50 protein-coding genes, 1 tRNA gene and 1 pseudogene (2 of these 52 only partly in view) are annotated in these 57,671 nt (G+C 70.9%); 29 read left to right on the top strand and 23 right to left on the bottom strand.

From position 1 onward, the window contains the following. Together ACWD5F_RS19495 and ACWD5F_RS19490 are read right to left on the bottom strand one after the other, a co-directional pair. Positions 1–658, bottom strand: partial view of a bifunctional MaoC family dehydratase N-terminal/OB-fold nucleic acid binding domain-containing protein gene (locus tag ACWD5F_RS19495; protein ID WP_451255795.1) — the 5' portion only. Its footprint begins 251 nt before the window's first position; 658 of the gene's 909 nt are visible here — the first part of the coding sequence; its start codon is at positions 656–658; its stop codon lies beyond the left edge, outside the window. Between the two features lie 350 nt (positions 659–1,008). Further along, positions 1,009–1,320, bottom strand: a complete 312-nt coding sequence (locus tag ACWD5F_RS19490; protein WP_123999061.1) for a hypothetical protein — start codon at positions 1,318–1,320, stop codon at positions 1,009–1,011. 350 nt (positions 1,321–1,670) lie between these two features. Between ACWD5F_RS19490 and ACWD5F_RS19485 the strand changes: the two genes are divergently transcribed. Both ACWD5F_RS19485 and ACWD5F_RS19480 read left to right on the top strand, forming a co-directional pair. Further along, on the top strand, positions 1,671–2,537 hold the full coding sequence (locus ACWD5F_RS19485; protein ID WP_451255794.1) for a bifunctional DNA primase/polymerase: 867 nt from the start codon (positions 1,671–1,673) through the stop codon (positions 2,535–2,537). 134 nt (positions 2,538–2,671) lie between these two features. Then, positions 2,672–3,103 carry a hypothetical protein gene (locus ACWD5F_RS19480; RefSeq protein ID WP_451255792.1) on the top strand — a complete coding sequence of 144 codons (432 nt, stop codon included), beginning with the start codon at positions 2,672–2,674 and terminating at the stop codon, positions 3,101–3,103. A 126-nt stretch (positions 3,104–3,229) separates the two neighbouring features. On the opposite strand, the gene ACWD5F_RS19475 is transcribed toward ACWD5F_RS19480, so the two are convergent. Beyond that, complete coding sequence (locus ACWD5F_RS19475) at positions 3,230–4,414, bottom strand: RNA-guided endonuclease InsQ/TnpB family protein (protein WP_451255790.1); 1,185 nt, start codon at positions 4,412–4,414, stop codon at positions 3,230–3,232. Between the two features lie 200 nt (positions 4,415–4,614). Next, positions 4,615–4,701: transfer RNA gene (locus ACWD5F_RS19470), tRNA-Ser, on the bottom strand. 127 nt (positions 4,702–4,828) lie between these two features. Between ACWD5F_RS19470 and ACWD5F_RS19465 the strand changes: the two genes are divergently transcribed. After that, entirely contained in the window at positions 4,829–5,707 is an 879-nt protein-coding gene (locus tag ACWD5F_RS19465; RefSeq protein WP_451255788.1) for an isocitrate lyase/PEP mutase family protein, read from the top strand. Between the two features lie 165 nt (positions 5,708–5,872). On the opposite strand, the gene ACWD5F_RS19460 is transcribed toward ACWD5F_RS19465, so the two are convergent. After that, on the bottom strand, positions 5,873–7,405 hold the full coding sequence (locus ACWD5F_RS19460) for a S1C family serine protease (RefSeq protein ID WP_451255786.1): 1,533 nt from the start codon (positions 7,403–7,405) through the stop codon (positions 5,873–5,875). Between the two features lie 257 nt (positions 7,406–7,662). Between ACWD5F_RS19460 and ACWD5F_RS19455 the strand changes: the two genes are divergently transcribed. The 3 genes and pseudogenes from ACWD5F_RS19455 (at position 7,663) to ACWD5F_RS19445 (ending at position 10,481) form a co-directional block, all read left to right on the top strand. After that, a complete protein-coding gene (locus ACWD5F_RS19455) occupies positions 7,663–8,490 on the top strand; it encodes a glycerophosphodiester phosphodiesterase (protein WP_401720014.1) in 828 nt (275 codons plus the stop codon). Positions 8,491–8,691: 201 nt separating this feature from the next. After that, positions 8,692–9,330 (top strand): annotated as a pseudogene (locus ACWD5F_RS19450) (ATP-binding protein). 185 nt (positions 9,331–9,515) lie between these two features. Beyond that, the gene (locus ACWD5F_RS19445; RefSeq protein ID WP_401720016.1) at positions 9,516–10,481 is read left to right on the top strand and encodes a DUF5926 family protein; all 966 of its coding nucleotides are present in this window, start codon (positions 9,516–9,518) and stop codon (positions 10,479–10,481) included. A gap of 244 nt (positions 10,482–10,725) precedes the next feature. On the opposite strand, the gene ACWD5F_RS19440 is transcribed toward ACWD5F_RS19445, so the two are convergent. Together ACWD5F_RS19440 and ACWD5F_RS19435 are read right to left on the bottom strand one after the other, a co-directional pair. After that, a complete protein-coding gene (locus tag ACWD5F_RS19440) occupies positions 10,726–11,388 on the bottom strand; it encodes a hypothetical protein (RefSeq protein WP_451255783.1) in 663 nt (220 codons plus the stop codon). Positions 11,389–11,443: 55 nt separating this feature from the next. After that, complete coding sequence (locus ACWD5F_RS19435; RefSeq protein WP_401720021.1) at positions 11,444–12,103, bottom strand: bifunctional DNA primase/polymerase; 660 nt, start codon at positions 12,101–12,103, stop codon at positions 11,444–11,446. Between the two features lie 502 nt (positions 12,104–12,605). Here ACWD5F_RS19435 and ACWD5F_RS19430 point away from each other — a divergent pair. The 4 genes from ACWD5F_RS19430 to ACWD5F_RS19415 all read left to right on the top strand — a co-directional run bounded on the left by ACWD5F_RS19430 (position 12,606) and on the right by ACWD5F_RS19415 (position 18,674). Beyond that, a complete protein-coding gene (locus ACWD5F_RS19430) occupies positions 12,606–14,105 on the top strand; it encodes a PP2C family protein-serine/threonine phosphatase (RefSeq protein WP_451255991.1) in 1,500 nt (499 codons plus the stop codon). Positions 14,106–14,348: 243 nt separating this feature from the next. Then, the gene (locus ACWD5F_RS19425; protein WP_451255781.1) at positions 14,349–15,812 is read left to right on the top strand and encodes an aminopeptidase P family protein; all 1,464 of its coding nucleotides are present in this window, start codon (positions 14,349–14,351) and stop codon (positions 15,810–15,812) included. Positions 15,813–15,934: 122 nt separating this feature from the next. Next, positions 15,935–17,302 (top strand): MocR-like pyridoxine biosynthesis transcription factor PdxR, encoded by a 1,368-nt coding sequence (gene pdxR, locus ACWD5F_RS19420; protein WP_451255779.1) that lies wholly within the window; start codon positions 15,935–15,937, stop codon positions 17,300–17,302. 115 nt (positions 17,303–17,417) lie between these two features. Beyond that, positions 17,418–18,674 (top strand): MFS transporter, encoded by a 1,257-nt coding sequence (locus tag ACWD5F_RS19415; RefSeq protein WP_451255777.1) that lies wholly within the window; start codon positions 17,418–17,420, stop codon positions 18,672–18,674. Here ACWD5F_RS19415 and ACWD5F_RS19410 read toward each other — a convergent pair. The 5 genes from ACWD5F_RS19410 to ACWD5F_RS19390 form a co-directional block, all read right to left on the bottom strand. After that, complete coding sequence (locus ACWD5F_RS19410; RefSeq protein ID WP_451255775.1) at positions 18,649–19,482, bottom strand: triphosphoribosyl-dephospho-CoA synthase; 834 nt, start codon at positions 19,480–19,482, stop codon at positions 18,649–18,651. The two genes, ACWD5F_RS19415 and ACWD5F_RS19410, sit on opposite strands and share 26 nt — an antisense overlap. 131 nt (positions 19,483–19,613) lie before the next feature. Further along, positions 19,614–20,537 carry an RNA polymerase sigma factor SigJ gene (gene sigJ, locus ACWD5F_RS19405; RefSeq protein ID WP_451255773.1) on the bottom strand — a complete coding sequence of 308 codons (924 nt, stop codon included), beginning with the start codon at positions 20,535–20,537 and terminating at the stop codon, positions 19,614–19,616. 7 nt (positions 20,538–20,544) lie between these two features. Beyond that, the gene (locus ACWD5F_RS19400) at positions 20,545–21,336 is read right to left on the bottom strand and encodes an SDR family oxidoreductase (protein ID WP_451255771.1); all 792 of its coding nucleotides are present in this window, start codon (positions 21,334–21,336) and stop codon (positions 20,545–20,547) included. Continuing rightward, entirely contained in the window at positions 21,333–21,758 is a 426-nt protein-coding gene (locus ACWD5F_RS19395; RefSeq protein ID WP_451255769.1) for a hypothetical protein, read from the bottom strand. The genes ACWD5F_RS19400 and ACWD5F_RS19395 overlap by 4 nt, the downstream gene beginning before the upstream one ends. A 61-nt stretch (positions 21,759–21,819) precedes the next feature. Beyond that, complete coding sequence (locus tag ACWD5F_RS19390) at positions 21,820–22,269, bottom strand: ATP-binding protein (RefSeq protein ID WP_451255767.1); 450 nt, start codon at positions 22,267–22,269, stop codon at positions 21,820–21,822. A gap of 224 nt (positions 22,270–22,493) precedes the next feature. Between ACWD5F_RS19390 and ACWD5F_RS19385 the strand changes: the two genes are divergently transcribed. The 9 genes from ACWD5F_RS19385 to ACWD5F_RS19345 all read left to right on the top strand — a co-directional run bounded on the left by ACWD5F_RS19385 (position 22,494) and on the right by ACWD5F_RS19345 (position 32,532). Further along, the gene (locus ACWD5F_RS19385) at positions 22,494–23,363 is read left to right on the top strand and encodes a hypothetical protein (protein WP_451255765.1); all 870 of its coding nucleotides are present in this window, start codon (positions 22,494–22,496) and stop codon (positions 23,361–23,363) included. A 184-nt stretch (positions 23,364–23,547) separates the two neighbouring features. Next, a complete protein-coding gene (locus tag ACWD5F_RS19380) occupies positions 23,548–24,294 on the top strand; it encodes a YcnI family copper-binding membrane protein (RefSeq protein ID WP_451255763.1) in 747 nt (248 codons plus the stop codon). 78 nt (positions 24,295–24,372) lie between these two features. Further along, positions 24,373–25,026 (top strand): SCO family protein, encoded by a 654-nt coding sequence (locus tag ACWD5F_RS19375; RefSeq protein ID WP_401720050.1) that lies wholly within the window; start codon positions 24,373–24,375, stop codon positions 25,024–25,026. Between the two features lie 17 nt (positions 25,027–25,043). Then, a complete protein-coding gene (locus ACWD5F_RS19370; protein WP_451255989.1) occupies positions 25,044–25,493 on the top strand; it encodes a copper chaperone PCu(A)C in 450 nt (149 codons plus the stop codon). Between the two features lie 13 nt (positions 25,494–25,506). Beyond that, complete coding sequence (locus ACWD5F_RS19365) at positions 25,507–27,492, top strand: copper resistance CopC/CopD family protein (protein WP_451255760.1); 1,986 nt, start codon at positions 25,507–25,509, stop codon at positions 27,490–27,492. Between the two features lie 8 nt (positions 27,493–27,500). Beyond that, positions 27,501–28,871 (top strand): iron uptake transporter deferrochelatase/peroxidase subunit, encoded by a 1,371-nt coding sequence (gene efeB, locus ACWD5F_RS19360; protein ID WP_451255758.1) that lies wholly within the window; start codon positions 27,501–27,503, stop codon positions 28,869–28,871. A gap of 69 nt (positions 28,872–28,940) precedes the next feature. Next, complete coding sequence (pheA, locus tag ACWD5F_RS19355; RefSeq protein ID WP_401720059.1) at positions 28,941–29,873, top strand: prephenate dehydratase; 933 nt, start codon at positions 28,941–28,943, stop codon at positions 29,871–29,873. Positions 29,874–30,442: 569 nt separating this feature from the next. Beyond that, a complete protein-coding gene (gene serS / locus ACWD5F_RS19350) occupies positions 30,443–31,732 on the top strand; it encodes a serine--tRNA ligase (protein ID WP_451255756.1) in 1,290 nt (429 codons plus the stop codon). Then, positions 31,729–32,532 carry an HAD family hydrolase gene (locus ACWD5F_RS19345; RefSeq protein ID WP_401720065.1) on the top strand — a complete coding sequence of 268 codons (804 nt, stop codon included), beginning with the start codon at positions 31,729–31,731 and terminating at the stop codon, positions 32,530–32,532. The genes serS and ACWD5F_RS19345 overlap by 4 nt, the downstream gene beginning before the upstream one ends. 423 nt (positions 32,533–32,955) lie before the next feature. On the opposite strand, the gene ACWD5F_RS19340 is transcribed toward ACWD5F_RS19345, so the two are convergent. The 5 genes from ACWD5F_RS19340 to ACWD5F_RS19320 all read right to left on the bottom strand — a co-directional run bounded on the left by ACWD5F_RS19340 (position 32,956) and on the right by ACWD5F_RS19320 (position 36,807). Beyond that, on the bottom strand, positions 32,956–33,180 hold the full coding sequence (locus tag ACWD5F_RS19340; protein ID WP_123999034.1) for an SGM_3592 family protein: 225 nt from the start codon (positions 33,178–33,180) through the stop codon (positions 32,956–32,958). Positions 33,181–33,286: 106 nt separating this feature from the next. Next, positions 33,287–34,006, bottom strand: coding sequence for an ABC transporter permease subunit (locus ACWD5F_RS19335; protein WP_401720069.1), 720 nt, complete (start codon positions 34,004–34,006; stop codon positions 33,287–33,289). Between the two features lie 11 nt (positions 34,007–34,017). Continuing rightward, positions 34,018–34,929, bottom strand: a complete 912-nt coding sequence (locus tag ACWD5F_RS19330; protein ID WP_401720071.1) for an ABC transporter ATP-binding protein — start codon at positions 34,927–34,929, stop codon at positions 34,018–34,020. After that, entirely contained in the window at positions 34,926–35,843 is a 918-nt protein-coding gene (locus tag ACWD5F_RS19325) for an ABC transporter permease (protein ID WP_123999031.1), read from the bottom strand. Before ACWD5F_RS19325 ends, ACWD5F_RS19330 begins: the two co-directional genes overlap by 4 nt. Beyond that, positions 35,833–36,807 carry an ABC transporter ATP-binding protein gene (locus tag ACWD5F_RS19320; protein WP_451255987.1) on the bottom strand — a complete coding sequence of 325 codons (975 nt, stop codon included), beginning with the start codon at positions 36,805–36,807 and terminating at the stop codon, positions 35,833–35,835. The genes ACWD5F_RS19325 and ACWD5F_RS19320 overlap by 11 nt, the downstream gene beginning before the upstream one ends. 253 nt (positions 36,808–37,060) lie before the next feature. On the opposite strand from ACWD5F_RS19320, the gene ACWD5F_RS19315 reads away from it, so the two are divergent. The 7 genes from ACWD5F_RS19315 to ACWD5F_RS19285 all read left to right on the top strand — a co-directional run bounded on the left by ACWD5F_RS19315 (position 37,061) and on the right by ACWD5F_RS19285 (position 44,271). Continuing rightward, a complete protein-coding gene (locus ACWD5F_RS19315) occupies positions 37,061–37,903 on the top strand; it encodes a M24 family metallopeptidase (RefSeq protein WP_451255752.1) in 843 nt (280 codons plus the stop codon). 74 nt (positions 37,904–37,977) lie between these two features. Beyond that, positions 37,978–39,738: an SDR family oxidoreductase gene (locus ACWD5F_RS19310; protein WP_451255985.1), complete on the top strand. Its 1,761-nt coding sequence runs from the start codon at positions 37,978–37,980 to the stop codon at positions 39,736–39,738. Between the two features lie 13 nt (positions 39,739–39,751). Next, the gene (locus ACWD5F_RS19305) at positions 39,752–40,648 is read left to right on the top strand and encodes a metal-dependent hydrolase (protein ID WP_451255750.1); all 897 of its coding nucleotides are present in this window, start codon (positions 39,752–39,754) and stop codon (positions 40,646–40,648) included. Further along, a complete protein-coding gene (locus tag ACWD5F_RS19300; RefSeq protein ID WP_451255748.1) occupies positions 40,645–41,595 on the top strand; it encodes a MerR family transcriptional regulator in 951 nt (316 codons plus the stop codon). The genes ACWD5F_RS19305 and ACWD5F_RS19300 overlap by 4 nt, the downstream gene beginning before the upstream one ends. Before the next feature lie 121 nt (positions 41,596–41,716). After that, a complete protein-coding gene (locus ACWD5F_RS19295; protein ID WP_451255746.1) occupies positions 41,717–42,292 on the top strand; it encodes an RNA 2'-phosphotransferase in 576 nt (191 codons plus the stop codon). A gap of 128 nt (positions 42,293–42,420) precedes the next feature. After that, a complete protein-coding gene (locus ACWD5F_RS19290; protein ID WP_451255744.1) occupies positions 42,421–43,323 on the top strand; it encodes an LLM class flavin-dependent oxidoreductase in 903 nt (300 codons plus the stop codon). A gap of 60 nt (positions 43,324–43,383) precedes the next feature. Continuing rightward, complete coding sequence (locus tag ACWD5F_RS19285) at positions 43,384–44,271, top strand: HAD hydrolase family protein (RefSeq protein WP_401720086.1); 888 nt, start codon at positions 43,384–43,386, stop codon at positions 44,269–44,271. 12 nt (positions 44,272–44,283) lie between these two features. Here the strand turns inward: ACWD5F_RS19285 and ACWD5F_RS19280 are convergent, their stop codons facing one another. The 6 genes from ACWD5F_RS19280 to hisC all read right to left on the bottom strand — a co-directional run bounded on the left by ACWD5F_RS19280 (position 44,284) and on the right by hisC (position 54,631). Further along, positions 44,284–45,363 carry a peptidoglycan DD-metalloendopeptidase family protein gene (locus ACWD5F_RS19280; protein WP_451255742.1) on the bottom strand — a complete coding sequence of 360 codons (1,080 nt, stop codon included), beginning with the start codon at positions 45,361–45,363 and terminating at the stop codon, positions 44,284–44,286. A 137-nt stretch (positions 45,364–45,500) separates the two neighbouring features. Continuing rightward, positions 45,501–47,171 (bottom strand): sensor histidine kinase, encoded by a 1,671-nt coding sequence (locus ACWD5F_RS19275; protein ID WP_451255740.1) that lies wholly within the window; start codon positions 47,169–47,171, stop codon positions 45,501–45,503. 60 nt (positions 47,172–47,231) lie between these two features. Continuing rightward, positions 47,232–50,735, bottom strand: coding sequence for a thiol reductant ABC exporter subunit CydD (gene cydD / locus ACWD5F_RS19270; RefSeq protein WP_451255738.1), 3,504 nt, complete (start codon positions 50,733–50,735; stop codon positions 47,232–47,234). Positions 50,736–50,794: 59 nt separating this feature from the next. Continuing rightward, positions 50,795–51,799 carry a cytochrome d ubiquinol oxidase subunit II gene (cydB, locus tag ACWD5F_RS19265; protein ID WP_451255737.1) on the bottom strand — a complete coding sequence of 335 codons (1,005 nt, stop codon included), beginning with the start codon at positions 51,797–51,799 and terminating at the stop codon, positions 50,795–50,797. A gap of 18 nt (positions 51,800–51,817) precedes the next feature. Continuing rightward, a complete protein-coding gene (locus tag ACWD5F_RS19260; RefSeq protein WP_451255736.1) occupies positions 51,818–53,326 on the bottom strand; it encodes a cytochrome ubiquinol oxidase subunit I in 1,509 nt (502 codons plus the stop codon). A 225-nt stretch (positions 53,327–53,551) separates the two neighbouring features. Further along, positions 53,552–54,631 (bottom strand): histidinol-phosphate transaminase, encoded by a 1,080-nt coding sequence (gene hisC, locus ACWD5F_RS19255; protein ID WP_451255734.1) that lies wholly within the window; start codon positions 54,629–54,631, stop codon positions 53,552–53,554. A 428-nt stretch (positions 54,632–55,059) separates the two neighbouring features. Here hisC and ACWD5F_RS19250 point away from each other — a divergent pair, with 428 nt between their 5' ends. From ACWD5F_RS19250 to ACWD5F_RS19240, 3 genes are all read left to right on the top strand, one after another. Then, complete coding sequence (locus tag ACWD5F_RS19250; RefSeq protein ID WP_123999019.1) at positions 55,060–56,172, top strand: LacI family DNA-binding transcriptional regulator; 1,113 nt, start codon at positions 55,060–55,062, stop codon at positions 56,170–56,172. A 200-nt stretch (positions 56,173–56,372) separates the two neighbouring features. After that, positions 56,373–57,458, top strand: coding sequence for a metallophosphoesterase (locus tag ACWD5F_RS19245; RefSeq protein WP_401720107.1), 1,086 nt, complete (start codon positions 56,373–56,375; stop codon positions 57,456–57,458). A gap of 193 nt (positions 57,459–57,651) precedes the next feature. Next, a protein-coding gene (locus ACWD5F_RS19240; RefSeq protein ID WP_401720110.1) for a hypothetical protein crosses the window boundary here: on the top strand, positions 57,652–57,671 show its beginning. The gene runs 844 nt beyond the window's last position; the window shows 20 of its 864 coding nt (coding positions 1–20); it begins with the start codon at positions 57,652–57,654; its stop codon lies off the right edge, out of view.

The raw sequence follows: 57,671 nt of genomic DNA, 5'->3' as shown, positions 1-57,671 counted from the left end.
TCCAGTCCGGGCCGCCGCAGCTGTTGCAGCCCGGCAGCCAGGGGAAACGCAGGGTGTCGCAGGTGGTGCAGCGCTGGATGAGCAGGCGGTGGTGCTCGACGCCCTCCCAGAAGCCGGCGTTGTCGCGGTTGACGACGGGACGGGGGCGCAGGGCGGGCTTCTGTTGCTGCCTTCGGCGGGTGGGCGCGTACTTGAGGATGCGGAAGCGGTGCGTGCCGGCGAGGTGGGGGCCGACGCGGATGTCCATGCGGGTGGTGACGAAGTAACCGGTGCCCAGTTTGGTCGACTTGAGGTCGGACACGGACTCGATGACCGAGTCGAAGGTGATCTCGTCGCCGGGGCGCAGGGGGCGGACGTACTCCTGCTCGCAGTCGGTGGCGACGACCGAGGTGTAGCCCGCCTCGTCGAGCAGGGCGAGCAGCTCGTCGTAGGCCTGGGTGCGGCCGCCCGTGTAACCGGAGAGGCCGCCCATCGTCCACACCTGGAGCATGGTGGGCGGGGCCGTGGCGTCCGGGCCCTCGTACGCGGGGTTGGTGTCGCCCATCGCCTCGCACCAGTGCCGGATCATGGGCGCGTTGACGGGGTCCTTGCCCTCGGCGGCGACGGCGGCGGATCGCCCCTCGTACACCTTCAGTCGTGCGCCCAGCTCGTCGGTCATCGTCGCCCCCTCGTCGGCTCGCGGTCGTGTCGTCTCGTGTGGCGGTCGTGCTGTCCCGTGTCGCTCGTGTCGTACTCACTTCTGGTACACCGCCCAGGCCGAGCGGGTTCCCACGATCTCGGCGAGAGTTTCTGACTGTCCGTCAGATGCCGTGCACTGTCAAGGTTCCGGCCCTTCGCAAGGGCAGGGAGGGCCGTGCGGGCGCCCGCCGGCCTCCCGCACGGAAAACGCCTGCGCGGCGGTACCGAAGTACCGCCGCGCAGACGCGTTACCACCCCACGGAGCACACCCCTGGACTCCGCCGGCCCCCCGTAGTCCCTTGCGACCTCCCGGGCGTCAGGGCCGCCGGTTCACCACAGGTTGGTGAAGTTGACGAGGACGTTCTCGTTTCCCTGGTTGATGGCCGTGAAGGCGGAGCCGTTGACCTGGGCGGTGTTGCTCTGGTTCGAGGCGCCGGAGCCGACCGCGTTCTGCTGTGTGGTGGACGAGTTGCCGTTGTTGTCGTGGCCGACACCGCTGCCGACGATGCTCGCGACACCGGCGTTCGATCCGTCGTCCGCGATCGCGCCGTTGTCCGCCGCGGCGACGCCGGTGAACAGAGCGGCGGCCAGCGGGAGAGCGGAGACGGCGGCGATGACGCGGGCGGTACGGATGCTTGCCATGTTTCTTCCTCCAGAACCCGGCTTCCTTGCCGGAAGTACGTCAAGTCAGGCTGTTTCCGGGGCAGTTGGCCGACCGCCTCGGTGTTGTGCACGACGTCGCGAGACCAGAGTTGCCCATGGAATCCCCGGCGAACCACCCCGGAAGCCCTGATTCCCCCTCAAGTGCTACGACAAGTCGATAAACCCCTTTCACCACTTCCAACGCCCAGGTCAGGGCAGAACGGGCGACTCAAACCCGGACACCGCAAGAGGCGAAGCGTTCCCGCACATTTCCTGCCAATCGCCCTTTCTCGGCGCGTCGAACACCGCCCCCTCTTCCCTTTTTCGAACGTACGTACGAACATAGAGGCATGGCCACCACCGACCGGCAGGCCACGACGCTGGCCCTCGCACACGCCCTGTCAGCCGCGGAGCGCGGTCTGGCCGTCATTCCGCTGTCCCGGACGAAACTCCCGGCCCTGCGCTCCCCCCACCGCGCCGACCTCCAACCCGAGCCCTGCCACGGCGAGTGCGGACGCCTCGGACACGGGGTGTACGACGCCTCGACCGACCCGGTGCGCATCCGTGAGCTGTTCGCCGCCGCGCCCTGGGCGACCGGCTACGGCATCGCGTGCGGGCTGGCTCCGCACCACCTCATCGGCGTCGACCTCGACACGAAGTCGGGTACGGACTCCTCGGCGGCCCTGCGCGAACTGGCCCTGCGCCACCTGTTCACGATCCCCGACACGGTGGTCGTCCTCACCCCCAGCGGCGGCCGGCACCTCTGGCTGAGCGGTCCCCCGGACACCGTCGTCCCCAACTCAGCCGGCCGCCTCGCCCCCGGCATCGACATCCGCGGCGCCGGCGGCTACCTCGTCGGCCCCGGCTCCCGCACCGACCACGGCGTCTACGGCACCGCGCCGGGCACCGCGCATCTCGCCCCGGCGGCCTGCCCGCCCGCCCTCCTGCGCCTCCTGCTGCCGCCGCCGCGCACCCACCACCCCACCGCGCCCGCCCTCAGCGGCCACGGCCAGGGCCTGGTCCAGTTCGTCCTCGCCGCGCACGAGGGCCAGCGCAACACCCGCCTCTTCTGGGCCGCCTGCCGCGCCTACGAGGACGGGATCGGCCCCCCTCTGGTCGAACCCCTGGTCGAGGCCGCGGTCAACACGGGCCTGACGGAACGCGAGGCACGGGCGACGATCGCGTCGGCGGCGCGGATGACGCGGCATCGGGCGTGAGGGCAGCAGCTCAAGGGTCAGTGGGACGACGGCTCAAGGGGGGCGCCGGTCGAAAGAACAGCAATGCCGATCAGCAGCAGAGGAACCACATGCACGACCGTCCCGACACGCGCCGCGGCCCCAGGGTGCGGACCATGTCACTGACCCGAGTGGTCCTCGCCTCCGGCCGCGCCACCGACCTCTGCGAGCTGCGGCTCTCGTCGACGTACGGCGGCATGCCGGAGGGCTACCCCTGCAAACCGGTCAACGACATGGCGATCAAGGGCCTGCTCCACGAAGCCGAACGCACCTTCCCCACCACGCCGATCCATCTCGTCCCACCCCCGCGCGAGTACCCCCACCAGTACGCCGGCGCACTCGGCCCGGTCGAGGTCCTCCCACCGGTCGCCTGCGTCGGCACCTTCCGCTCGACGGCCCTCGACCCGAACCACGACCCCGTCCTGCACCGCTCCACCCTCACGATCATCTGGTTCCAGCACACACCTCATGTGCCGTGGGAGTGCGATGCGGAGAGGGGGGTGCGGGAGGTGGATTGGGAGGGGTTGGCTCGGGACTGTGAGTTGTAGATGCGCAGTGCGGGGTGTGTCCCTTCCGCCGCGTACGGAGGTGGGTGTGGGATGTCGGCTGCTCACGGGAGTGAGCTTGCGGCTCGGATCACCGATGGCTTCGATGCGGCCGGCCACGTCCAGTACTCACGCGATCAGCTTGAGCACGATCAGCTTGAGCACAGGGACCACCGGCCGGGCCCCGCATATCCACGTCCACCAGCCACGCCGACTGATGTTGTGGGACGCGTTCAGGTCGGCGTGCTCAACGAAGCCGCAGGACCTGCAGGTGAACACGGCCTGTGAGGACCGGTTGCGTCGATCGATGTGATGGCACCGCGAGCATTCCTGGCTGGTGTACGCCGGATCGACGTACACCACCGGCACGCCCGCCTTCTTGGCTTTGTATGCGATGAACTCGCCGAGTTGACGAAATGCCCATGAGTGCAGCGTGACGCGTTGGGGCTTCTTGAGCCGTGCCCGCTCGCGGATGCCCGTAAGGTCCTCCAGGGCAATGCCGCGACCGGTGCGTTGAGCCTCCGCCACGATGTGCTTCGCAATCTTGTGGTTGACGTCACGGGCCCTGCGCGCTTGTTTGCCCGCATGCTTCCTGGCCCGCCTTTTGGCAGATCTCGATCCCTTTTTCTGAAGCTTGGAGTGCAGCCTGCGGTCGTTCTCGCGGCAGCGGTTCAATCGCCTTCCGCTGTAACGCTTCCCGGTCGAGGTGGAGGCGATATTGACAATCCCCAGGTCTACTCCGACAAACTCGGTCGGCGCAGTATTCGGCTCGGGCTCCGGGACCTCGCACGTCGCGATCAAGTACCAGCACCCGTTCCGTCGGACGAGGTCCGACTCACCTTTCCGGTACTGGCCCAGCAACCCCAACTGGTCGACCTGGCCGGTGAACGCCACACCCTTCAACCGGCCCGCAGTCGTCCAGATCGAGACCGTGTGCTGCTGTGTCTGCCACGAGAGGCAGCGGTCGTCGAAGGGTTGGGCCGCGTCCGTCCTGAAGACGATCGGCTTGCTCGTGACTCTGCTCTGCCGCTTGGAATTCGCGTCGCCCAGATTTCCCGCAGCGAGATTCGCCCTGAGGGCTGAGTAAGCGTCAGCAACCTTTCGCACCACGTGCAAAGCGGGTTGCGCGGACAGTCCGCGCTCTCGCAGATTCCTGTAGGCGAACCCCTGTAGACCCTGACGAGAGGTCACCCGCCGACTGAACGCTTCAACCGACAACCAGTTCGCTGCGGAATTACACGTACGGAGGGTCGCTTCAAGCGCCTCCGCCTGCTCGGGCGTTGGCAGCAGTTTGACCCGCACCACCAGCTTCACAATTCATCAAACTAAGCGCTACTCCTCGTCTCGCCTCGCCAATTGGCAGCATTCACCCGAACAGGTGATCCAGTCCGCGTTGTTCCAGGGCGAGAAGCCGAAGGCGTGAGGTACGGGTGGGAGACGGCCTGAGATGCGCACACGACGGCATCAATACAGCTGGGGTGCCGCGACAGCTCCGGCACCCCAGCTCACAAGGGCGGTGGGTGTGAGATTCGAACTCACGGTGACGTCGCCGCCACGACGGTTTTCAAGACCGTTCCCTTAGGCCGCTCGGGCAACCCACCCCGCGCCGCCCACCTGGGACGGAGCGGGTACAGACTACCCGGCTTGGTTGGTTCGCGGGGAGCGTGGGGCGGGAGGGGGTGTGTGGGAGGGTCGGGCACAGGGACCGTCGAGGAAGGGCTGCGGGACGTGGACAGTAATCGTCGCCAACTGGCGGAACACTTCGTCGAGTTGCACAAGGAAGGGTGCTTTCTCCTGCCCAATGCCTGGGACGTGGGGAGTGCCAAGGTGCTGGAGGCCGCCGGGTTCTCCGCACTGGCCACCACCAGCGCGGGGGTCGCGTTCTCCCTTGGGCGGCCGGATCATGACTTCTTCGCCGACGCGGAGGCGGGGGCGGGAGCGAAGGCCGAGGCCGGGGGCGCCGGGCGCGTTGATCGGGGGACCATGCTCGGGCGGGTCGGGGAGATCGCCCGTGGGGTGTCCGTGCCCGTCAGCGCCGATCTGGAGGACGGGTACGGGGAGGCGCCCGAAGTGGTCGCCGAGACCGTCGCGGCGGCGCTCGCCACCGGTGTGGCCGGCGGCAATGTCGAGGACTTCACCGGGGAGCGGGACCGGCCGCTCTACGAGCACGACCTCGCCGTGGAGCGGATTCGGGCCGCGCGGGAGGCTGTTGACGGCCACGGGGAGCTGTTCGTGCTCGTGGGGCGGACCGATGTGCTCCTGGTGGGCGGTTCGCTCCCCGAGTGTGTGCGGCGGGCCAACGCGTATCTGGCGGCCGGCGCGGACTGCGCGTTCGTGCCGGGGGCTGCTGACGCGGCGACCATCGGGACGCTCGTGCGCGAGCTCGACGGGCCGCTCAACGTGGTCATGGGGCTGACTGGGAACGCGCTGGGGATGGCGGAGTTGCGCGAGTTGGGGGTACGGCGGGTCACCGTGGGGGGCAGCATCGCGCGGGCGATGTATCGGCGACTGGTGCTCGCCGCGCGGGAGTTGGCCGAGTCGGGGACGTTCTCGTACGCCGAGGACCAGATGTCCCAGGGGGAGCTCAACAGCCTCTTCGAGAAGTGAGTCAAGAGTCGGCCCACAAAGCCCGGGCGGCCCATTGAGCCCGGTCGACCCATTGAGCCCGGTCGGCCCACAAGGCCCATAACTGAGCCGGGTGTCGGAGGGGGAGCTCCAGCACCCGGGTCATCGCGCTTCACGCACGCGTGCGCGTCAGTTGGACCCTCGGGCTCAGCTGTCGCCCTCGCGGGAGCCCAGCGTCAGATCCACCGTGTGGGTCTTGCCGCCGCGCTCGTAGGTGATCGTGACCTTGTCGCCCGGCTTGTGGGTCCAGATCTCGCCGATCAGGGTGGGGCCGGAGTCGATCACGTGGTCGTCGAGCTTGGTGATGACGTCGCCGGGCTTGAGGCCGGCGTCCGCGGCGGGGCCGCCCGACTCGACGGCGTCGGAGCTGCCGGCGCCCTGTTCGCTGATCTTCGCGCCGCCGGTGGAGTCCTCCAGGGAGACGGACGCGCCGATCTTCGCGTAGACCGGCTTGCCGGTCTTGATCAGCTGCTGGGCGACGTACTTGGCCTGGTTGATCGGGATGGCGAAGCCGAGGCCGATCGAGCCGGACTGGCTGGTGCCGCCGAGGCCGCCGCTGCCGGTGGACTGGATCGCGGAGTTGATGCCGATCACGTTGCCCTGGGCGTCCAGGAGGGGGCCGCCGGAGTTGCCCGGGTTGATCGAGGCGTCCGTCTGGAGGGCGCTCATGTAGGAGGCGTTGGAGCCGGTGCCGTCGCTGGAGGCCACGGGGCGGTTCTTCGCGCTGATGATGCCGGTCGTGACGGTGTTGGACAGCCCGAAGGGCGCGCCGATGGCGATCGTGGAGTCGCCGACGGCGACCTTGTCGGAGTCGCCGAGGGCGAGGGGCTTGAGGTCGGACGGCGGGTTCTTGAGCTTGATGACCGCGACGTCGTAGCCCTGTGCGTGGCCGACCACTTCGGCGTCGTACTTCTTGCCGTTCGGGAAGGTGGCCGTCAGCTTGCCGCCGTCGATGGCGTCCGCGACGACGTGGTTGTTGGTGACGATGTGGCCCTGGGTGTCGAAGACGAAGCCGGTGCCGGTGCCGCCCTCGCCGCTGGTGGACTCGGCCTCGATGGTGACGGTGCTGGGTACGGCCTTGGCGGCCACGCCCGCGACCGTGCCGGCGTCGCGCTTGACGTCTCCGCCGCTGGTGGAGGCGGAGACGGTGGTGGAGCCGCTGCTGTCGTCGTTGTCCTTGGCCAGGGTGTAGCCGAGGCCGCCGCCCAGGCCGCCGGCGACCAGTGCGGCCACCAGGATGGCGGCGATCAGTCCGCCGCGCCCGCTGCCGGACCTGTGGGAGGGGGCGGGGGCGGGCTGCTGCTGGTAGGAGTCGCCCCAGCCGGCTCCTGAGCCGCCGCCCGCGCCGCCGTCGGCGTACGAGGGGGTGGCCGGGGGCGGGGGCGGCCAGGCCGCGTCGGGGGCCGAACCCTGGGACGCGGGGCCCTGGAGGTGGTCGGCGTCCGCCGAGCCGTAGCCGGGCCCCTGGGGGGCGCCTGCGGACGCGTACGTGGGCGCGTGGCCGGAGTGCAGCAGGTCCTGCTCCGGTGCGCCGGGGGCGCTCGAAGGCGTCGGTGGGAGCGGAGTCGTGGGTGCGCCCCCCTCGGGGGCGACGCGTGCCGAGGGGGCGGGAGCATCCACCGGCACGGGGGGTGCGGACGGGGCCGGGGGTACCGGGGTGCCCTCGTTCTCGGTGCTCACAGCTTGTCTCCTCGGTCCACGGCTGGTCTTCTCGGTCGCACTCGGGCATGCCCGTTCACGTTGTTCGACGGTCCGGTGCGCTGCAGCTGTGCATGTCCTTTTGTATGCCGTCAGCTTTTCCCATGAGCCGTCAGGGCACCATAAGCGGCGCCTGTGTGTCCGGGGCTATTCCTTATATAGGTCATGAGGGGCAAAAGGGACGCAATCTCTGCTCCTCCGATCGCACGACTACCCCCGGGCGGTGGCACCATGACGCGGTGACCCACGCACGGCAGCCCCGGATCCAAGTCGTCGCCCACCGCGGAGCCTCCGAGGAGGCCCCCGAGCACACCCTGGCCGCGTACAAGAAGGCGATCGAGGACGGTGCGGACGCCCTCGAGTGCGATGTACGTCTGACCGCCGACGGACACCTCGTCTGCGTCCACGACCGTCGCGTCAACCGTACGTCCAACGGGCGCGGGGCGGTGTCGGCGCTGGAGCTCGCCGATCTCGCCGCCCTGGACTTCGGCGCCTGGAAGACCCGGGAGGGGTGGCGCACGCGCGACGAGGAGCCCGACTGGGAGTTCCGGCCCGAGGACCGCGCCGACACCTCCGTACTGACCCTGGAGCGGCTGCTCGAGCTCGTCGCGGACGCGGGGCGGCGGGTGGAGCTGGCGATCGAGACCAAGCACCCCACGCGCTGGGCGGGGCAGGTGGAGGAGCGGCTGCTGCTGCTCCTGAAGCGGTTCGGCCTCGACGCGCCGGCCGCGCCCGAGGAGTCGCCGGTGCGCGTGATGAGTTTCTCGGCGCGCTCGCTCCATCGCGTGCGTGCCGCGTCACCGACGCTGCCGACGGTCTATCTGCTGCAGTTCCTCTCGCCGCGGTTGCGCGACGGGCGGCTGCCCGCGGGCGTCGGGATCGCGGGCCCCTCGATCCGCATCGTGCGCAACCACCCGACGTACGTCGAGCGCCTGAAGCGGGCCGGGAACCAGGTGCACGTGTGGACCGTGAACGAGCCGGAGGACGTGGACCTCTGCGTCGAGTCGGGCATCGACGCCATCATCACCAACCGCCCGCGCGCGGTGCTGCGCCAGCTCGGGCGCTGAGCCCCTTCTCGCACAGGAAACCGCGCCCTCTTTACACAGAAGACCGGCTTTACACAGGAGACTGGTAAAGACCTGTGAAGAAACCCTTGACCCACCCGCCCCACTGACGACATCCTCCGAATCTCAGTCACACCGGCGAATTCCAGCCACGTGACTACGGGGAGTGCACCGGCGCGTTCGGTCCGTGTTCGATCACTGCGAATGCGTCACCGAACGTGAGTTGGCCGGTTTCCGGTTCAGGCCAATGGGGCATCCACACCGTGGCGTGGGGCGAAGGAGGTCTCGGGGGTGGCGTTGGTGGTGGCACAGGAGGTGCCCACGTCGTCGAGCATGGCCGTACCCCATGGCCCTGCGGGCGTGGGTGAGGCGAGACACCGCATGCGCGAGCAGCTGCGCGGAGGAGGGGTGTCGGACGCGGTCATCGACGATGCCGTGCTGATCCTTTCCGAGCTGTTGAGCAACGCGTGCAAGCACGGTCGGCCTCTGGGCGACGCCCTCGCCGGGGACGGTGATGTCCGCGCCGCCTGGCGCGTCGACACGGGCGGCCGGCTCACGGTGGAGGTGACGGACGGTGGCGGACCCACCCGCCCGGCTCCGGCCACTCCGTCGGTCACCGCGCACGGCGGCCGGGGGCTGAACATCATCACGGCGCTCGCGGACGACTGGGGTGTGCGCGACGACACCCGCGGCGAGGTCACGGTGTGGGTCGTCGTGCACGTCGACGTTCATGATCCGGATGCCGGACGCCGTCGTGACGACTTCGCTACGCGCGTCACGGCGCCCTCGGTCCGCGCGCTGCCCGCACTGGGCTTCACGGACGCGTTCGACGAGCTGGACTGAACCTCTGGTACGGCCGGACCGACCCGCTGATCCGGCGGGAGCGAACCTCCGGTTCCGGGACGAGCCGGTGCGTTGTCCACAGGTCGGCACGGACAGCCACGTTGTCCACAGGCTCCGGCCGGTCATGGCATGAACGGCTAGGCTCCCGCCCGTACCAGACGAGCCGTAACCGGGAGACACCCACGATGGCCAAGAAGCGACCCCTTACCAAGGCCAACCAGCCTCGGATCACCGACGGAGAGGTCCCGGTCGTCGGCGCGCGCGAGCCCTGCCCCTGCGGCAGCGGCCGGCGTTACAAGGCCTGCCACGGCCGGGCCGCCGCGCACGCGGTGACCGAACTGGTGCACCGCCCCTTCGAGGGGCTGCCCGGCGAGGGCGACTGGGTGGCCCTGCGCGAGCTGGTCCCCGCGGCCACGGCCGAACTGCCGCTGAAGGGCGGTCTGCCCGAGGGCGTTCCGTCGGTCACGCTCGCGACGGTGCTGCCGATGGCCTGGCCGGCGCTGCGCCGCGAGGACGGCTCGGTGCTGATCGGCCTTCAGAACGACACGGCGTCGGGCGACATCAGCCGCGACCTCGCCGACACCCTCCAGCGCGCCCTCGCCGCGGAGCCGGGCAATCCGGTCCAGAGCCGCCGGGCGCCCGCCGAGGGTCCGCGGCTGCAGGATCTGCTCGATCCCGAAGGCGCGTTCGAGCCAGTTGTGCACAGCGGCTTCGAATTCTGGGTTCCGGACGCGGAGAACGCCACTCCGGAAGTGACCGCCTCCCTGGAGCGGGCGAACGCCGCGGCGATCCCGACCGCGAAGCTCACGGGCGTGGACGCGGCGTACTGGTGCGAGACGCCGGACAAGAACCACCTGCGCTGGGTCATGCCGCACGAGGAGGAGCTGCTTCTGGACGCACTCGCGCGGCTGCACGCGGCGGGCCGGTCCAACCTCGGTGACGGCACGCGCCTCGTGGGTTCCTTCCGCGCTCACGGCCTCACCGTCCCGGTGTGGGATCTGCCGAGCGGAGTCGGTGCGGAGGACGTGGAGAAGCCGGCCGCCGAGTTCGCCGAGCGGCTCGCCGGGGCCCTCGCGGCGGGCGTGCCGCTGACCGCCGACGAGCGCCGCGCGCGCGGCGGGCTCACCAACCGGCAGGTCACGCTCAGTTGACAGGACGTGACGAGTGCGGGTCGAGCCGGCCGATCGGTCAGCTCGACCCGCAGACTCGGAATCGGTGAATCCGGTCACAAGTCCCGCTCTCCACAAGCAAATCCGTGACTGGAAAGCCCGGATCGAATTTGCGAACCGCCGATCTCTTGTTACCGTTCGAGTAGCCCGGTTGCTGGTGCATCCCCCGTCGCCAGCAACCGGGTCTTTGCATGCCCGCCCTTCGTTTACGGAGCGCAGGCCTCTGTCAACTGCCCGTAGAGGCCCCGGAGTTGCCCGCCGAGTCGGCTTCCGGATGTGCCGCGGGGTCGCCACTCGAGTCGCTGCCCGAGCGCAGCAGCAAAGGCCCGCGTCCGGCTCGCGCCGCGAACTCCGCGACCGCCGTGTAGGCGTCGGGTCCGCCCTGACTGCGCTCCCGAGGGGTCTCGCACGTCCCCGGATCGTCCCCCGCGCCCACCGCGCAGTTCATCCGCACCGTGCGGTCGGCGGGGGCCATGAGGGTCAGGACGGCGTCCAGGGCGTCACCGGTGGCGTTGCGGTAGTAGGTGCGCGCCCAGGTCTCCTCACCCTGGGTGAGGACGCAGGTCTGCGCCTCGATGCCGTCGGGCGAGGTGAGTTGGGGGCCGCAGCGCGCGGCGGTGGCCAGACCGAGGCCGAGCAGGAGGGGGGAGCGGGTGGGCTCGACGGAGGGCGCCGCCTTGGCGTCGTCGGCCGGGGAGGAGCGTACGGCGGCGGGGGCGCGGACGACCGCGTGGCCCGCGTCGCCCACCGGGCCCGCGGACGCCACGGCCAGCGGCAGTACGACCGCGGCGACCACGACGCCCGCGAGGGCGAGGAGACGAACTCTTCGGGGGTCAGGCCCGCCGTGAGGCGGCTGTGGGGCGCTGTGTCCCCCGGATTCGCGCAGCATGGACGGAAGATAACTTCCGCGCGCGGGTGGGCAGTCCCGCGCGCGCCGGACACCCCTACAACTCGGGGGCGCTCACACCCGTACGAGTGAGGGCCTCGACGACCGCGTCCACCACGGCCTCGACGTCGGGCACCCAGGGAGAGGCGGTGCCGGGCAGTGGCGCGCGCTCCCAGCGGATCTCGCCCTCGCCCGACTCGGACGGGGGCAGGGCGAGGTAGCCGCCCTCGCCGTGGAAGCGCAGGGAGCCGGGGACGAAGTCCTTGGCGTAGAGCAGTTCGCCCAACTGCTCCATGGAGTACGGCTTCACGAGGAACGCCCAACGGCTGGCCGTCGCGACGACCGGGCCGAGCCGCATGCCCCTGCGGTCGAGTGCGGCCAGGGCGTGCGAGGCCGCGAGGGCCGGCAGGCTGACCGCGCAGGGCGCCTTGCCACCGGTGGCCAGGATGATCGGCGCGGTGGGTCGGTTGGTCCACCACCAGCGCACCATGCGGGCGTCGGTGGTGCCGGCCAGCAGGCCGGGGTCGAAGGGGTGGGCACCGGGCACCGTGCACTCCGGGTCCGGGCAGCCGCAGCGACCCTGTGGGTCCGCCGCCACGCCCGGGAGTACGGGCCACTGCCATTGGGTCGCGAAGGTCAGGGCCGCGCTGATCAGTTCAGGCCCCCCGTCGCTGCGCTGGGACAGGAGCCTGCGTCGCTTTCCGAGGATCTCGCGCATGAGCGCTCGTTCCTTTCCGTTGCACCGCTGGCAACACCGTGGGCCACATCACATCATGTGTCGATCACTTCACTGTGCGTACCTGTTGGCGCATCACACCCCTGTGAAAACCAGGGGGAACCCCATATGGGCCGAGCGTCGGCTGCTTCCTCGGCAGCCTCGTCCATGCCGTATCGCTGGATCCATCAAAAGCATGGGCGTGGCGTGGGGGTGGCGAAGTCTGGCGTTTTGCCGTCCCGCATTTTTCTCTTCGCCTCCGCCACGGGAGGATGGGGCACGGTCGTCGGTGGCTAAGACGCTCGGGTCGGTCACCAGGTTCCGGGTGACTGTCAACCACCCCTGGCCTTCTCCGAGTACGTACCCATCACGACCGGTGTGACGCTCCGTGGAGCAAGGCCAGTCGACCGCAATACCCCGTTACCCGAGTCAGTTTTAAGCCAACTTTGCTTTTCCGCAAGGGGTGCACTGGTTGCCCATGGACACCAGGAATCCCGGCAGGACAATGCTGGACATCCCCTCACGAGTGCGTGTACATGTGGAGACACTGCTAGCGGCGCAGAATGACATGGGGGTTTGCGATGCTTTTGAGCAATACGCACCGGTCGGAAAGCCGGACGCCATGAACGCCCCTCACCCTCCGAAAGTGGCCGGAATCGATTCAACGGTTCCCTCGCCCGCACACACTGTCGCGCCCGCGCCTGCCGTCCCGGGCACCTCTCCAGGCGCCCCGAGCGCCCTGCTCCAGGACCGTCTCGCCGGTTGGGTCTCGGACCTCACGACCCTCCACGAACTCACGGAACGGCTCGCCCGCACCGACACACTCGACGGCGCGCTCCAGGAACTCCTGCACGCCGGAGCCGCCCTCGTGGGCGCCCGGCGCGGACTCGTCGTCCTGGAACCGGGCGACGGCCTGGGCCCCGACACGACGATCGGCCTGGGCCTGGCCCGGGCCGACCTCGGTCACATCGAGACCGTGCCGCGCAGCGCGATGTCCTACGGCCGCATCCTCGACGGACTGCCGGGCGCGGACGGCGAGATCGCCGAGCCGGACCTACTCGCCGAGGACGGCCTGGACCCCCGCCACCGCGAGGTCGCCGCGCGCCTGGGCTACGCGGCCTGCTACGCCCTCCCGCTGACCGCCGAGAGCGCGGGCCGGATCGGCGCCGCCGTGTGGCTCTACGACGAGCCCGCCGAGCCGGTCGAGCGGCAGCGGCACCTGATCGGCCTCTACGCCCGCTGTGCCGCCGAGCACCTGGCCCTGCTGGTCGAGGTGGAGCGCACGCGCGCGTGCGTGGCGACGATCTCCGAGGAACTGCTGCCGTCCCGGCTCCCCCGGGTGGCCGGCGTCCAGCTCGCAGCCCGGCACCGTACCGGCCCGCGCGGGGGCGGCGACTGGTACGACGCGCTGCCGCTGCCGGACGCGGCGCTGGGCCTCGCGGTCGGCTCGGTCACCGGATCCGGGCCGAGCGCGGTCGCCGCGATGGGCCGGCTGCGGGCGAGCCTGCGGGCGTACGCCGTGATGGAGGGCGAGGACCCGGTCGCCGTCCTGTCCGACCTGGAGCTGCTGATGCGGCTGACCGAGCCCGCCCGCTCGGCCACCGCCCTGTTCGCCTTCTGCGAACCCGCGCTGCGCAAGATCACCCTCGCCGGTGCCGGGCACTGTCCGCCGCTGCTGGTCGGCGAGCGGCGCACGGAGTTCGTGGAGACCTCCGTCTCCGCGCCGCTGGGCATGCTGGCCTGCTGGGAGGCGCCGAGCGTGGAGCTCCAGGCCGAGCCCGGCGAGACCGTGCTCCTCTACACCGACGGCCTGCTGCACCGCACCGGCGACGCCACCGACCGCGCCTTCGCCCGCCTGCACGCGGCGGCGGCCGGCGTCCCCAAGGCGGTGCGCCACGACCCGGACGCGATCGCCGAGCACGTCCTGCGCACGATGCTGCCGGACGGCCTGGACACGCAGGACAGCGCGGAGGACGTGGTGTTGCTGGCGGCCCGCTTCGAGTGACCGCCACCGCGTGCGGCTCGGGCGTGGAGCCGGCGTGAGTCCACGCAGGTGGGCGAGGCGTCGGCCGACGTCGGAACCGGAGTCTGGGGGCGGAACCGGTGCCGACTGCCGGGGCGCGCGGTGTGAGTTCAGGGCGTGCGTTCTCACGGAGTGCGCCGCTGCCGTCGGTAACAGGCCTTCCGGCCCTGGGACCCCTTCCGTACGACCGTACGATGGAGGGGGTCCAGTGCCGTATCTAGGAGGATGACCGTGGCGGAGGAGCTCACACCGGCGACCCCGGAAGAGAGCGAAGAGCCGATCAAGCAGCGCAAGAACGGCCTGTACCCGGGCGTGTCCGACGAGCTGGCCGAGATCATGAAGTCCGGTTGGGCCGACACCGAGTTGCGTGACCTGGAGCCGATCGCCCAGGTCGCCGAGACCGCCGCCCGCCGGGCCGCGCTCTCCGCCCGCTTCCCGGGCGACCGTCTGGTGATCCCGTCCGGCAATCTCAAGACCCGCTCGAACGACACCGATTACCCCTTCCGGGCGTCGGTCGAGTACGCGTACCTCACCGGCAACCAGACCGAGGACGGCGTCCTGGTCCTGGAGCCCACGGCCGGCGGCCACGAGGCGACGATCTACCTGCTGCCGCGCTCCGACCGGGACAACGGCGAGTTCTGGCTCTCCGGCCAGGGCGAGCTGTGGGTCGGCCGCCGCCACTCGCTGACCGAGGCCGGCACGCTCCACGGCATCCCCGCCTCCGACGTGCGCGAGCTGGCGGACAAGCTGCGCGAGGCGACCGGCCCGGTGCGGGTCGTGCGCGGCTACGACGCCGGCGTCGAGGCGGCCCTGACCGACAAGGTCACCGCCGAGCGCGACGAGGAACTGCGGGTCTTCCTCTCCGAGGCGCGGCTGGTCAAGGACGCGTTCGAGATCGGCGAGCTGCAGAAGGCCGTCGACTCGACGGTCCGCGGCTTCGAGGACGTCGTGAAGGTCCTCGACAAGGCCGAGGCGACCAGCGAGCGCTACATCGAGGGCACCTTCTTCCTCCGCGCGCGCGTGGAGGGCAACGACATCGGCTACGGCACCATCGCCGCCGCGGGCGCGCACGCGTGCACGCTGCACTGGGTGCGCAACGACGGCCCGGTGCGCTCCGGCGACCTGCTCCTCCTGGACGCGGGCGTAGAGACGCACACCTACTACACGGCCGACGTCACGCGCACGCTGCCGGTCAACGGCCGCTTCAGCGAGGTCCAGAAGCGGGTCTACGACGCCGTGTACGAGGCCCAGGAGGCCGGCATCGCGGCGGTGCAGCCGGGCGCCAAGTACCGCGACTTCCACGACGCGGCGCAGCACGTGCTGGCCACGAAGCTCGTCGAGTGGGGCCTGGTCGAGGGACCCGTCGAGCGAGTCCTGGAGCTGGGGCTCCAGCGGCGCTGGACGCTGCACGGCACCGGTCACATGCTCGGCATGGACGTCCACGACTGCGCCGCCGCGCGCGTGGAGTCGTACGTCGACGGGACGCTGGAGCCGGGCGTGGTGCTGACCGTCGAGCCGGGGCTGTACTTCCAGGCCGACGACCTGACCGTGCCCGAGGAGTACCGCGGGATCGGCGTCCGCATCGAGGACGACATCCTGGTGACGGAGAACGGCAACAGGAACCTGTCGGACGGGCTGCCCAGGCGGTCCGACGACGTCGAGGCGTGGATGGCCTCGCTCAAGGGCTGACACACGAAGGATGGCCGGGTACCAGTGCGGTGCCCGGCCATTCACGTGCCGTGATGCGTATGCCCGGTGCGCATGCCTCGACGCATGCGCCGTGATTCACGTACCTGAGGGGGAAGGTTTTCGTGGGGGACTTCTGGTCCGGTGTCGGTGTCGATCTGCATCTGGAGCCGGAGGCCGGTGACGGGCGCCGGGTCGGTCTCGAGCGGGCGCTGCGGGACGCCGTGCGGGACGGGCGGTTGTCGCCCGGGACCCGGTTGCCGGCGACCAGACGGCTGGCCGGTGAGCTCGGGATCTCGCGGGGCACCGCCAAGGCCGCCTACGACCAGCTCGTCGCCGAGGGCTATCTGACCGCACGGCAGGGCTCGGGCACGCAGGTCGCGCAGCTGCCCTCGACCGACACCGAGGCCCCGGACGCGGCGGCACACGCGCGTGCGCCCCGTTTCGACCTGCGGCCCGGGAGCCCGGACGTCGGGGCGTTCCCGGCGGCGGCCTGGCTGCGGGCGCTGCGCCGGGCCATCGCGACGGCTCCCCTGCTGGCGTACGACTACGGGGATCCGCGCGGGCGGATCGAGCTGCGGACGGCGCTGTCGGGGTACCTGGGGCGCACGCGGGGGGTGATCGCGCCGCCCGAGCGGATCGTGATCACCTCCGGCTATGTGCAGGGGCTCGCGCTCCTCACGCGCGTGCTGGACGGCGCCGACATCGCGATGGAGGACCCGGGGCTGCCCTTCCACCGCGAGGTGGTCCGGCGCAACGGCGGGACCGTGGTGCCGGTCGCGGTGGACGAACGGGGAGTGTGCCCCGAGCAGTTGGGCGAGGTCGCCGCCGTGGTCGTGACACCGGCCCACCAGTACCCGACCGGCGTGACCCTGCACCCCACGCGGCGGCGGGCGCTCACGGACTGGGCACGCGCGCGTGGAGCGCTGATCATCGAGGACGACTACGACGGGGAGTTCCGCTACGACCGGCAGCCCGTCGGCGCGCTCCAGGGCATGGCCCCCGGGCAGGCCGTCTACCTGGGCACCGCCTCCAAGACCCTCGGCCCCGCACTGCGCCTCGGCTGGATGGTCCTGCCGCCGCACCTGGTCGACGCGGTCGCCGACGCCAAGCTGCACAGCGACCACCACACCGAGACCATCGGCCAGTTGGCGCTCGCCGAACTGATCGAGAGCCACGCCTACGACCGTCACGTGCGCGCGTGCCGGCTCAGATACCGGCGCCGCCGCGACCAGCTCCTGGACCGGCTCGGCAACCGGCGCGGGGTGCGCGGCATCGCGGCCGGGCTGCACGCGCTCGTGGAGGTCGGCGACGAGACGGAGGTGCTGGCACGGGCCGAGGCGGAGGGCCTCGCGGTGGGCCGCCTCGGCGACCACTGGCACGCACCCGGGGACGGGCGCCCGCAGGGACTGGTCGTGGGGTACGGGACGCCCCGGGAGCGGGTCTATCCCGAGGCCTTGGAGGCGCTGGGGAAGGTGCTGGCGGACGACTGAGGACGACCGAGGACAGCGAGGACGACCGAGGACGACCGAGGTCCGTAATTGGACCAATGAGACGGTCGATAATTGGGCCTGCTCGACGACCCAATAAGACCCTACCGTCGTACTCATGACCCCTCGCCGCAGCTCTCGCCTCGTCCCGCCCGCCGGCCCCCAACGGACCCTGGCGCTCGCCCAGTTGACCAACTCCGTCGGTGACGGCGCCTACTACGTGACCTCGGCGCTCTACTTCACCCACGTCGTCGGGCTCGCCCCCGCGCGCGTGGGCCTCGGGCTGACCGTCGCCTGGGCCGTCGGCTCGCTGGCCGGGGTGCCGCTGGGGCGGCTCGCCGACCGGCGCGGGCCGCGCGGCACGGCGGTGCTGCTGGCCCTCGCGACCGGCCTGGCGGTGGCGTCCTTCCTGGTCGTACGGGACTTCGTGCCGTTCGTGGCGGCCGCGTGCGCGTACGCGACGGCGCAGTCGGGCCTTGCCGCGGCCCGGCAGGCGCTGCTGGCGGGGCTGGTGTCCGCCGGGGAGCGGACCGGACTGCTCGCGCATCTCCAGTCGACGCTCAACGCCGGGCTCGCGGTGGGCGCGGGTCTGGGCGGACTGGCGCTGCAGGCGGGGACCCGGGGCGCGTATCTCGGAGTGTTCGCGCTGGATGCGCTGAGCTTCCTGCTGTGCGCCGGGGTGCTGCTGCGGCTGCCGTCGCCGGCGCCCGTCGCCGCCCGCCGGCGGGACTCGCTCGGCGTGCTGCGGGACCGCCCGTACGCCGTGATCACCCTCCTCAACACCGTGCTGCTGCTGCGGATGCCGTTGCTGAGCCTCGGGTTGCCGCTGTGGATCGCCGAGCGGACCGAGGCGCCGACCTGGCTGGTCTCCGCGCTGTTCGTGCTCAACACCGGGGTCGTGATGCTGTTCCAGGTGCGGACCGCGCGCGGGATCAGCGGGCTCGCGTCGGCCACGCGCGCGGTGCGGCGGTCGGGGTGGATCATGCTCGCGGCGTGCGCGGTGTTCGCGCTGTCGGCCGGGGTGTCGCCGTGGGTCGCGGTGGGCGTGCTCGTGGTCGGGGCGGTGCTTCAGGTGGTCGCCGAGATGGGGCAGTCGGCCGGGTCCTGGCAGCTGTCCTTCGACCTGGCGCCCGCCGACCGGGTCGGCGAGTACCAGGGGTTCTTCGGGACCGGCGTCACGGTGGCCCGCACGATGGGGCCGCTGGTGCTGACCTCGCTGCTCGTGGGCTGGGGGACGCCCGGGTGGCTGCTGCTGGGCGGGGCGACCGTGGTGGCGTCGTACGCGATGGGCCCCGCGACCCGGCGGGCGGCCGGGCGGGCGGCGGGCGCGGACCCAGAGCCGGAGCCGGTCAGGCGGCCCGTGCTCGCGAGCTGACGGGCAGGGCGTCCAGGAAGAGCGCCCCCGCCAGCAGGCCTGCGCTCCCCCGCGGGCTCCACGCGCGTGCGTGCAGATCGGCGTCGAGGCTCGCGAGGGCTTCGGCGCCCGCCGCCGTCGACGTACCGCCTGCTTCGAGCACTCCGCGGGCGCCCGCCTGCACGTGCCGCAGGCCCAACGGGCCCGCGGTGTACAGCAGTTCCGTGTCCTGGAGGGTGGACATCACGGTGCACAGGGCGTCCAGGCGGGCCTCGGCCTCCGTGGCGCCGGCCGAGCGGGCCGTCGCGAGGGCGTCCAACGCCCGGCGTACGTGCGGGAATCCGGCGCGGGCCTCGCCCCGGGCGCCCGCGGCGCCGTATTTCACGGAGATCGACGAGCCGCGCGAGGGCCGGCGCGGGGCGCCCTTGTCGTTGAAGGCGGCGATCCGCTTGGCCACCGCGGCCGTCTCGCGGCCACCGGCGCCGGGGGTGAGCGCGGCGGCCGCGACGAGGAAGCCGAGCGCCCACAGGGCGCCCTTGTGGCCGCCGCCCGTGAGGCCCACCGAGTGCTCGGTGGATCTGCCGATCGCGCCCAGTTCGGCCCGTAACGCGGGCGTGGGTTCGCCGATGCGGCGGGCGGCGGCGGCCATCGCCGCGAGGCCGGGGGCGAGCGCCTTGGCCGACCAGCGCAGCGAACCGTGGTCCCGGCAGCGGGCACGCGCGCCCAGGTCGCGCGGATCGGGCAGGCCCGGCTTGGGAGCCAGCGCCAACTGCCCGGTCAGCGCGGCCACCGCGGTCCTCGCCAGCGTCTCGTCCGCACGGCTGCTCATGGATGCCTCCTCTGCTTCCCGTCATCAGCGGGAAGGTAAGTACCCCGGCCGTCAAGGATGTTGGGTCGGGATAAGAGCAACCTGTGAGCGGTGGGAGAGCTGGGTGGCGGGGGCGCCTGCCACGAACTCCGTCAGGCGGTCCACGCGTGCAGCTTGTCCGGGTTGACCACCAGCCAGAGGTCGGTGATCAGGCCGTCGCGGACCTCCGCGGCGAGGACGGCGAAGGTGGTGCCGTGGATGTTGACCACCACACCGGGTGTGCCGTTGACGTCCTCGTCGACGAGTTCCACCTCGGGTTCGCGGCGCATGAGGCCGAGGAAGAGCCGGGCCACCTTGTCGCGGCCGACGATCGGGCGCAGGGCGGCCCGCACCTTGCCGCCGCCGTCGCTGCGCGACTCGACGGCGGGATCGAGCAGGGCGACGAGCGCGTCGAGGTCGCCCGTCTCGCACGCCGCACGGAACGCGGAGACGACCCGCCGGTGCTCCTGCGCCGTACTGCCGCCGGGCCGTTGGTCGGCCAGCCGGCGGCGCGCGGACGCGGCGAGCTGGCGGCAGGCCGCGGAGCTGCGGCCCACCGTCTCGGCGATCTCCGCGAAGGGCATGCCGAAGACGTCGTGGAGCACGAAGGCGACGCGCTCCGCGGGCGTGACCGAGTCCAGGACCACGAGCATCCCCATGCTGACCGACTCGTCGAGGGTGATCCGGTCGGCGGGATCGTCGCCGGCCGCGTCCTCGCCGGTGCTGGTCCAGGTGGCGCCGTGCCGGACGGGCTCGGGCAGCCACTCGCCGGTGTAGCGCTCTCGGCGCACCCGGGCCGAGGCGAGCTGGTCGAGGCAGATGCGCGAGGCGACCCGGGTCAGCCAGGCCAGCGGTACGGCGATCTCCCGCTGCTTCTCCTCGGGCAGGGCGTACCAGCGGGCGTACGTCTCCTGGACCACGTCCTCGGCGTCCTGCACCGAACCGAGCATCCGGTAGCCGAGGTTGAGCAGCCGGCGCCGCTCGGTCCTGAGCGAGCCGAGGGTGGGGTCCTGGTCGGGTCCGGTCGGCGGGGGCACGGCGCGGTCAGCCTCCCTGTACGACGTTCTCGGCGAGCCAGGCGTCGAAGGTCTGGGTCCCTCGCGTGCCCGGTCCGGTCGGCAGCTGGCCGCCGCCGATCATGGCCGCGCCCGTGGCGCCGGGGAGCCTGACCGGCACGAGCAGGCGACGCTGGTGCCGGGCCTTCAGCAGCCGCCGCACCATGTCGACGAGCTGTTCGACCCGCGGTCCGGCGAGGTCGGGGGCCATGCCCTGGGCCGGGGCCAGCACGAGTCGCACGAGATCCTGGGCGACCTCGCGGGCCGCGACCGGCTGGGTGCGCATCCGGGGCACCACGGCGAGGGGCTTCGGGATCCGGTCGAGGGTCTGCTCCGCGAACTCGTGGAACTGCGTGGCGCGCAGCACCGTCCACGGTGTCGGACCGCTCCTGACGATCTCCTCCTGACGGAGTTTGCCCTGGTAGTAGCCGAGGCCGACCCGGTCGATGCCGACGATCGACAGCGCCACGTGGTGCCGTACGCCGGCCCGCGCTTCGGCGTCCAGGAGATTGCGGCTCGCGCTCTCGAAGAACGCGACGGAGTTCTTTGCGCTCGTCGTCATCACGTTGCTCACGTCGACGACCGCGTCCACGCCCGCGAGGGCCGCGTCGAGTCCCGTACCGGCGACGAGGTCCACCCCGCGCGACCGGGACAGCACCACCGGCTCCTGCCCCGCCGCGGTCAGTTCCTCGACCACCAGCCGTCCGACCAGCCCGGTCCCGCCTGCCACCGCGATCCGCATACCGCGCCTCTCCTTCGCGCTCATCGTCCCGTACGTCATCGGGTGCCGCCCTCTCGGACGGACCGGACCGGCAGCAGCAGGGCGATCGCCAGCAGCACCAGCGCGGCCAGGAACACCACGTTGAGCACCTGGTCACGCGTCCCGTACATGTCGAGGTGCTGCACGTGATAGCTGAAGTGCAGGACGTTGAAGACCAGCCACACCGCGCCCGTCGTCTGCACCAGCCGGGTGTTGCGCACGGACCGCAGGGCGATGAGTGTCAGGGCGCCCAGCGCCAGGAACATGGCACCGGCGTCCTTGGCGAGGTGTTCGTTGTAGGGGCCCAGCTGAGGCAGCCAGCTCAGTCCGAGGCCGGGGAAGTTCGCGTACCAACCCGTCGGGGAGAAGTACGCCCAGAAGCCTGTGTACAGGGCCACCACGGCCAACAGGCCGAGAGCCGCGTACCGGATTTTCGTGTTCATGCCCCAGTGACGAGACAGCGCCCGCAGAAGTGAGGTGGGCCCGAAGCCGAGCGCGGTGGATCTACACCGCCATCAGCGGTGCGTCCTCCTGCCACTTCAGGATCTTGTCGAAGCTGACCACCGTGCCCGCGCGGCCCGGCTTGTTGCCGATGTGGACGTGGTCGGCGAGTTCCTGGATCAGGGTCAGACCCCGGCCGTGCTCGGCGTCCGTGCGGGCGGGGCGGGCCAGGACGGCCGGGGCGGTGAAGCCGGGGCCCGAATCGGTCACCTCGATACGGCACTTGACGCCGTCCAGGTACGCGGTGACCCGGTACGCCTCCGAGGAGCCGCCGGACGCGGCGGAACCGCCGTGCTCGACGGCGTTCGCACAGGCCTCGCTGAGGGCGACCGAGAGGTCGTAGGAGACGTCCGGGTCGACGCCCGCGGTCTCCATGGTGCCGAGCAGCAGGCGCCGCGCGAGCGGCACGCTCGCGGCCTCGCGGCGCAGATGGAGTGACCACCAGATGCTCATGCTCCAGCCTCTCTGGCCGCGGCTCGACATACCGTTACCTATTGCCGCCAGTGCCCGGGTATAAGCGTGGAGTTGACGTGATACCGCCCATACGGTCGATGTGCCTCGGGTGGAATCGGTGTATGTGGGGGCGGCCCGGTCCAGAGAGTGATCTTCCGGTTGTTATGTCATCTTGCGGACCTGCCGTATGGGACCCGTAAGCCCAGTGCGATGATGAGCCCGCCATGACTGCCCCCCACGAGCGTACGGCGCGTTCCGGAAGAGACCTCCGGATCCTGCGGGCCGCGGTGTTCGCCGCGGTCTGCGTCGTGCTGGCCGGGGCAGGTCACGCGTTCGCCTCCTGCGCCACCGTCCCGCCGTGGACGCTCCTCGCGGGCTTCCTGGGCGTCGTCCTGGTCGCGGCCCCGCTCGCCGGACGCGAGCGCTCGCTGCCCGGGATCGCGGCCCTCCTCGCCCTCGGCCAGACCGTCCTGCACACGCTGTTCGGACTCGGACAGCACGGCATGACGAACATGGCGGGCACGACGTCCGGTTCGGCGTCCTCGATGGCGTCGATGTCGACGACGGACCTGTCCCTCGTGGAGCGGGCGGCCCGGATCGTCTGCGGCACCACCGCGGCGGCCATCAGCCCCACCCAGGCGCGTCAGATCCTCTCCGACGCGCGGCTCACCACCGATCCGGCCACGGGCATGTCGGGCATGGACATGGGCTCCATGCACCACCCCGCGGACGCCCTGTCCAGTGCCGGTTCGGCCGCCTCGCTGCTGCCGTCCCTGCCGATGCTGCTCGCGCACGTCCTCGCGGGGATCGCCGCCGGCTGGCTGCTGCGCCGCGGGGACCTGGCCGTGCGACGGCTCGTCGAACTGTCCGCCCTCTCCCTGACCGAGGGGGCGCTCGTACGGTCCCTGCGCGCGGCGCTCGCCCTGGTGCGCGCCCTGCGTGCCGGGCTCCCGGCCACGCCCGCGACGGTCCCGGGGCCGCCGCGCACCGCACTGCTCGCGCCGCCCCGGCCGCGTACCGCCGCGCTCCAGCACACGGTGATCAGGCGCGGTCCGCCGGCCGCCGACGCACGCGTTCTCGCCCTCGCCGCCTGACGCGACGCGACCGCCACTCCGTATCCAGCGGGACACCTCCGGCTGGATGCACCCCTGGGGACATCCACCGGGACCGGAGAGGGGCCGCCGTCGTGCGGCGCACGCGTGCGTGCCCGTTCGGCACCCGCGCCCCTCAGACCATCCGGATCACCGGAACCACGCTCGAATCGGAGTGCTCCCTGCCATGAAGTCTTCCCGTCTCGCCGCCACCGGCGCCGTCGCCGCCGCCGCTGTCGCTTCTGTCTTCGTACTGTCCTCGCCCGCCTTCGCGCACGTCAGCGTGGCCGCCGAAGGCACCGCCGCCAAGGGCGGTTACGCCGTCGTGGACTTCAAGGTCCCCAACGAGCGCGACGACGCCTCGACGACCAAGCTGGAGGTCTCCTTCCCGACCGACCACCCGCTGGCCTCGGCGATGCCGGAGCCGATGGCCGGCTGGAAGATCCAGGTCACCAAGGCGAAGCTGGCCAAGCCGCTGGAGATGCACGGCGAGAAGATCAGCGAGGCGGTCTCCAAGATCACCTGGACCGCCACGGGCAAGGGCGTCGAGCCCGGCTACTTCCAGAAGTTCCCGGTCTCCGTGGGCGCGCTGCCCGAGGACGCCGACGAACTGGTCTTCAAGGCGATCCAGACGTACTCCAACAAGGAGGTCGTGCGCTGGATCGAGGTCCAGGAGGACGGCCAGGAGGAGCCGGAGAACCCGGCCCCGGTGCTCGCCCTCTCGGCCGCCACCGAGGACCACCACGGCTCGACGACCGCCGAGGACGCCTCCGACGACACCGAGGCGACCGAGAAGACGGCCGCCGAGACCACCGCCTCCTCCTCCGACAGCAGCGACACCACCGCGCGCGTGCTCGGCGTCGTCGGGATCGTGGTGGGCGCGCTGGGCGTGGCGTACGGCGTACTGGCCGGCCGTCGGCGTACCGACGCCTGAGGCCACTCCGGTCCGCGTGCACCGGGGTCCGGGCGACCCCGGTGCACGGCGGAGCTCTCACATCTGGGACATTTTTCTATGCGCAAGAAGACGTTCGCCGCGGCCGCGCTGCTCGCCGCCGCCTCCTTCACTCTCTCCGCCTGCGGCAGCGGCGACAGCGACAACTCACCGGTCGCCGTGGTCTCCGAGGACACCTCGCAGAAGGCCGCGACCGTGCTGGACAAGCCGTTCGAGAAGCCCGACCTCGTCCTGACCGACACCAAGGGCGAGAAGTACGACCTCCGCAAGGAGACCGCGGGCCGGCCGACCCTGGTCTACTTCGGCTACACCCACTGCCCCGACATCTGCCCGCTGACGATGAACAACCTCGCCGTCGCCAAGAAGCAGCTGCCGAAGGCGGAGCAGGACAAGCTGCGGATCGTGTTCGTGACCACCGACCCGGGCCGTGACACCCCGGCCGAACTGGGCAAGTGGCTCAAGGGCATCGACTCCCAGATCGTCGGTCTGACCGGCGACTTCGCCACCATCCAGGCCGGCGCCCGCACCCTGGGCATCTCCATCGAGCCGACCCACAAGGACAAGAAGACCGGCAAGGTCGTCTCGGTGCACGGCACCCAGGTCATCGCCTTCTCGCCGAAGACCGACGGCGGTTACGTCCTGTACGGCGAGGACGCGACCGTCGACGACTACACCAAGGACCTCCCCAAGCTGATCAAGGGTGAGAACCCGTGAGGCACCTCGTCCTTCCCGTGCGGCGCCTCGCGCTGCCCGCCGCGGTGCTGGCGGGGGCGGTCGTCCTGACCGGGTGCGGAGGCTCCGGCGACAGCAAGGCCGAACTGTCCGTCAGCTCCTCGTACATGCCCCAGCCGGTCTCGGACATGGCGGCCGGCTTCCTGACCATCGCCAACAAGGGCGGCGCGAAGGACGAACTGACCTCGGTCACCAGCGCCGCCGCGGGCAGCGTCTCCGTGCACGAGACGGTCGGGCAGTCGATGGAGGAGGTCACGTCCCTCGATGTGCCCGCACACGGTCAACTCGTGTTCAAGAGCGGCGGTAATCACCTGATGTTCGAGAAGCTGAAGCGGAAGCCGAAGCAGGGCGAGAACGTGACCGTCGAACTGCACTTCGCCAAATCCGGCCCGATCACGGTCGAGATGCCGGTGAAGTCGGCCACGTACAACCCTGCGACCGGCCACTGAGGGAGGCACGACCGTGACACCGACCATCACCGCCCGCCGCACGCGCACGCTGGTGCTGCTGTTCCTGGCCGTCTTCGGCGCGCTGCTCGCCGGCGCCGGACCGGCCTCCGCGCACGCCGCGCTGACCGGCAGCGACCCCGCTCAGGGGGTGGTGGTCGACAAGGCGCCCACCGAGGTGGCGCTCACCTTCTCCGAGAAGGTGGCCACCTCCAGCGACTCCCTGCGTGTCCTTGACCCCAAGGGCAAACGCGTCGACACCGGCAAACCGACCGAGACCAGCGGCACGACGTACGCCGTACCGCTGCACAGCGGCCTGCCCGACGGCACCTACACGGTGTCCTGGCAGGTCGTCTCGGCCGACAGCCACCCCGTCGCCGGCGCGTTCACCTTCTCCATCGGCGCCCCCTCCACTACCACCGTCTCGGTCTCCGACGAGACCGTCGGCGGCGGAGTCGTCGGCTGGCTGTACGGCTTCGGGCGGTACATGTCGTACGCCGGTTTCATCCTCATGGTCGGCGGGGGCGCCTTCGTACTGGCCTGCTGGCAGCGCGGGGCCGGGGTACGGCCCGTGCAGCGGCTTGTGGTCTCCGGGTGGCTGACGATCACGGCGTCCACCCTTCTGCTGCTGCTCCTGCGCGGCTCCTACACCAGTTCCGGCAAGGTCGGCGCGATCTTCGACCTGAACCTGCTCGGGCAGGTGCTCCAGACCAAGACGGGCGCGGCCCTGATCTCCCGGCTGCTGCTGCTCGCCGCGGCGGCCCTCTTCATCGCGGTGCTCTTCGGCGCGTACGAGAAGCGGGAGGCCGAGGAGAAGCAGGACCTGACCTTCGGGCTCGCGATCGGCGGGTCCGTGGTGGCCGCCGGGCTCGCGGCGAGCTGGGCGCTGGCCGAGCACGCCTCGACCGGCCTTCAGCCGGGCATCGCGATGCCGGTCGACGTCATCCACCTGCTGGCCGTCGCCACCTGGCTGGGCGGGCTGTCCGCGCTGCTCGTCGCGCTGTACCGGTCCGAGGTCCCGATCGAGGCCCCGGCCGTACGCCGGTTCTCCCAGGTCGCCTTCGGCAGTGTGGTCGCGGTCGTCGCGACCGGCATCTACCAGTCCTGGCGCCAGCTCGGCTCCTGGTCGGCCTTCACCGACACGGGGTACGGGCAGCTGCTGCTGGTCAAGATCGGCCTCGTGGCGGTGCTGGTCGGTATCGCGTTCATCTCGCGGCGGTGGACCGGGCAGCTGGCGGGGACGGCCACGACCGCCACCGACACGGATACGGCTGAGGAGGGCGTCCTCAGTGAGAAGGAGCCCGCCGCCGCACGGGCCGGTGGCTCCGCCGGCAAGGGCGCCAAGGGCGCGGATTCAGGCTCGGGTTCGGGTTCGGGTTCGGGTTCCGGTGGCTCGAAGACCGCCTCCGGCTCCAAGCGGGCCGCTCAGCTCGCCCGGCAGAAGGCCGCCGTCGCCACCGCACTGCAGAAGCGGCAGCGGGACGCCGATCCGCGCCGCTTCGGGCTGCGCCGGTCGGTGCTCGCCGAGGCCGGTGTGGCCGTCGTGCTGCTCGCCGTCACCACGGTGTTGACGCAGACCGAGCCGGGGCGCACCGAGGAGGACGCCAAGGCGGCCAACGCCTCCTCGTCGTCCTCTTCCGCCGCGTCCGACTCCTCGTCGGGGGCGCTGACCCTGACCATGTCGTTCGACACCGGCGGCACCGACGGCAAGGGTGTCGTGTCGGTCGACTTCGACCCCGCGCGCGTGGGCGGCAACGAGATGCACGTCTACGTCACCCGGCCCAACGGCCGCGCCTTCGACATCCCCGAGGTGAAGGTCGCCTTCACCCTGGAGGCGAAGAAGATCGGGCCGCTGCCGGTCGCCCCGGACCACGTCGCCACCGGACACTGGTCGGCGAGCGGGGTGCAGATCCCCATGGCCGGTGACTGGAAGGTCGCCGTGACCGTGCGCACCTCCGACATCGACCAGGTGACCGTCTCCAAGAACGCTCAGATCGGCTGAACCACGCCATGACCGACCAGTCCGTCCCCGAGGCCCGCACCTCCGAGGCCTCCCCCGAGGAGGCTGTTTCCGAAAACGTCGTCCTCAAGGAGGCCGATTCCGGAAACGTCGTCCTCAAGGAGAGCGACAAGGAGGGCGATTCCGAGAACGTCACCCCAGGGAGGGGCGTTTCGCGGCGCGCCCTGCTCGGCAGCGCCGGCGCGACCGGGCTCGTGCTGGGCGCAGCCGGTGCGGGCGTGGGCTATGCCGCCGCGCCCGCCGGGGCGACCCCGCTCACCTCGCTCGGCAGCGACCGGGCGATGTTTCACGGGACACATCAGCCGGGCATCACCGAGGGCCTCCAGGCCCGCGGCCACCTCGTCGCCTTCGACCTGGCGGCGGGCGCGGGCCGCAAGGAGGCCGCCGCGCTGCTGCGCCGCTGGTCGGCAACTGCCGAGCGGCTCATGGCGGGCGAGGCGGCGGCGCACGACGACACGGACGTGGCCCGGGACGCCGGACCGTCCTCGCTGACGGTGACCTTCGGATTCGGCCACAGCTTCTTCTCCCGCACCGGTCTGGAGAAGCAGCGCCCGGTCTCCCTCGACCCCTTGCCCGACTTCTCCTCCGACCAGCTCGACAAGGCGCGCAGCGACGGCGACCTGTGGGTGCAGATCGGCGCCGACGACGCCCTGGTGGCCTTCCACGCCCTGCGCGCGATCCAGAAGGAGGCGGGCAGCGCGGCCCGGGTCCGCTGGCAGATGAACGGCTTCAACCGCACCCCGGGCGCCACGGCCCACCGCATGACCGCCCGCAACCTCATGGGCCAGCTCGACGGCACCCGCAATCCCAAGCCGACCGAGTCCGACTTCGACCGGCGGATCTTCGTGCCCGCGTCCGGCACGAAGGACCCGTCGTGGATGGCGAACGGCTCCTACGCGGTCGTACGCCGGATCCGCATGCTCCTCGACGACTGGGAGAAGCTCTCGCTCACCGCCCAGGAGAACGTCGTGGGGCGCCGCAAGTCGACCGGGGCGGCGCTGACCGGCGGCACCGAGACGACCGCGATGGACCTGGAGAAGACCGACGCGAACGGCGAGTTGGTCGTCCCGGTCAACGCGCACGCCCGGATCACCAGGCCCGACCAGAACGGCGGGGCGGCGATCCTGCGGCGACCGTTCTCCTACCACGACGGCTTCGAGGCGGACGGTGTCCCGGACGCCGGGCTGCTCTTCGTGTGCTGGCAGGCCGATCCGCTGCGCGGCTTCGTGCCGCTCCAGCGCAAGCTGGACCGCGGCGACGCCCTCTCGAAGTACATCCGCCACGAGGCCAGCGGGCTCTTCGCGGTGCCGGGCGGGGCGGCGGACGGCGAGTACGTGGGGCAACGGCTGCTGGAGAGCTGAGGTCACGCTGATTCACCCGGTCGTGAGACACGCGCACGGCGCCCCCGCAAGGGCCATTAGGGTGAGGTCATGCCAGCGAGTTACGCCTATCTCGGCCCCGAGGGCACCTTCACCGAAGTCGCCCTGCGCACTCTTCCGGAGACGGCCACCCGGGAGCTGATCCCGTACGTGTCCGTGCAGTCCGCGCTGGACGCGGTCCGCACCGGCGAGGCCGAGGCCGCCTTCGTGCCGATCGAGAACTCCGTCGAGGGCGGCATCACGACGACCCTCGACGAACTGGTCGCGGGCGCCCCGCTGATGATCTACCGCGAGGTGCTGCTGTCGATCACCTTCGCGCTGCTGGTCAGGCCGGGCACGAAGATCTCGGACATCAAGACGGTCTCCGCGCATCCGGCCGCCCAGCCGCAGGTGCGCAACTGGCTGAAGGCCAACCTCCCGGACGCGCTGTGGGAGTCGGCCGCCTCGAACGCGGACGCGGCCCGGCTGGTCCAGGAGGGCCAGTACGACGCCGCCTTCGCCGGTGAGTTCGCCGCCGCCCGGTACGGACTCGAGGCCCTTGAGACCAACATCCACGACGCCGAGAACGCGCAGACGCGGTTCGTCCTGGTGGGCAGGCCCGCCCGGCCCGCGGCGCCGACCGGCGCCGACAAGACGTCCGTCGTGCTGTGGCAGCGCGACGACCACCCCGGTGGACTGCGCGACCTGCTGGGCGAGTTCGCGACCCGTGGCGTCAACCTGATGCTGCTCCAGTCCCGCCCCACCGGCGCCGGCATCGGCAACTACTGCTTCTGTCTCGACGCCGAGGGCCATATCTCCGACCGCCGGGTGGCCGAGACCCTGATGGGGCTGAAGCGGATCTGCCTGGAGGTGCGCTTCCTGGGCTCGTACCCGCGTGCGGACATCGGCGTCGAGGACGTGCGCGCGCCGCGACCGGGGACCTCGGACGAGGAGTTCCTCTCGGCGTCCGACTGGGTGGCGCGGTGCCAGGACGGACGCTTCTGAGGAACGTGTCCCAGGGCACGTTTCCGGCCGGTCCTACCTGCAGATTTTAGTTATCCACAGGAGTTATCCACAGGTCCGCTTCTCGACCTGGGGACAAGTCGACAGTGAAGCACTACCTTGTCGACAAATCGGTCCTCAGGCCGTTACGGCGTCCACCGGCGCGCACATCACCGTTCGTCCACTCTTTTCCATTAGGCAACTCTTTGGGGCGACCCCTTTCCACTCGAAAGTAGTGGTAAAGGTGGGTTTGACCCATGAAACTCGGGTGTGACGGACGGGTTTCGGAGTGATCGATTCCGAAATCCACAGATCCACCACACACCCTGTGGATAACTCTGCGGAGAGGGTGTCTCCCTGTGGACAACACCCGCCTCAAATCCCGTTCCCCACAAGGAAATCGAGTCAACGCGGCGCCTCACGCCTGCCCCGTCCCGGGGAGTGAGACGCACTTTATTGACACGCTTCGCAATTGACGCATAACGGAACGTAAGCCGCTATTCGGTGCGGCTTCGGGGCAGTCGCGAATAGTGAGTCGTGAGGCGTATCCCCGCACCGGTAGCCTTGACCGCGTGATTGACCTTCGCCTGCTTCGTGAGGACCCCGACCGTGTGCGCGCGTCCCAGCGCGCCCGTGGAGAGGACGTCGCGCTCGTCGACTCTCTCCTGTCCGCCGACGAGCGGCGCAGGTCGTCCGGCGTCCGCTTCGACGAGCTGCGTTCCGAGCAGAAGGCACTCGGCAAGCTCATCCCCAAGGCCTCCGGCGACGAGAAGGCCGAGCTGCTCAAGAAGACCGGTCAGCTCGCCGCCGACGTCAGGGCGGCCGACGCGGAGCAGCACGAGGCGGACGAGGAGACCAAGCGGCTCCTCCTCCAGCTCGGCAACCTCGTGCACCCCGACGTCCCCGTGGGCGGCGAGGAGGACTTCGTCGTCCTGGAGACGCACGGCACGATCCGCGACTTCGCCGCCGAGGGCTTCGAGCCCAAGGACCACCTGGAGCTCGGCGAGGCGCTGGGCGCCATCGACGTCGAGCGCGGCGCCAAGGTCTCCGGCTCGCGCTTCTACTACCTGACGGGCGTCGGCGCCCTCCTGGAACTGGCCCTCGTCAACGCGGCGATCGCCCAGGCCACCGAGGCCGGCTTCACCCCGATGCTGACCCCCGCGCTGGTCCGCCCGCGCGCCATGGAGGGCACCGGCTTCCTCGGCCAGGCCGCGGAGAACGTGTACCACCTGGAGAAGGACGACTACTACCTGGTCGGCACCTCCGAGGTCCCCCTCGCCGCGTACCACATGGACGAGATCCTCGACGCCGACAAGCTGCCGCTGCGCTACGCGGGCTTCTCGCCCTGCTTCCGCCGCGAGGCCGGCACCTACGGCAAGGACACCCGCGGCATCTTCCGCGTGCACCAGTTCGACAAGGTCGAGATGTTCTCGTACGTCGACCCGGCGGACGCGGAGAACGAGCACAAGCGGCTCCTGGACTGGGAGAAGCAGTGGCTCGACGGCCTCGAGCTGCCCTTCCAGGTCATCGACGTGGCCTCGGGCGACCTCGGTGCGTCGGCGTCCCGCAAGTACGACTGCGAGGCGTGGATCCCGACCCAGGGCAAGTACCGCGAGCTGACCTCGGCCTCCAACTGCGACGGCTTCCAGGCCCGACGCCTGTCCGTGCGGATGCGCGACACCAGCGACGGCAAGAACAAGGTGCAGCCGCTGGCGACGCTCAACGGCACGCTGTGCGCCGTACCGCGCACGATCGTGGCGATCCTGGAGAACCACCAGCTGGCCGACGGCTCCGTGCGCGTGCCGGAGGTGCTGCGCCCGTACCTCGGCGGCCGGGAGCTGCTGGAGCCGGTCGCCAAGTGAGCACCGGCTTCCCGTACAAGCTGATCGCGACCGACCTCGACGGGACGCTGCTGCGTTCCGACGAGTCGGTCTCCCCGCGCACCCGTGCCGCCCTCGCGGCGGCCACGGAGGCCGGTGCCGCGCACATCGTGGTGACCGGCCGCGCGGTCCCCTGGACCCGGCACATCCTCGACGACCTCGGCTACGAGGGCCTCGCGGTCTGCGGCCAGGGCGCACAGGTCTACGACGCCGGCGCGCACCGCCTGCTGACCTCGGTGACGCTGGACCGGCAGCTGGCGGCGGTGGCCCTGGCCAAGATCGAGGCGGAGGTCGGTCCGCTGTATCTGGCGGCGAGCCGGGACGGGCTGGACGGGGAGGTGCTGGTCGGCGACGGGTACGCGGTCACGGGCTCACTGCCCTCGACCCCGCTCTCGGACGTGTCCGAGCTGTGGGCGGCGCCGCTGAACAAGATCTACATCCAGCACCCGACCCTCACGGACGACGAACTCGCCGAGGCGGCAACGCGTGCCGCCGGCGGTTTCGTCACGGTGGCGATGGCCGGTGAGGGGATCGTCGAGCTGTTGCCACTGGGGTTGTCGAAGGCGACGGGGCTGTCATTGGCGGCCCGGCGTCTCGGCATCAAGGCCGCCGACACGATCGCCTTCGGCGATATGCCGAACGACATCGCGATGTTCGCCTGGGCGGCTCGGGGAGTGGCGATGGCCAACGCTCATGAGGAGCTGAAGGCCGTGGCGGACGAGGTGACTTCGTCGAACGAGGACGACGGGATCGCGGTGGTCCTGGAGCGACTGCTGGCGTAGCCGGCGCGAATCCGCGTAGCTGCGGGCAGTCGTGCCGCTGGGGCGGCACGGGTGGGCGCAGCGGCACCTCACGGCGCCGAGTTGCGCGACCGACCCGGCCACCCCAGCGTGCGGTGCCTCTTCGACAGCGCTCACCGGTGAACTCGGCCTGGTCAAAGGGGCGACGACTGGGAAGGCGGCCCACGCGAGAGCGACGTCGCGTGCTCGAAGCGGCCGCCCCGGACAGTTCGGGTGGGTGGACTCGACGGTGGGGTAACTACACCGGAGTCCGCCGTGAACTGCCCTGTCGGGAGCTGGACGGACTGCCGTGCATGGACATCGTCCGGCTCCTCTCCCAGCTTGTGGTGGACGACAACCACTGTGCCGGGAGAACGAGTTGGGCGCCACCGAATAATTCAGCGAACCGCCGCGCCGACCTGCGCACTACCGGCGGCGCCACCTGCGTCGACGGCTCTTGCTGAAGAACCAGCCCGCCGGCGGCTCGTCGGAGCGCCAGGGCTGCGGCTCGGGCTCCTCACGGCGCCAGCGCGCGGCGAGCATACGGGCCCGGGCGGACGGCTCGGACGTCTCCGCGGACCGTATGAAGTCATCGTCCAGGACCAGGTCGTCCCAGGCGCCGTCCCCGTACTGCGAGGCCTTCTCCGCCATCCCCGTTCCTCCTAGCCGTCCGTCCCCTTTACCCCAGTGTGCCCGGACAGAGGTGAAGCCTCCGTCAAGATCCGGAGCTGTCCGGGCACAGGGTCTGTCTTACGGGTCACTCCTCGCCGGCGAGCGTCAGCGTGCGCAGCTTCTGGCCGGCGTACCAGGTCGCCAGGACCGTCACCACGACCAGCAGGACGACCGCCGTGGTCAGTCCGACGTCCGAGGTGACCAGGTCGCCGCCGGCCACCTTGTGGGCCACGGCGAGCGACCACTGCTGGACGCTCAGGGTGCGGGCGCCGGAGACCAGGGAGCCGAACAGGGCCTCCCAGACCAGGGCGTAGACCAGGCCGAAGACCACCGCGTGCCGGGACACCGTGCCCAGAAGCAGGAACATCGACGCGTAGGCGATCGAGGCGACCAGCGCGGCCACCGTGTAGGCGACGGCGATCTGCTGGCCGTTGCCGTTGAGGATGAAGCCCGCGATGAGCGTCGGCAGGGCCGAGAAGACCATCGTCACGCCGATCGCCACGATGAGTTTCGTGAAGATGATCGTGGGGCGCTTGAGCGGCTTGGACAGGAGGTAGACGACGGAGCCGTCGTCGATCTCCGGGCCGATCGCGCCGGTGCCCGCGATGACGCCGATGATCGGCACCATCGTGGCCAGCGCGAGGCCGCCGAGCAGGTCGGCGGCGGTCTGGTCGTCGGCGCCGGCGAGGCCGCGGACGACGACCGAGATCACGATCAGCAGCAGCGGCAGGGCGCCCAGGATGAGGGCCCGGCGGCGGCCGAGCAGGGCCCGGTAGGTGAGTCGGGCGACTGTGGGGTCGTACATCTCTTGGCCTCCTACGCCGCGACGAGATACGAGAAGACGGACTCGAGGGACTCGTCCGACGGCGAGACCGTGAGCAGCCGGATGCCGTGGTCCCTGGCCACCTTGGGCAGCAGGGCCGTGAACCGGCCGAAGTCGACGGCCTGGATGCGCAACGCGCCCTCGGCCAGGTCGACTTCGATGCCGGCGGTCGACGGGTCGGCGATCAGGGCGGCCGCGAGGGCGCGGTCGTCGCTGGAGCGCACCAGGTAGCGGTGCGGGCGGTCGGTCATCAGGCGGCGGATCTTGCGGAAGTCGCCGCTGGCCGCGTGTCGTCCGGCGACGACGACCTCGATGTGCCAGGCGAGCTGCTCGACCTCTTCGAGGATGTGGGACGAGAAGAGCACCGTGCGGCCCTCGTCGCCCATCTTCCGCAGCAGGTCCATCAGTTGCATGCGCTGGCGCGGGTCCATGCCGTTGAAGGGCTCGTCGAGCAGGAGGAGCGAGGGGTTGTGCACCAGGGCGCTCGCCATCTTCACGCGCTGGCGCATGCCCTTGGAGTACGTCGAGATCTTGCGGTCCTGCGCGTACTCCATCTCGACCGTGGCCAGGGCCTTCTGGGCGGCCTTGGCGCCGAGGCCGTGCAACTCGGCGTTGGCGACGACGAATTCGCGGCCGGTGAGGAAGTCGTACATCGCCTCGCGCTCGGGGACGATGCCGATGTGCTTGTAGATCTGTTCGTTGCGCCAGACCTGCTCGCCGTCGAGGGTGACGGTGCCGGTGGAGGGGGCCAGGAAGCCGCCCATCATGTTGATCAGGGTGGACTTGCCGGCGCCGTTGGGGCCGAGCAGGCCGGTGACGCCGGGACCGATGGTCATGGTGACGTCGTTGACGGCGACCACGTTGCCGAACCAGCGGGAGACGTGGTCGATGGAGAGCGTGGTCACAGTCCGACCTTTCGGTAGCGGCGCATCAGGAGGCCGTAGCACGCGGCGATCAGGCCCAGGAGGACGAGGACGTAGACCACGCCCTCACCGTTGCTGGGTCCGACGGCGCCGGGGAAGGCCGACTCCGCGCCCAGGAAGGCCGATTGCACGCCGTCGATGAGCGTGACGGGCGAGAAGAGGCCCATCCACGGGATGGCGCCGGTGCTGTCCTGCGTCTCGGCGATCGCCTGGAGCGTGGAGACCGCGCCGTAGGAGATCGTCATCACGGCGATGACGGCCGCGATGCCGAAGCCGCGCCGCGGGGTGATCGAGGCGATGACCAGGCCGATGCCGGCGAAGAGCACCGAGAGGAGGGCCACGGAGACGAGCCCCTGGGCGAACCCCTTGGTCTGGTCGGCGAAGTCGAGTTTGGCCAGCAGGGCGCCCACATAGAGGACGAGCAGCGGGGCCGCGGTCAGGATGAACATCGCGGAGGCCAGCGCCGCGTATTTGGCGCGCACGTAGTCGGCGGTCTCGATCGGCCGCGAGAAGTACAGCGGCACGGTCTTGAAGCGCAGGTCGCGCGAGACGGACTGGGGCGCCTGGGAGGCGACGTACAGGCTGATGACGGCCTGCATGATGATCGCGTAGCGCGTGTAGTCGACCGGGAGGTCCTTGGCCTTCGTGGCGACCGCGACGGCGACCATGATGGCCGCGGGCACGCACATCACCACGAAGAGCAGCATCGGCAGCACCTTGGACTTCACCGAACGGCCGAGGCCGTAGGAGCCGCGCAGGGACTGCGAGTACAGCGAGCGGGTGGCGTAGGAACGGCCCAGGCGGGGGCCGTCGTAGTTGCGGTACCCGATGTTGTGGATGCGGGTCTGGTCACCCGGGGCCGGTACGGATGTCTGGAGGGGCTGCTCAACTGCCATGGCCGACCGCCTCCTTCCGCTGCTCTGCCTCGTCGGCCTCGTTCGTGAAGACCTCGGAGATGTGGTGCCGGCGCTGCTCCATGCGCACCAGGCCGAGTCCGAGGTCGGCGACGATGTCGCGGACCACGTCGTACGTCTCCTCGCCCTGCGCGGTCAGCAGCAGGATGTGGCCGGCGCCGGGCAGGCCGTTGGTGCCGTCGAGGACCTCGACCCCGCGCGCGTGGAGCGCCTCGCGCACCACGCGCGTGCCGTCCGGGTGCGTGTCGGAGTCGGTGACCTCGACGGCGAGGGTGGTGGTGATCTGGGTGAAGTCCGTGGTGGAACTGGAGCGCAGGAGCTTGCCGCCGTCGACCACGATCACGTGGTCGCAGGTGCGCTCCAGCTCGCCAAGCAGGTGGGAGGTGACCAGGACCGAGATGCCGAAGTCGGTGTGGATACGGCGGATGAGGCCGAGCATCTCGTCGCGGCCGACCGGGTCGAGGCCGTTGGTCGGCTCGTCGAGGAAGACCAGCTGCGGGTCGTGGACCAGGGCCTGGGCCAGCTTCACGCGCTGCTTCATGCCGGTGGAGTAGCCGCCGATGGGGCGGTATCGCTCCTCGTACAGGCCGACGTGGCGCAGCGTGTCCGCGGTGCGCTCACGCGCCGCGGCCGGCGGCAGGCCGGACATGCGGGCCATGTGCACGACGAACTCGGTCGCCGACACGTCCGGCGGCAGGCAGTCGTGCTCCGGCATGTAGCCGACCCGCTCGCGGATGGCGGCTCCCTTGGTCGCGACGTCGAGGCCGAGCACTTCGGCACGGCCCTCGGTGGCGGGGGACAGACCCAGAAGGATCTTGATCAACGTGGACTTGCCGGCTCCGTTCGCGCCGACGAGCCCGGTCACACCGGGCCCGACGTCGACGGACAGCCGGTCAAGCGCGGTCACCCTGGGGAACCGCTTGCTCAGGCTTTCGGTCGCGATCACAGTCACGTTTAAGAAGGTAGTGACGCGGACCACGTCGGTCGTCAGACCGAAGAGCTGTCTTCGTCTCACACTCCAGATGTACGGATCCTTAGGGGATACCCCTACCTGAGAGCTACGCAGAGTTATCCACAACGCGGGGTTGTCCACAGCCCGGAGCCCGCCTATTGACGCAGCCTCTAACTACTGTCACATTCGCTGGTGTCAAGTTACGGACACGTAGCGCAGTCGATGGAGACGGTGGGGCGGGGTCGGCATGACGACGGCGGTGACGAGCGAACTCTCCACGCGATTGCGGGGGTTCAGGCAGGTCCAGCAGCTCGCGTACGAGTGCGCGGAGGCGGTCGCGGCCCGCCTGGAGCCGGGCGTGTCGGAGCGGCAGGCCGCGCGGATGCAGCGCGACTGGCTGCGCGCCCGGGGAGTGCGGGACTGGTTCCACCTCCCCTTCGCCTGGTTCGGGGACCGCACGGCGTTCGTGAACTTCCGCGTCCCGCTCCAGTTCTTCCCCACCGACCGCCGCCTTGCGCCCGGCATGCCCTTCATCCTCGACATGGCCCCGGTCTACGAGGGCTACACGGCCGACATCGGCTACTCGGGCTCCCTCGGTGTGAACCCGGTGCAGGACCGGCTCATGGCCGACCTGGAGGCGCACCGCGAGCTGATCCTGCGCGAGGTCCGCGAGAGGCGCCCGCTGCGCACGATCTACGAGGACGTGGACCGCCTCATGGTCCGCCAGGGCTACGCCAACCGGCACCGCGCCTACCCCTTCGGCGTGATCGCCCACAAGGTCGACCAGGTCAAGCCGCGCCGCTTCTCGCCCCACCTGTTCGGGTTCGGCACCCAGTCCCTCAAGGGCCTGGCGAGCGACGCGCTGCACGGCCACCGGGACGGCTGGTCCCCGCTGTGGTCGCCGTACCGCTTCTCCGACCACCCCCCGCAGCCGGGCCTGTGGGCGGTCGAACCCCACCTCGGTTTCCGGGGCACGGGCGCCAAGTTCGAGGAGATCCTCGTGGTCACCGACTCGAGCGATCCCGAGGAGAGCGCCTTCTGGCTGGACGACGATCTGCCGCATGTGCGGCGCTGGGCGGAGGAGAAGTGACGGTGGCGAGGGAACCCGGGAAGACTGAGAAGTCCGGGAAGAAGGGCACAGCGGCGGACCGCGGCCAGGCGGAGGTGCTCCAGGGCGCCCGCGAGCGCCGCGTGCTGACCGGTGACGTCGAACTGTGCGTCGCCGAGCTGGGGGACCCCGGGCGGCCGACGGTGGTCCTGGTGCACGGCTACCCGGACAGCAAGGAGGTGTGGTCCGAGGTCGCCGCCCGGCTCGCCGACCGCTTCCACGTCGTCCTCTACGACGTCCGCGGCCACGGCCGCTCCAGCGCGCCGCAACCGCTGCGCGGGGGCTTCACCCTGGAGAAGCTCACGGACGACTTCCTCGCGGTGATCGACGCGGTCAGCCCGGACGAGCCGGTGCATCTGGTGGGGCACGACTGGGGCTCGGTGCAGTCCTGGGAGTTCGTCACCGTCGGACGCACCGAGGGCCGCATCGCCTCCTTCACCTCGATGTCCGGACCCTCCCTCGACCACTTCGGGCACTGGATCAACAAACGCCTGCGCAAGCCCACCCCGCGCCGGGTCGGCCAGCTCCTGGGCCAGGGCGCCAAGTCCTGGTACGTGTACCTGCTGCACACGCCCGTGCTGCCCGAACTGGCCTGGCGCGGCCCCCTCGGCAAGCGCTGGCCGCGCATCCTGGAGCGCGTCGAGAAGGTGCCCCGCGGCGCCTACCCGACCTCCTCGCTGCCCCAGGACGCGGCCCACGGGGCGTGGCTGTACCGGGACAACGTCCGCGCCCGGCTGCGCAGGCCCCGCGCCGACGCCTACGCGCACGCGCCCGTGCAGCTCATCACGCCCCTCGGGGACGCGTTCCTGTCCGAGCGGCTCTACGACGAACTGGAGGAGTGGGCCCCGCGGTTGACCCGGCGCACGATCCCGGCCAAGCACTGGATCCCGCGCACCCGGCCCGACCAACTGGCCGCCTGGATCGGAGAGTTCGTGACGACCACGGAGAGCACGGCGGACGGCAGGACGCAGACGAAGGCCGACGGCAAGTACGCCGAGCGCTTCGGCGGGCAGCTCGTCCTGGTCACCGGCGCGGGCAGCGGCATCGGGCGGGCGACGGCGTTCGCGTTCGCCGAGTCCGGCGCGCGCGTGATCGCCGTCGACCGTGACCAGGAGGCCGCGGAGCGCACCGCCGAGCTGTCCCGGCTGCTCGGCGCCCCCCGGGCCTGGGCCGAGGCCACCGATGTCTCCGACGAGCAGGCCATGGAGAAACTCGCCGCGAAGGTCGCCGCCGAGTACGGGGTGGTGGACGTGCTGGTGAACAACGCCGGGATCGGTCTGTCCGGCTCCTTCTTCGACACCAGCCCCGAGGACTGGAAGAAGGTCCTCGACGTCAACCTGTGGGGCGTCATCCACGGCTGCCGGCTCTTCGGGAAGCAGATGGCCGAGCGCGGCCAGGGCGGCCACATCGTCAACACCGCCTCGGCGGCGGCCTATCAGCCCTCCAAGGCGCTGCCCGCCTACAGCACCTCCAAGGCGGCCGTGCTGATGCTCAGCGAGTGCCTGCGCGCCGAACTCGCCGGGCAGGGCATCGGGGTGAGCGCCATCTGCCCCGGCTTCGTCAACACCAACATCACCTCCACAGCGCGCTTCGCCGGGGTCGACGCCGACGAGGAGAAGCGGCGGCAGAAGAGGTCGGCGCGGCTGTACGGGCTGCGCAACTACCCGCCGGAGAAGGTCGCCGACGCGATCCTGCGGGCGGTCGTGCGCAACGAGGCGGTCGTGCCGGTCACCCCGGAGGCGCGCGGCGCCCGGCTCCTCGGCCGGTTCGCGCCGGGTGCGCTGCGGGCGATCGCGCGGATGGAGCCGCCGCTGTGAGCGGGCGGAGCGTGTGGGTCTCGCAGCCGGGGTCGCCGCTGTGAGCGGGCGGATCGCGCCGCGCCGGGTGTCCTTCGACTGGTCGCGCACACCCCTGCACTGGATCCCGCGCGAGCCGACCGCGACCCACGTCATCAACGTGCTGCATCTGCTGCTGCCGGCGGGGGAGCGGTGGTTCGTGCAGGTCTTCAAGGAAGGCCTGCCACGCGTCAAGGACCCCGAACTGCTCGTGGACGTCAAGGGGTTCATGGGCCAGGAGGCCACGCACAGCGTCCAGCACTCGCACGTCCTCGACCACCTGGCCGCGCAGCACCTCGACACCGAGGACTTCACCAAGTACGTCGACTTCCTCTTCGAGCGGCTGCTCGGCGAACGCCCGCCGCTCGGCATCCCGATCCCCCGGCGCGAATGGCTGCGCTTCCGGCTCTCGGTGGTCGCGGCGATCGAGCAGTTCACCGCGGTGCTCGGCGACTGGATCCTGGCCGCCGACGCCCTGGACGCGGCCGGCGCCGACGAGGTCATGCTCGACCTGCTGCGCTGGCACGGCGCCGAGGAGGTCGAACACCGCGCGGTCGCCTTCGACATGTTCCAGCACTGCGCCGGCACCGGCGCGCCCCGCTACGCCTTCCGCGTCGCGGGCATGGCCGTCACCGCGCCCGTGATGCTCTACATGTGGCTGTGGGGATCGGCCTACCTGATCCGCCACGACCCGAAGCTCGCGGGCCGACTGCGCTACTCCCTCGTCGCGCACGAACGAGCCGTACGCAAAGGCCTGTTGCCCGCGTGGCGGGACCTCGGCGCGGCGATCCCCCGCTATCTGCGGCGCTCCTACCACCCCTCCCAGGAGGGTTCGATGAGCCGGGCGGTGGAGTATCTGCGCAGGTCACCGGCGGCGAGGTCGGTGGCGTGAACGCCCCGGCCGGCTATCGCATAGAGGACCTCGCGCACGTCAGCGGCGCCACCGTCCGCACCATCCGCGCCTACCAGGACCGCGGCCTGCTCCCCCGCCCCGAGCGGCGCGGGCGGGCCAACCTCTACTCCGACGCCCATCTCGTCCGGCTGCGCCAGATCGCCGACCTGCTCGACCGCGGCTACACCCTCGCCTCCATCAAGGAGTTGCTGGCCGCGTGGGACGCCGGCCGGGGCCTCGGTGGCGTGCTGGGTCTGGTCGCCGAGGTCGACGGGCCGTGGACGGACGAGGAGGCGGTACGGATCTCGCGGGCCGAACTCGACGAGCGGTTCGGCGGGTCGCCGGACGACGCGGCGGTCGCGGACGCGGTCGAGCTGGGGGTGCTGGAGCCGGTGCCGGGGGACACGGACTCGTTCCTCGTGCCGAGCCCCCAAGAGCTGGCGGTGGCGGTGGAGTTGTACGAGGCGGGCGTGCCGTTGTCCGCGATCGCGGGTCATCTGCGGGAGTTGAGGGGTCAGGTCGAGCACATCGCCGCCAGGTTCCTGGAGTTCACGACCGAGCACGTCTTCGCGCGTTACCTGCACGGAACGCACCTGGCCAGCGACGCGGACGCGGCCGAGGCGGCCTCGCTGGTGCGGCGGCTGCGACCACTGGCGCAGCAGACGGTGGACGCCGAACTGGCGCGGGCGATGCGGCTGTTGGCGGTGCGGCAGCTGCGGCGGCAGTTGGGGGACGGTGGTGCGGAGGAGACGGGTGTCGAGTCCCGTGGCGCGTCACGCTCCGTGGTGTTGCCCGAGGGGACAATTCGGGCGGTGGAGGAGCTGGTTGGGGTGGAGCGGGTGGGTGAGTTCATCGCGTTGGCGGCTGAACGGGAGGTGCGGGCAAGGGGGTTGGATGCGCTCATGCCAAAGGGCCTTCCCCCAGCTGATCTTGACGAAGGGGTGTGACAGGGACGGAAGTTGTCCACAGAACCGCCAAATAGCCTGTGGATAACTACAGTTGGTTGTGGACCAAACCTCACTCCAAAAGAAAATGCGTGACGCACGTCTCGCCCGTCATGCTGACCGGATGGAAGAAAGACCCAAAGAACGAGACAAAGACGAGCGACGCACCGTGAAGGTGTCGAAGTACCTCTCGAAGCACCTGCGGCATCAGCCGGAGCGGATCGGGCTGACCCTCGACGAGGCCGGCTGGGTCGAGATCGACGTACTGATCGCCGCAGCCGCCGCGCACGGATTCCGGTTCACCCGGGACGAGCTGGACCACGTGGTCGCCGCCAACGACAAGCAGCGCTTCGCCGTCGACGGCACCCGGATCCGCGCCAGCCAGGGCCACAGCGTCGAGGTCGACCTCGGACTGCCCACGGCGACCCCGCCGCCGTACCTCTACCACGGGACCGTGGCCGCCAACCTGGACGCGATCCGCGCCGAGGGCCTGCGGCCCATGAACCGGCACGACGTGCACCTCTCGCCCGACCGCGAGACGGCCACCCGCGTCGGCGCCCGCCGCGGCCGCCCGGTGGTGCTCTCCGTCGACACCGCCGCGATGCACCGAGACGGCCACGAGTTCCAGGTCAGCGCGAACGGGGTGTGGCTGACGAAGGCGGTGCCGGCGGAGTACCTGCGGTTTCCCGAGGGGCACTGAGGCCTGCGGTCTCCCGAGGCACGCTGAGGCCTGCCGCTCACCCCGGGCACGGGTGCGTGTGCGTGTACGTGTGCCGCGGCCGGTGACCGTTTCGTCCGTTGTCGGTGCGGACCCGTAGGCTCGATCGCATGAGTCTGCGTCTGAGCACCGTGATCCTCCCGTACCTCCGCTGGCACGAGGGCGGGCGTGCGACCTGGCAGCGGGCCGAGCAGCTCGGCTTCCACACCGCCTACACCTACGACCACCTGTCCTGGCGCACCTTCCGCGACGGCCCGTGGTTCGGGGCCGTGCCGACACTGACCGCCGCCGCGGCCGTGACCGAGCGGGTGCGCCTCGGCACGCTGGTCACCTCGCCGAACTTCCGGCACCCGGTGACCCTCGCCAAGGAGCTGATCTCCCTCGACGACATCTCCGGCGGCCGGATCACCCTCGGCATCGGCGCCGGCGGCACCGGCTTCGACGCCACCGCGCTCGGCCAGGAACCCTGGACCCCGCGCGAGCGCGCCAACCGGCTCGCCGAGTTCGTACCGCTCCTGGACCGCCTGCTCACCGAGGACTCGGTCTCGTACGAGGGCGACTTCTACTCGGCGCACGAGGCGCGCGACATCCCCGGGTGCGTGCAGCGCCCCCGGCTGCCCTTCGCGGTCGCCGCGACCGGCCCGCGCGGACTGCGGCTCGCCGCCCGGTACGGCCAGGCGTGGGTGACCACCGGCGACCCCAAGCTGTACGAGGAGGGCACGCCGGAGCAGTCGGTGCGGGCCCTGCGCGGCCAGCTCGACAAGCTCACCGACGCCTGCGCGGAGCTCGGCCGGGACGCGGACGAGCTGGACAAGATCCTGCTCACCGGCTTCACCCCGGACCGCGCCCGCCCGCTGGCCTCCCTCGACGCGTTCGTCGACTTCGCGGGCCGCCACCGGGACCTCGGCTTCACCGAGATCGTGATCCACTGGCCGATCCCCGACTCCGACTTCGCCGCCGACGAGAAGGTCTTCGAGCAGATCGCCATGGAGGCGACGGCCCAGCTGGGCTGACCTGGGCTGAGGGTCATCTATGTCTCATCTGTGCACTCCGGCGCACGGGCGTGCGCGCATATGCGGGAGAATGGGCCGGTGACCTCAGCGACTCGACAGCCCGAGACCCCGGCATCCGCCGCCCCACCGCGGCTCATAGCCACCGATCTCGACGGCACCCTGCTGCGGGACGACAAATCGGTCTCCCCGCGCACGGTCGCCGCCCTCGCCGCCGCCGAGGAGGCGGGCATCGAGGTCTTCTTCGTCACCGGCCGCCCGGCCCGCTGGATGGACGTCGTCAGCGAACACGTGCACGGCCACGGCCTGGCGATCTGCGGCAACGGCGCCGCCGTGGTCGACCTGCACGGCGGCCCCGGCGCCCACCGGTTCGTGAAGGTGCGGGAGCTGGCACGGGACAACGCGCTGGACGCCGTACGACTGCTGCGGGACGCGGCGCCGGGCACGGTGTACGCGGTCGAGCAGACGTACGGCTTCTACCAGGAGCCCGACTATCCCAAGCTGCACATGGAGACCCCGGACACCCTCGCGCCCGCCGAGCGACTCCTGGCGCCGGACGCGCCGGGGGCCGGGGAGCCGGTGCTGAAGATCCTCGCGTACCACCCGACCCTCGACCCGGACGCCTTCCTCACGCTGTCCCGGCTCGCCATCGGCGACCGCGCCAACGTCACCCGCTCCAGCCCCAGCGCCCTGCTGGAGATCAGCGGCCCGGACGTCTCCAAGGCCAGCACGCTCGCCCTGTGCTGCGCCGAGCGCGGGATCTCGCACGAGGAGGTCGTCGCCTTCGGCGACATGCCCAACGACGTGGAGATGCTCACCTGGGCCGGCCGGTCGTACGCCATGGGCAACGCCCACCCGGACGTCGTCGCCGCCGCCTCGGGGCGGACGGTCGCCAACAACGAGGACGGCGTGGCGGTCGTCATCGAGGAGCTGCTGGAGCGTCTGCCGTAGGCGCCCCGCCGGTCAGCCGACGGGCACGCCCCGTGCCGCCAGCCACGGCACCGGGTCCACCGCCGAGCCCAGTTCCGGGGTGACGCGGACCTCGAAGTGCAGGTGCGGGCCGGTGGAGTTGCCGGACGTGCCCGACTGGCCGATCCACTGGCCGGCGGCCACGCGTTCGCCCTGGTCGACGGCGACGGCGGCGAGATGGGCGTACTGCGTGTAGTAGCCGCCCGGGTGTCCGATCACGATCTCGATCCCGAAGGCTCCCCCGCACGACACCTTCACCACCCGCCCGGCGCCGGCCGCGCGCACCGGCGTCCCGATCGGTACCGCGAAGTCCTGCCCGGTGTGCCGGTTGGCCCAGCGGGCGCCACCGCTGCCGAAGCCCGCGGACAGTTCGTAGCTCTCCACGGGTGTCACCCACGCGCCCGTCACCTGCGTCCGGGGCTGGTCGAGCCGGACCGCGCCCCGGCAGGCGCCCGCCGCGACCGAGACGTCCGCCTGGCCCTGCAACTGCCCCCGGGCCTCGTCGAGTTTGCCCTGGATGGTGTTCTTCACGGCGGCGAGTTCGGTGCTGCGCCGCTCCAGCGACCGCCAGGCAGTCGCCGCCTTCGTCCGGTCGGCGGCGAGCCGGGCCTCGGCACGGCGGCTCTTGTCGAGCGCGTTGCCGACGGCCAGGTTCACCTGCGAGAAGACGTGCTGACCGCGCATCAGCTCGTCCGCGCTGCTCGCCAGGACGATCTGCGCGGCCATCGGCAGACCCCCGCCGTCGCGGTACTGGGCGCGCGCGATCCGGCCCAGGTCCTCGTGCAGTACGGCGATCTCCCGCCGTTCCCGGTCCAGCAGTTCCTCGGCCCGCTGCGCCCGCGCCCGCTGCACCTCCGCCTGCTGCCGGCCCGCCTCGTACTGCCGTGTGGCCAGCGCCGCGTCCTCGTAGAGCCGGGCCACCTGCTCACCGACGCTCATGTCACCGGCGCTCGCTCCGGCGCCGGACGCGCCGTCGCCCGATCCGCCGTCGGCAGCCGTGGCCCGCGCCGCCAGCACCGCCAACGCGCACAGCAGAGCCGGAACGAACAAGGGGGGACGGCGAGGTGAGCCCATGTCAGCGATCGTGACCCGAACCTCGGGTACCTGGCCTGTTCAAGTCGTACGCCTGGGGGACAGGTTGCTGCGGACGGGTCACTGACGGGCGTCCGGGGAGGGGTGACGGGAATCCGTGCGACCGTCTCGCGCCGGAGTCAGTACGGCGCCTGCCACACCACCGTCGTGCCGCCGCCGTTCTCGCCGATGCCCGGCCCGTGGCGGCTGTCGCCACCGAGGGACTCGGCCCGGCGCTTGAGGTTCTTCAGGCCGCTGCGGCGACCGCCCTCGGGGATACCGACGCCGTCGTCCGCGACCGTCAGCCGCACGCCGGGACGCCCGTCCGGCAGCGTCGCCGTCGCGTCGACCACGACGTCGATCCGGGAGGCCCCGGCATGCCGGAACGCGTTGGAGAGGGCCTCGCGCAGGGCGGCGACGATGTTCTTGCCGGTCAGGTCGCCCACGACGGTGTCGACCGGGCCGACGAAGCGGTGCGCGGGCCGGAAGCCGAGCGGCACCGCCGCCATGTTGATCTCGCGCAGCACCCGCGTGCGCAACCCCGACGGCGCCTCGGCGGGGCCCTGTTGGAGCGCGAAGATCGCGGTGCGGATCTCCTGGATGGTGACGTCGAGTTCACCGACGGCCTTGCCGACACCGTCCCGCACCTCGGGCACGACCGCCCCGCGCTGGGCGCTCTCCAGCATCATGCCCGTCGCGAACAGCCGCTGGATGACGAGATCGTGCAGGTCACGGGCGATACGGTCGCGGTCCTCGTAGACCGCCAGCCGCTCCCGGTCGCGCTGCGCGTCGGCCATCTTCAGCGCGAGCGCGGCCTGCGCGGCGAACTGGGCGCCGAGGACGCGCTCGCTCTCCGTGAACGGCTGCTCGCCACGCGCCCGGGGCATGACGAGGCTGCCCAGCACCCGGCCGTCGCTCTGCAGCGGCAGCATCATGATCGGCCCGTAGGCGCGCGCGAGCGACGACAGGATGCGCGGGTCGGTGCCGGCGTCCGCCACGAACACGGGCCGCCCGGCGAGGAGTTCGGCGACGACCTCGCTCTCGGGCGGGATGACCCGGCCGAGTTGGCCCGACGGCTTCTCGGAGGCCACGGCGACGATCTCCAGGCCGCCCTCGTCGGCGGGCAGCAGCACGATCCCGGCCGCGGCCCCGGACAGCCGACGGGCCTGCTCCGCGACGACCTGGAGCGCGTCCTCCGTGTCGCCGCCGGAGAGCAGGGCCGTGGTGACGGCGACCGAGCCGTCGATCCAGCGCTCCCGCTGCTGGGCGGCCTCGTACAGCCGGGCATTGCCGATGGCGATACCGGCCTCCGTGGCCAGCACCCGCACCAGGTCGAGGTCGCCGTCGTCGAACGGCTCCCCGTCCGACTTCTCGGCCAGATAGAGGTTGCCGAAGATCTCGCCCTGGACGCGGATGGGCAGGCCCAGGAAGGCGTGCATCGACGGATGGTGCTCGGGAAAGCCGCAGCAGCGCGGATCCGTCGTCAGCTCCGTGAGCCGCACCGGATCCGGTTCCGGCTCCTGGATGAGCGCCCCCAGCAGGCCCTTCCGCCCGTCGGGCGGCCGGCCGATCCGGCGGGCGGTCGCCTCGTCGACGCCGTACCAGACGAAGTCGGTGAGCCCCGCGCGCTCCCCGTCCACGACACCGATGGCCGCGTACCGGGCACCGGTCAGGGCCGCCGCGGTCGCGCAGATGCGGTCGAGCGTGGAGTGCAGTTCGAGACCGCTCCCGACGGACCGCATCGCCGCCAGCAGCTGCGGCACGCGCGCGGCCAGGCCGACGGACGGGTCGGGAGACAGGTCTCGGGACATGACCTGAGCGTAATTAGTCGTGTTTGTTACGGAAAGTCGAGCCGAGCCCCCGGCAGACCGCTATCCGGCCCCCACCAACAGCTCCGTCTCCGCCTCCCGTTCCGCCATCGCCCGCAACGGCCCCTCCGCCGCGGCCAGTTCCCCGTAGGTCCCGCGTTGTACGACCCGTCCCTCACCCAGGACGACGACCTCGTCCACGGCTTCCAGTCCGGCGAGACGGTGGGTGATGAGGAGAGTCGTACGGCCCTCGGTGGCGGCCAGCAGGTCGGCGGTGAGGGCGTCGGCGGTGGGCAGGTCGAGGTGTTCGGCGGGCTCGTCGAGCACGAGGACGGGGAAGTCGGCGAGCAGCGCGCGGGCCAGCGCCAGCCGCTGCCGCTGGCCGCCCGACAGCCGGGCCCCGTGCTCGCCGACCAGCGTGTCGAGCCCGTCGGGCAGGCCGTCGGCCCAGTCGAGGAGCCGGGCCCGCCGCAGGGCGTCCCGCAGCTCGTCCTCGGTGGCGTCCTTCCTGGCCAGCAGCAGGTTCTCGCGCACCGAACTGTCGAAGAGGTGCGCGTCCTGCGCGCACAGTCCCACCAGCCGTCGTACGTCGTCGCCGTCGAGGGCGTACGCGTCCACGCCGGCCAGCGTGTACGAGCCGGCCTCCGGGTCCAGGAACCGCAGCAGCACCTGGGCGAGTGTCGTCTTGCCGGAGCCGGACGGTCCGACCACGGCGATCCGGCGCCCCTCGTCGAGGGTCAGGTCGAGGCCTGCGAGGGCGTCCCGGTCCTGTCCGTCGTGCCGGGCGGCCAGGCCCTTGAGGGCGACCGGGAACGGTGAGGCGGGCGCCTGCCGGGGCCGCTCCGGCTCCCGTACCGGCTCGGGGGCGTCGAGGACCTCGTACACGCGCTCCGCGCTGCGGTGCACGCGTTGCCGGTAGCGGACGGCGAGTGGGAGGCCGAGGACGGCCTCGAAGGCGGCGAGCGGGGTGAGGACGACCACGGCCATCGTGACGCCGCCGAGTCGTCCGTCGGCGACGGCCTGGGCGCCGACCAGGGCGGTGGCGGTGACGGTCAGGCCCGAGATCAGGGCGGTGAGTCCGTCGCCGAGAGCGGTGGCGGCCGCGGCGCGTGAGGCGATACGGGTGAGGGTGCCGTCGGCCCGCCGGGTCGCGGCGGTACGTGCGGGCAGGGCGCCGGCGACGGTCAACTCGGCAGTGCCGGTGAGCAGATCGGTCACCCGGGTCGCCAGCGCTCCGCGGGCGGGGGCCAGCCGGTGCTCGGCGCGCCGGGCGACCGCGCCGGTGAGCAGGGGGACTCCGGCGCCGGCCGCGAGCAGTCCGACGGCGAGCACGGCACCGGCCTCCGGCAGCAGCCAGGCCGTGAAGCCGACGGACGCGGCGGACACCGCGACGGCGGCACCGGCGGGCAACAGCCAGCGCAGCCAGTAGTCCTGGAGGGCGTCCACGTCGGCGACAAGGCGCGACAGCAGGTCGCCACGGCGGGTGCGGCGCAGCCCGGCGGGCGCCAGCCGCTCCAGGCGCCGGTAGACGGCGACCCGGGTGTCGGCGAGCATCCGCAGCACGGCGTCGTGCGACACGAGCCGCTCGGCGTACCGGAAGACGGCCCGGCCGATCCCGAACGCCCTGGTCGCCGTCACGGCCACCATCAGATACAGCACCGGCGGCTGCTGCGAGGCCCGCGAGATCAGCCAGCCGGAGGTCGCCATGAGCCCGACGGCACTGCCGGTGGCGAGACTTCCCAGCAGCAGGGCGAGCAGGAGACGGCCACGGCGGGGGCCGGACATGGCACGGACGCGGGCGAGGACACGGCGGGTGCCCGTCGTCGGTCGGGTGGTCGGCCTGGTCGTCTCCAGGTCGGCTTCGTCGCTGCCGGCAGCGGTCTCGATCGGCCGGGGCTCGGCGGTCCTGGGTCCGGCGTCCAGGGGAGCGGCGGCCACGGGTGCCGCCAGCCGCACCACCCGGTCGGCCACGCCGAGGAGCGCCGGGCGGTGCACGACCAGCAGCACGGTCCGCCCCACCGCGAGCCGCCGTACCGCCGCCACGACCTCGGCCTCGGTGGCCCCGTCCAGCGCCGCCGTCGGCTCGTCGAGCAGGAGCACGGGCCGGTCCGCGAGGAACGCCCGGGCCAGCGCGAGCCGTTGCCGCTGTCCGGCCGACAGCCCCGACCCGTCCTCACCGAGCGCGGTGTCGACGCCCTCGGGCAGCGCGTCCACGAACTCCAGCGCCCCGGCATCCGCCAACGCCCGCCGCACGGCGGCCTCGTCGGCGTCGGGACGGGCGAGGCGTACGTTCTCGGCGATCGTGCCGGCGAACAGCTGCGGGCGCTGCGGCACCCAGGCGATCCGCGACCGCCATTGCTCCGGGTCGAGGTCGGCGAGGTCGGTGCCGCCGACCAGGACCCGCCCCTCGGTGGCGGGCACGAAGCCCAGCAGCACGTTCAGCAGCGTCGTCTTGCCCGCGCCGCTCGGTCCGACGAGGGCGACCGTCTCCCCGGGCTCGACGGTGAAGGACGCGTCCGAGACGGCGTCCTCGGCCCGCCCGGGATACCGGACCGTGACCCCCTGGAAGGTGATGCCCCCGGCCGGCACGGACTCCGTCCCCGAGTCCGGCACCGGTGTCTCCAGCACCGCGAAGATCTCCTCGGCCGCGGCCAGCCCCTCGGCCGCCGCGTGGTACTGGGCGCCGACCTGGCGCAACGGCAGATACGCCTCGGGTGCGAGGACGAGGACGACCAGACCGACGTAGAGATCCATGTCGCCGTGGACCAGCCGCATGCCGATCGTCACAGCGACCAGCGCCACCGACAGGGTCGCGAGCAGTTCCAGCGCGAAGGACGAGATGAAGGCGATGCGGAGGGTGCGCATGGTCGCCTGCCGGTACTCGCCGGTGATGCGGCGGATCGAGTCGGCCTGCGCCTTGGCCCGTCCGAAGACCTTGAGGGTCGGCAGTCCCGCGACGACGTCCAGGAAGTGCCCGGACAGCCGGGACAGCAGCCGCCACTGACGGTCCATCCGGGACTGCGTGGCCCAGCCGATCAGGATCATGAAGACGGGGATCAGTGGGAGGGTGCCGACGATGATCGCCGCCGAGACCCAGTCCTCGGTGACGATCCGGGCCAGCAGCGCCACCGGGACGACCACCGCGAGGCCCAACTGCGGGAGATAGCGCGAGAAGTAGTCGTCGAGGGCGTCGACCCCGCGAGTGGCGAGGGCGACCAGTGATCCGGTCCGCTGCCCGCTCAGCCATCCCGGGCCCAGTGCCACGGACCGCTCCAGCAGCCGCCCCCGCAGCTCCGACTTCACCGCCGCGCTGGCCCGGTGCGCGGCGAGTTCCGTGAGCCAGGCGACCAGGGCACGGCCGGCGGCGACGGCCGCCAACAGCAGCAGGGGAGTGCGGAGTTCGGCGACCGACATCCCGTGCTGGAAGGCACCGACCACGATCTCGGCGATGAGCATCGCCTGGGCGATCACCAACGCCGCCCCGACGGCGCCCAGTCCGACGACCGCCGTCATGAACGCGCGGGTGGCGCGGGCGTATCGCAGCAGACGTGGGTCGATCGGTTTCACGTGAAACACACCCTCTTCTCAAGGGGCATGTTTCACGTGAAACATGCCCCACCTCGGACTCAGTGCGCGGCGTCCGCGATGTGCTGCGTACCGATCCGCTTACGGAACACCCAGTAGGTCCAGCTCTGGTAGAGCAGCACGATCGGGGTGGCGATCCCCGCGCACCAGGTCATGATCTTCAGGGTGTACGGGCTCGACGAGGCGTTGGTGACCGTGAGGCTCCAGTCCGCGTTGAGCGAGGACGGCATGACGTTCGGGAAGAGCGACAGGAAGAGCATCGCGACGGCTGCCACGATCGTGACGCCGGACAGCGCGAACGCCCAGCCCTCACGCCCGGCCGCGGTCGCCCCCAGCGCGGCGAGCAGCGCCACCACCGCCACGACGAGCGCGACCAGGCTCTTGCCGTCACCGTTGTCGACCTGCGTCCAGAGCAGGAAGACCAGCGCGAGGGCAGCAGTCAGGACGCCGACCTTCAGGGCCAGTCGCCGCGCCCGCTCCCGGATGTCCCCCACGGTCTTGAGCCCCGTGAACACCGCCCCGTGGAAGGTGAACAGCGTCAGCGTCACCAACCCGCCGAGCAGGGCGTAGGGGTTGAGCAGGTCGCCGAGGTTGCCGACGTACTCGAAGTCCTTGTCGATCTTCACGCCCCGGACGATGTTGCCGAAGGCCACGCCCCACAGGAAGGCGGGGAGCAGCGAGGTCCAGAAGATCGCGGTCTCCCAGTTGCGCTGCCAGTTCTCCTCGGGCCGCTTGGCGCGGTACTCGAAGGCGACTCCGCGCACGATCAGGCAGACCAGGATGAGCAGCAGGGGCAGGTAGAAGCCGGAGAACAGGGTGGCGTACCACTCGGGGAAGGCGGCGAAGGTCGCGCCGCCGGCCGTGAGCAGCCACACCTCGTTGCCGTCCCAGACCGGCCCGATGGTGTTGATCAGCACGCGCTTCTCGGTGCGGTTCCGGGCGAGCAGCTTGGTGAGGATGCCGACCCCGAAGTCGAAGCCCTCCAGGAAGAAGTAGCCGGTCCACAGGACGGCGATGAGGACGAACCAGACGTCGTGAAGTTCCATGACTCGATCTCCCTGGGCCTAGTACGAGAAGGCCATCGGCTTGTCGGCGTCACGGGTGTCGCCGCCGATCTTCGTGGGCGGGTTGAGGTCGGCCTCGGTGAGTTCGGGCGGTCCGGCCTTGACGTACTTCACGAGCAGCTTGACCTCGATGACGGCGAGGATCGCGTAGAGCGAGGTGAAGACGATCATCGAGGTGAGGACCTCCCACTGGGAGACCCCGGGGGAGACCGCGTGCCGGGTCTGCAGGACGCCATAGACGACCCAGGGCTGGCGGCCCGTCTCGGTGAAGATCCAGCCCCAGGAGTTGGCGATCAGCGGGAAGCCGAGGGTCCAGATGGCCACGAGCCAGTACAGGCGGCCGAGCTTGGGGCTGAGGGCCTTGTTGCGGAAGAGGACCAGGTTCGGGATCTCGTCGTCGGCGACCCGCAGGTGTTGCGGCAGCAGGAACTTCTTGCGGGTCAGCCAGAGTCCGACCAGGCCGATGGCGAAGGACGCCATGCCGAAGCCGATCATCCAGCGGAACGCCCAGAAGGCGACCGGGATGTTGGGCCGGTAGTCGCCGGGACCGTACTTCTCCTGCTCGGCCTTGTTGGTGTCGTTGATGCCGGGCACGTAGGAGGTGAAGTCGTCGTCGGCGAGGAAGGACAGTATCCCGGGGACGGACAGCTCGACGGAGTTGTGGCCCTTGCTGACGTCGCCGTACGCGAAGATCGAGAACGGCGCGGAGTCCTGGCCGTCCCACAGCGCCTCGGCGGCGGCCATCTTCATCGGCTGCTGCTTGAACATGACCTTGCCGAGGGTGTCGCCGCTGACCGCGGTGAGCAGGCCGGCGATGGCGACCGTGATCAGGCCGAGCCGCAGCGAGCTCTTCATCACGGAGATGTGCTTCTTGCGGAACAGGTGGAAGGCGGCGATGCCGACCATGAACGCGCCACCGGTCAGGAAGGACGCGCTGAGCGTGTGGAAGGCCTGGGCCAGCGCGGTGTTCTGGGTCAGGACGAGCCAGAAGTCGGTGAGTTCGGCACGCCCCTTGGCCTCGTTGATCCTGTAGCCCACCGGGTGCTGCATCCACGAGTTGGCGGCGAGGATGAAGTACGCCGACAGGATCGTGCCGATCGAGACCATCCAGATGCAGGCCAGGTGGATCTTCTTGGGCAGCTTGTCCCAGCCGAAGATCCACAGACCGATGAAGGTCGACTCGAAGAAGAAGGCGATCAGCGCCTCGAAGGCGAGCGGGGCGCCGAAGATGTCACCGACGAAGCGCGAGTAGTCGGACCAGTTCATACCGAACTGGAACTCCTGCACGATGCCGGTGACGACACCCATCGCGATGTTGATCAGGAAGAGCTTGCCCCAGAACTTCGTCGCCCTGAGGTACTTCTCCTTCTCCGTGCGCACCCAGGCGGTCTGCAGGCCGGCCGTGAGCGCGGCGAGCGAGATCGTCAGGGGGACGAAGAGGAAGTGGTAGACGGTGGTGATGCCGAACTGCCAGCGCGCCAGTGTCTCCGGCGCCAGAGCCAATTCCACGTCGTCAGTCTCCTTATGTCGCCGTGGTCACAGCGGCAGTTTGCCCCCTTTGTCACATACAAAGTGGAGCAATGGGACACGCTTGTGAACGCGTTCACATTCACAAGCAAGTATGACGCATGACAGTTCGACTCCGGGCGGGTGGGGCCCCCTGACGGGCAAAGGGGACCCACATCACATCGGCGGACCACTACGGGAGGCTGGGGTTCCGGACACCGCCGGAGGCTAGAGCTCCTTGCGGAACGCCTCCGCCACCTTCAGGAAGATGTCGTTCGCCTCGGTCTCCCCCACCGTGATCCGCGCGCCCTCGCCGGCGAACGGCCGGACCACGACCCCGTGCTGCTCGGCGGCCGCCGCGAAGTCGAGCGTGCGCTCCCCCAGCCGCAGCCACACGAAGTTGGCCTGGGTCTCGGGCACCGTCCAGCCCTGGCCCCGCAGCGTCTCGACCACGCGGTGGCGCTCGCCGACCAACGAGCCGACCCGGCCGAGCAGTTCGTCCTCGGCCCGCAGCGAGGCGACCGCCGCGTCCTGGGCGAGCTGGCTCACGCCGAAGGGCACCGCCGTCTTGCGCAGCGCCGCCGCCACCGGCTCATGGGCGATCGCGAAGCCGACGCGCAGACCGGCGAGCCCGTACGCCTTGGAGAAGGTCCGCAGCACGCAGACGTTGGGCCGCTGCCGGTACAGCTCCACCCCGTCCGGCACCTCGATGTCCCGGATGAACTCGCGGTAGGCCTCGTCCAGGACGACGAGCACGTCACCGGGCACCCGGTCCAGGAACCGCTCCAGCTCGGCCCGCCGTACGACCGTGCCCGTCGGGTTGTTGGGGTTGCAGACGAAGATCAGCCGGGTCCGCTCGGTGATCGCGTCCGCCATCGCGTCCAGGTCGTGCACATCGCCCGGGGTCAGCGGCACCGGCACCGCCGTGGCACCGCTGATCTGCGTGATGATCGGGTACGCCTCGAAGGACCGCCAGGCGTAGATGACCTCGTCACCGGGGCCCGCGGTCGCCTGCAGCAGCTGCTGGGCGACACCGACCGAGCCGGTGCCGGTGGCCAGGTCGGTCAGCGGGACGCCGAACCGGTCCGACAACTCGTTCATCAGACCCGTGCAGGCCATGTCCGGGTAGCGGTTGAAGGAGGAGGCCGCGGCCGTCACGCTCTCCAGCACACCGGGCAGCGGCGGATACGGGTTCTCGTTGGAGGACAGCTTGTACGCCACCGGCCCGCCGGCGGCCGCGGGCTTGCCCGGCTTGTAGGTGGGGATACCCGCCAGCTCGGCGCGCAGCTTGGGGCTCGTCTCGCTCACCGCAGTCCTCCTCGCGACCACCGGCGGACCCGTCGCCACCACCGGCTTCCAATACTTCTCACCTTATGAGGATTCGCCGCCGGTGCGTACAGCCGAGGCTCTTCCTGATCAGACCTCATCCGCCACATCCGCATCACGGGCATCAGGGCACGAAGGATGACGAATCGGGGGGCGCAAATACATATATCTATGCACCGGTGGCTCACGCCGTGGCGCGCATCACCCGTGCAGGTGAGTTGAGACCTCTTCGAGACATCGGGGAGTTGGCAGGCTCATGCGTGCCGACAAGTCACGTAGTGCCATTGGATCGTTCAACTGACTTTGTTTCAAAGGTAGTTGACGCTAAATGACCATGCAGAAACGTGCCTGTCAACGCGTGCATATGCGTCCGCCCTACCCGACCGCATGAGCCCTACTATCGGCTCGCCATGACAGCAGCAGGGAAGCACCAGGTGAGCCGCGCGGAAACCTCACGTCGAGGGAGCAGGCCGGGCCGGGCGGGCATCAGAGACGTGGCCGCCGCCGCCGGAGTCTCCATCACGACCGTCTCCGACGCCCTGAACGGCAAGGGCAGGCTCCCGGACGCCACCCGTCGCCACGTCCGCGAGGTCGCCGACCGGCTGGGCTACCGCCCGTCGGCCGCCGCCCGCACGCTCCGTACCGGCAAGTCGGGTCTCATCGGCCTGACCGTGACGACATACGGGGATGAACCTTTCACCTTCACCGAGTTCGCTTACTTCGCGGAGATGGCCAGAGCCGCCACCTCGGCCGCGCTCGCCCGCGGCTACGCGCTGGTGATCCTCCCTGCGACCTCGCGCCACGACGTGTGGTCGAACGTCGCCCTGGACGGCACGGTCGTCATCGACCCCTCCGACCAGGACCCGGTGGTCAGCGAACTGGTCCGGCAGGGTTTACCGGTCGTCTCCGACGGCCGCCCGGCCGGCTCGCTCCCGGTCACCGCGTGGGTCGACAACGACCACGAGGCCGCCGTACTCGGCATCCTCGACCACCTCGCCGACGCCGGCGCCCGCCGCATCGGTCTGCTGACCGGCACGACCACGGACACCTACACCCGGCTGTCGACCACGGCGTACCTGCGCTGGTGCGAACGCGTCGGCCAGGACCCGGTGTACGAGGAGTACCCGGCGCACGACCCGTGCGCGGGCGCCGTCGCCGCCGACCGGCTGCTCGCCCGCCCGGACCGTCCCGACGCCGTCTACGGCCTGTTCGATCCCAACGGCACCGATCTGCTCGCCGCGGCCCGGCGCTACGGACTGCGCGTACCGGACGACCTGCTTCTGGTCTGCTGCAGCGAGTCCACCGTGTACGCCAACACCGAGCCGCCGGTCACCACGCTCTCGCTGAAGCCTCGTCGCATCGGCACCGCCGTGGTGCAGCTCCTCATCGACGCGATCGAGGGGGTCGAATCGGACCAACCGGTCGAGCAGGTGATACCGACGGAGCTGATCGTGCGCACCTCGTCCCAGCGGCGTCCCCCGCGCACGACGGTCAGCCCTCCGAGGTCACCCGAGAAGGGGTAGGTCGCCCGTCACCCGGGGTGGTCCAAGCCCTGCCCAATCGGGGCGAAAGCCGCGGTGAACCGGCCTCTTGCTCCGATTCACCACCCCTGGGTCATCACATGGCGCGATCGGCATTCCTATGATGGGCCCACGACACCGCGGGCCGCTGCGACCAGGCAGTCCGAAGCGGTTCAGATGCGGCGTGATGGTGGAGGGGTCTGATGACTCAGGGGGCCGGTCAGGGACCCGAGGCGGAGCGGGCGGCGACGCTGCGCGACTTCCGGGTGCCGGCGTACGTCCACGAGACCGGTCCGTACGGCGACACCACGCACCCGGGTGATGTCGCCGTACCCGTCGAGGAGGCGGCCGACCACCCCGACGGGTACACGCCGACCCGGCGGGACCTGCCCGTCATCAACCGCGGTGACACGCTTCAGGTGCCTGTCGACCCCGCCTTGCTGGCCGCCCCGGACCGCGAGGAAGGCGCCGCGGGGCCGCTCTTCGTCGTCGGTGACGTGCACGGCTACCTCGACGAACTGCTGGCCGCCCTCCAGGAGCGGGGTCTGATCGACTCCGCGGGCAACTGGAGCGCGGGCACCGCCCGGCTGTGGTTCCTCGGCGACTTCACCGACCGCGGCCCCGACGGCATCGGCGTCATCGACCTCGTGATGCGGCTGTCCGCCGAGGCGGCGGCGGCCGGCGGCTACTGCAAGGCCCTCATGGGCAACCACGAGTTGCTGCTGCTCGGCGCCAAGCGGTTCTCCGACACCCCCGTCAACTCCGGCGCGGGCACCGCCACCTTCCAGGCGGCCTGGCTGCTCAACGGCGGCCAGAAGACCGACATGGACCGCCTCCAGGACCACCATCTGCAGTGGATGGCCCGCCTCGACGCCGTCGAGGAGGTGGACGGCTATCTCCTCGTCCACTCGGACACCACCGCCTACCTCGACTACGGCGACTCGATCGAGGCGGTCAACGACACCGTCCGCGAGACCCTCACCCGCAACGACGCGGACGAATGCTGGGACCTGTTCCGCAAGTTCACCAAGCGGTTCTCCTTCCGCGACGAGGGCGGCGCGGACGCCGTGCGCTCGCTGCTGGACATGTACGGCGGCACCCGCATCGTGCACGGCCACAGCCCGATCCCCTACCTGCTGGGCGAAGTCGGCTCCGAGGAGAGCGAGGAGGAGCCCCGGCCGTTGGTCGAGGGACCGCACATCTACGCCGACGGACTGGCCATCGCGATGGACGGCGGCGTGACCATGGCCGGAAAACTGCTGGTCCAGCAACTGCCGCTGGAAAACTAGACGTTCACAGGGCAGGCAGCCGCCCACATCGCGACCGCGAAGAACAGCGCAGGCCAGGGCCCAATTTCTGGAAACCCCCTGTCACCCTGTGCCGTCGCCGCTCTACCATCGGCTTATCCGTAGCAGGCTCCCCTCCGTTTCTGCCCGACGGCTCGTTGGCATGCGAGCCCCAAGCCCTACGGAGCATCGGGGGATGCACATGAACAGCGTTCC

Source organism: Streptomyces sp. NPDC002499, assembly GCF_053595415.1.
This window is presented reverse-complemented; position numbering and strand designations above follow the sequence as displayed.

Bases quoted from the DNA above. Each gene is read 5' to 3' on its own strand.
- ACWD5F_RS19490 (WP_123999061.1), bottom strand. From the start codon at position 1,320: ATGGCAAGCATCCGTACCGCCCGCGTCATCGCCGCCGTCTCCGCTCTC.
- ACWD5F_RS19485 (WP_451255794.1), top strand. From the start codon at position 1,671: ATGGCCACCACCGACCGGCAGGCCACGACGCTGGCCCTCGCACACGCC.
- ACWD5F_RS19480 (WP_451255792.1), top strand. From the start codon at position 2,672: ATGTCACTGACCCGAGTGGTCCTCGCCTCCGGCCGCGCCACCGACCTC.
- ACWD5F_RS19445 (WP_401720016.1), top strand. From the start codon at position 9,516: ATGGCCAAGAAGCGACCCCTTACCAAGGCCAACCAGCCTCGGATCACC.
- ACWD5F_RS19440 (WP_451255783.1), bottom strand. From the start codon at position 11,388: ATGCTGCGCGAATCCGGGGGACACAGCGCCCCACAGCCGCCTCACGGC.
- ACWD5F_RS19435 (WP_401720021.1), bottom strand. From the start codon at position 12,103: ATGCGCGAGATCCTCGGAAAGCGACGCAGGCTCCTGTCCCAGCGCAGC.
- ACWD5F_RS19430 (WP_451255991.1), top strand. From the start codon at position 12,606: ATGCTGGACATCCCCTCACGAGTGCGTGTACATGTGGAGACACTGCTA.
- ACWD5F_RS19425 (WP_451255781.1), top strand. From the start codon at position 14,349: ATGACCGTGGCGGAGGAGCTCACACCGGCGACCCCGGAAGAGAGCGAA.
- ACWD5F_RS19415 (WP_451255777.1), top strand. From the start codon at position 17,418: ATGACCCCTCGCCGCAGCTCTCGCCTCGTCCCGCCCGCCGGCCCCCAA.
- ACWD5F_RS19410 (WP_451255775.1), bottom strand. From the start codon at position 19,482: ATGAGCAGCCGTGCGGACGAGACGCTGGCGAGGACCGCGGTGGCCGCG.
- ACWD5F_RS19400 (WP_451255771.1), bottom strand. From the start codon at position 21,336: ATGACGTACGGGACGATGAGCGCGAAGGAGAGGCGCGGTATGCGGATC.
- ACWD5F_RS19395 (WP_451255769.1), bottom strand. From the start codon at position 21,758: ATGAACACGAAAATCCGGTACGCGGCTCTCGGCCTGTTGGCCGTGGTG.
- ACWD5F_RS19390 (WP_451255767.1), bottom strand. From the start codon at position 22,269: ATGAGCATCTGGTGGTCACTCCATCTGCGCCGCGAGGCCGCGAGCGTG.
- ACWD5F_RS19385 (WP_451255765.1), top strand. From the start codon at position 22,494: ATGACTGCCCCCCACGAGCGTACGGCGCGTTCCGGAAGAGACCTCCGG.
- ACWD5F_RS19380 (WP_451255763.1), top strand. From the start codon at position 23,548: ATGAAGTCTTCCCGTCTCGCCGCCACCGGCGCCGTCGCCGCCGCCGCT.
- ACWD5F_RS19375 (WP_401720050.1), top strand. From the start codon at position 24,373: ATGCGCAAGAAGACGTTCGCCGCGGCCGCGCTGCTCGCCGCCGCCTCC.
- efeB (WP_451255758.1), top strand. From the start codon at position 27,501: ATGACCGACCAGTCCGTCCCCGAGGCCCGCACCTCCGAGGCCTCCCCC.
- pheA (WP_401720059.1), top strand. From the start codon at position 28,941: ATGCCAGCGAGTTACGCCTATCTCGGCCCCGAGGGCACCTTCACCGAA.
- ACWD5F_RS19340 (WP_123999034.1), bottom strand. From the start codon at position 33,180: ATGGCGGAGAAGGCCTCGCAGTACGGGGACGGCGCCTGGGACGACCTG.
- ACWD5F_RS19335 (WP_401720069.1), bottom strand. From the start codon at position 34,006: ATGTACGACCCCACAGTCGCCCGACTCACCTACCGGGCCCTGCTCGGC.
- ACWD5F_RS19325 (WP_123999031.1), bottom strand. From the start codon at position 35,843: ATGGCAGTTGAGCAGCCCCTCCAGACATCCGTACCGGCCCCGGGTGAC.
- ACWD5F_RS19315 (WP_451255752.1), top strand. From the start codon at position 37,061: ATGACGACGGCGGTGACGAGCGAACTCTCCACGCGATTGCGGGGGTTC.
- ACWD5F_RS19295 (WP_451255746.1), top strand. From the start codon at position 41,717: ATGGAAGAAAGACCCAAAGAACGAGACAAAGACGAGCGACGCACCGTG.
- ACWD5F_RS19290 (WP_451255744.1), top strand. From the start codon at position 42,421: ATGAGTCTGCGTCTGAGCACCGTGATCCTCCCGTACCTCCGCTGGCAC.
- ACWD5F_RS19285 (WP_401720086.1), top strand. From the start codon at position 43,384: ATGCGGGAGAATGGGCCGGTGACCTCAGCGACTCGACAGCCCGAGACC.
- ACWD5F_RS19280 (WP_451255742.1), bottom strand. From the start codon at position 45,363: ATGGGCTCACCTCGCCGTCCCCCCTTGTTCGTTCCGGCTCTGCTGTGC.
- ACWD5F_RS19275 (WP_451255740.1), bottom strand. From the start codon at position 47,171: ATGTCCCGAGACCTGTCTCCCGACCCGTCCGTCGGCCTGGCCGCGCGC.
- cydB (WP_451255737.1), bottom strand. From the start codon at position 51,799: ATGGAACTTCACGACGTCTGGTTCGTCCTCATCGCCGTCCTGTGGACC.
- ACWD5F_RS19250 (WP_123999019.1), top strand. From the start codon at position 55,060: ATGACAGCAGCAGGGAAGCACCAGGTGAGCCGCGCGGAAACCTCACGT.
- ACWD5F_RS19245 (WP_401720107.1), top strand. From the start codon at position 56,373: ATGACTCAGGGGGCCGGTCAGGGACCCGAGGCGGAGCGGGCGGCGACG.